Source organism: Pedobacter sp. 01N310 (assembly GCF_056399805.1).
In genome coordinates this window covers 1-57,671 of the sequence record NZ_JBFTSB010000009.1, presented here as the reverse complement: position 1 = coordinate 57,671, position 57,671 = coordinate 1, and the positions used below count along the sequence as shown (strand labels likewise).

Here is a 57,671-nt window from a genome sequence, read left to right as displayed (position 1 = left end):
TGCAATAAAAGAAGCCTTTTTTACTTACAAGGCTGATAACGATGCTGTAGAATTGATTAAAACAACGGATAACAAACTCGATTTTCAGGATAATTTCTTCGATTATTGTTTTACCGCGAATACCATTTATTTTTGGCCGGATCCGCTAAAATACTTAGCTGAAAGCTACCGTGTGTTAAAACCAGGGGGGAAAATGAACCTTGCCCTTGTTGAAAAAAACTTTGGTGGCGACCTGCCCTGGACACAGCTCGATTTTACGTTTTATGAGATTGATGAAGTAAAATTGTTTTTCAAACAATCGGGATTTTCGAATATTGAAGTAAAGAAAATGATGGAAACGATAATGGATCAAAACGGAAAGGAAATCAGCAAACCGTTTATCGTGGTGTCTGGCTGGAAATAATGGATGATCTGATTAAATTTAACAAAACATTATACTTAAAAGATTGGAGAGGCGCACAGGATTTTGAAAAAATCGCACTATTGAAGGCTCAATATATAGCCAATAAAAACACAAAACAGCCAAGTGCGCTCAATAGCGCATTGGCCACCTTTAATAAAATATTTAAAATTCTGCCATAATACTTTTGGCATCCTGGTCGTCATATTGATCGATAAGCTTGTTTAATTTGCCTTTTAATTGCGCAACAATGCCTGCATATCCTTTTTTGCCATATAAATTATTTTCTTCTGAGGGATCATTTTTTAGATCGTACAATTCCCAGGTATTCACGCGTTTGTAAAAGCGGATTAATTTATATCGTTCGGTTCTAACACCAAAATGAGGAGATACCGAATGTTCGCCATTTTCATAATAATGATAAAACATGGCATCCCTGAATGCTACTTTTTTTGATTGAAACAAAGGCAACATCGATTTCCCTTGCATAGCTTGTGGTATTTTAAGCTTTGCGGCGTCAAGCAAGGTTGGCGCAAGATCGAGATTCATTACAAATGTTCCGTTTTTACTTCCCGGTTTAATCACACCGGGGTAACGCATGATCATTGGTGTTCTGAAAGATTCTTCATACATAAAACGTTTATCAAACCAACCATGCTCGCCTAAATAAAAACCTTGATCTGAAACGTAGATTACAATGGTGTTTTTAGTAAGATTGTGTTTTTCAAGGTAATCGAGTGTACGGCCAATATTCCGGTCGAGCGATGCTGCTGTGCTTAAATAATCGCGCATATAACGTTCATATTTCCATTCAACCAAAGCTTTGCCTGTTAAATTCCGGCTTTTTAAATCTGCCTCGATTGGCTTGTAGTAGGCATCGAACCTGGCCCTTTGTGCTAAGTTCATTCGGTTAACGCTACCCTCTCCATTTTTGCTATAAGAAAGCATTTTCAGATCGTAGCCCATTAACATGGTTTTATCAATGGTCATATCCTGTACTTTTGCCGCTTCCCGGTTTACATAATTGTCGTAAAAATTTTTAGGCAAAGGGAATTTCACTTTATCAAATTTCCCCATATCAGTCGTATCCGGAAGCCAGGTGCGATGCGTAGCTTTGTGCCCAATAACCAAACAGAACGGCTTCGATTGGTCTCTATTATCTAACCACTGTTCAGAGGCATCTTCTATTAAATTGGTTACATAACCTTCTTTATGCACGGTTTTACCATCCATGCCGATAAAATCGGGGTTGTAGTACTGCCCCTGATCTGGCAGAATGCTGTAATAATCAAATCCCTGAGGTTTATCGCCCAGGTGCAACTTGCCTATCCAGGCTGTTTGATATCCGCCAGACTGAAGGTGTTTGGCAAAATTATCCTGTCCATGATCAAAATGGGAGGTTTCATTATCTTTAAAACCATTTTTATGGCTATATAATCCTGTTAATATAACGGCCCTGCTCGGTCCGCAAATAGAATTGGTTACATAAGCTTTGTTAAAGGTTACCCCCGACCGGGCAATACGATCGATATTGGGTGTTTGCGTTAATTTACTACCATAACTGCTTATCGCCTGAAAAGCATGATCATCAGAAATGATGATTACAATATTGGGTTTTTGCTGGGCATAGCCTAGTTTGCAGCATAACAGCGCAGTGATTAATATTATTTTTCTCATTGATGGTTTAATTGAATTTAAGGGCATTATTCATAGCCATTTTCAAAAACGATGGTCTGTTGTTTTTTCAGGCTCACTTCGGCAATTCCATCATCGCCCATTTTTACAATCTCAGCAGGTACATCTCTTACCACATAGGTTTTGAAAGGCAGCTTAATTCTAAGTACACCCGCTTTTTCTGCGTATACTTTTACTTTTGTTGGCACACCGTTTTCTTTATTTCCGCTTACTAAAAAGGCGCCTTCAGCACGTAAATTATTAAAAGCTACATCTTTCCAGCTTTGTGGTACAGCGGGGAATGCCTGTATATAACCATTTCTGCTTTGTAATAAAAGTTCCTGAACGCCCTGTGCAAAGGCAAAATTGCCTTCTAAAGTAAACGGGCGGTAGGTGAAGTCTGAGTACTGCCCTCCTTTTTGATCGCCATTTAAATGAAAACTGTTCGGCGAACAGAAGTTGGATGCAAAAATTTCCAATTGCTTTACCGCCTTATCGGCTTGGTAAGCCCTTGCGTATATAGAAGCCATCCAGCTAAAAGAATAACCACACCATGCTCTTGTACCAATTTCTTCTAACCGTTTTAAGGAGTTATCAATAATGGCTTTATCCTGCTGGTGGTTAACATCCAACAAATCGAGCGGATAAATGGCCATATACTGCGACATGTGCCTGTGCGAGCTTGTTAAATTAGATCCAGGGGCGATGGTAAAACCAGTTTCATTTATTTCATAACCCGGTAACTGATTCAGCATTTCCGCCCAATGTTTGCTTTCGTCTATCTTACCTTTTGCCATGCTTACTTCGGCCGCAGCTTTAAATAAAAATTTAGCTAAGGCCAAATCGAAATTGGTCCAGTTTAAGAACCAGGCTTTAATACTGTTATCATTATACTCTGGACTAGAGCTTAAAGGCAGTGAACGTTTGCCATCTTTCAACCTTGTAATGTTCTCCAGATAGGTTGCAGCTTCATGTATATACGGATAGGCTCTCTTTTTAAGAAACGCTTTATCCTTGCTATATTTCCACTGCCAATAAAAATGTTGTGAAGTCCATGCGCTTACGGTTGGCGAAAGCGAATACTGGATCCACCCACCCATTGGGTCACCATTTAATGTAATTACGCCCGGAACATTTAAACCCTCAACACCAAAATATTGCTTGGTATAAGTAAGATTTCGTTCTCTGATTTTCCATAGCCAATCGGTAAAAGTGGCTCCTTCGGCCAGGTGGTTAGCGGTATAAGTTGGCCAATAACTCAATTGGGTATTCAAATCGTTATGAAAATCGCCTTTCCAGGGTGGCAAACTACCGTTATCGGCGGTCCAAACGGCTTGTAAAGTTATGGCCGGTGCGCCTTTTCTGGCTACACACCCTAATTTATACATTTCTAAATAGTATTGTTTTTGAATAAGCTGATCCGGAACAGAGATATTCGATTTATTCCAGAAATCCTTCCACCATTTGGTATGAGAATCCCAACCTGTTGGCTCTTTCGCCGCTGAAGGAATACCAGGTAATTTTGCAGCTTTATCATTACTAATGGTCCATGAACCGATTACATTGCCATTAGCCACTGTTTTCCATTGAACCAACACTTCATAATAGTGCCCATCATAAGTAGGCTGACGGTAACGGACACTATTTGCAGTATTGGCAACTGTTCCTTTTGCATAACCCAATTTCTGTAAGCCCTCACCTGCATGGCTGTTGTCGCCTTTTTCTATTAAATTATTGGCGTAATTATGTACAATCAAATTAGGTATAATCGTTGTAGATTTAAGGTTTTCGAAACTAAAATAGCCCTGCTGCTGGGCGGCATGGATATAACAGTTAAAAACAGTACCATTTTCAAATTTTACCGTATTTAAAGCCGTTTCGATATCCAATTCGTTCGATACTACCTTCCCTAGTTTAGCAATATCAAATTCCATTGCCGCAGCTGGCAATTTAGTTGGATATGGGCTTCTATCATAAGGTTCATCGCCTATTTTTTGAACGGCGGCATAGTTGTTTTGATGAACCTGCTCTTCTACCCACTTAAAATTAAGCTTCGAGATATCAAGCGCCTTGCGTTCATCCCACAGATCTGCACGATCTAAAGAAAGACGTAGTTTATTGTTCTTTTCCCATATTAAAACGCCTAACATACCATTCCCCAAGGGCATGGCTTCATCCCACCTGTTGGCGAGTTTAGGAAAGGAAAGATTATAAGGTTTTAATGATTGGGCATAACCTGCGAAAGAAAAGCACAGGAGTAAAAAGAATAGGGTAAATTTAGTTTTCATTTGTTTGTTTAGAAATGGTTAGTACCTGTGGTAGTGTATCAATTTCTAAAATAATGATATTAAATTACAATAAAATCGCTAAAATTTGCGCAAACGTTTGATGGGTAATATAAAACAGGAAATTGCGAAAAAAAGATTAGTGTACAATCTTGAAAACGAGTTCTTTTAAGAGTTCTCCATCTTCAACATTTCCGGTACTATCTAAACCTTTGCTTTTTAAATCGTATTCGCGGAGTAAACCGATCACCTGGAAAACTTTTCCTGTGTTGTAATTTCTTGCAGCTACCTCATAATCTTTAACAAAGAATGGAGGCACACCCAAAGCTGATGCCGCATCGGCCTTATTGGGGATATAGTGATATTTTAGAAGCTTAGTGAAGTAACCACCTAAATTGGCCAAAACCATTACTGTTGGGTTGGCTTTAGGGTTGCTGGCGAAGTAATTGATAATTTTATTGCATTTCAGCACATCGCGGATGGCCAGTGCCTTCTGCAGTTCAAAAACATTATATTCTTTACTAATGCCTATGTTTTTCTGAACCAGATCGGTATTAATGGTTGTCTCTTTCGGAACATTGAGCATTAACTTTTCGATCTCGTTGGCAATTTTAGAAAGGTCGGTTCCTAAATATTCGGCCATTAAAGCCGATGCCTGCTGATCGATCTTGTAACCTTTATCTTTAATAAATTCTTCAATCCATGGCACCAGTTTATAATCGCGTACAGGATCTGACTGAAAAATCAATCCGCTTTTATTAATGGCTTTGTAGATTTTTTTTCGTTTATCGAAGTTCGCATACTTAAAAGCCAAAACCAATATGGTACTCGGTAAAGGTTTTTCAAAATAGTTGAGCACAAATTCGCCCTCTTTACTGCTCGAATCTTCTTTGCCCCACTTTAAATCCTGCGCTTCCTTAACAATTACCACCTGATAATCAGACATCATCGGGTAACGCTTTGCAGCACCCAAAACCGTAGCCATATCGGTATCTTTACCATACAAAACAGTCTGATTGAAACCTTTTTCGGCATCGTTCAATAACTTATCTTCAATATAATCTGTTACTTGATCGATATAATAAGATTCTTCTCCATGTAATAAATACACCGGTTTGAATTTTCGGGCTTTGATATCTTTGATAATTTCGGCAGCAGTCATTGCCCGTAAAATTACGATTTAGGTTTAACGATTTGGGTAAATGTTTATAATTTAAGAGATACTATATCTGAGATGTTAGATAGGAGATTTCCTTCCATATCTTAGAATTAATTAACTTTGCACGATAATAATTGATGGATTGTTCCATTGTTAACGGAGAACTTCCAACTGTTAACTGAAAACTGATTACTGCCAACTGAGAAAATGTTCAACCCTACCCCGCTTAACCTACCGCCATATCCATTTAAAATTACCCAAAAAGATGATCTGGTTTTTATTTTCGATGAGTTGAGGAAAAAGCACCTGGTGCTTACGCCCGAAGAATGGGTCCGTCAGCATTTTATACAGAACCTGATTTTGGAAAAGAAATTCCCACGCACATTGATCCAGATTGAAGGTGGTTTGGTGCTAAACCAATTACAAAAGCGAAGTGACATTTTAGTGTACAATACGGCTGGCGAAAAGCTGATGTTAATTGAATGTAAGGCACCCAAAGTAAAGATTACGCAATCGGTTTTCGATCAGGCATCACGGTACAATTCTATACACCAAGCCAAATGGATTGTGCTAACCAATGGTTTGCAACATGTTTATGCGAAGATGGACCTTGAAAAAGGTAAGTTTAACTTCGTAAAGGAAATGCCAGAGTATTTGGGCTTGTAAGGAGTGTTTGTCATCCTGAGGCACGAAGGATCTGCAGCCTATGGAATACTTGCTCAGTATAACATAAAATCCATATCATCTTATACGATTGATGGAAAGCAAAATCAGTAGTATTTGGGTTTGTTCCTGCCCCGCTCCCGCTTCTGCCAATTGATCCCGATGCAAAATCGGGAGGCATCTCGCTTTGATCGGGTTTAAGTGGCACGGTAAGTAAAGATATTAGGGTTTGTAGGGAGTATGATAACCTCGCCATTCATATATCGATCATTGAGACACAACCAGTAGAAAAAAGATCCTTCGTACCTCAGGATGACAATCACTTTAATTGCGTTTTCTGAATCATGCTATGCAATCTTCAATAGTAGCAATACCCCCTTCCGATTATAAACCTGATTGACGCGAAAATCCTTTTTTGTCATCCTGAGCGGAGTCGAAGGGCAAAAAAGATTGGAGCAGAAAGCAGGACGAACCTTAAAACAAACTACAACAATTGCTTTTCCCCCAAAAAAAATTAGGAGCATTAAAAATTCTTTCATTTTCCGTCATTGCGAGGAGGAACGACGAAGCAATCTTACAACGATCGCTATTAATCTATCTTTTAGATTGCTTCGTCGGCTGAAAAAGCCTTCTCGCAATGACGATTTTGTGCAGATGACAGATCACCTAAACACTATATTCCGTCTTCCAAACCTGTTTATTCCCGCTATAAATGGCTTCGTTACACATGGCCACACAGATAGCCGCCTGGGTTCCGGTATTGATATTTGATACTGGTTCTTTCTTGGTTGTTATCGATTTATAAAATTCATCTAGAGCATAATTTGTACCATCAATGGTGGCTTTATCCAAAATCGGGATTCCACCATCTTTATTTACCACAATCTTTGTGGCCCCAGTTACACCATCAACTATGCCTAATTCTTTTTTGGCACTTTCTTCAGGATAGAACAAACCGGTGTTGGTAAGCAAAGAAACCGAACCTTTGGTGCCTTTTATTTTAAACAGGTAACCATCATGTGCATTGCCACAAGTGGCTCCAAAATTGCCGATCATACCTTTTTCGTTATAACGGAGAATGGCCTGAATATTATCGTAGGTTTCGCGCCCATCTTTAAACACATCTATCCCACCCGATCCCATAATTTCATCAGGCTGCGTTTCGAAAGCCCAATTGATAAAATCGATTTGGTGCGATAAAAGTTCGGCGGCTAATCCGCCAGAATACTCTTTATACATCCGCCAGTTGATTTTACGTTCTAAAGCTGGATCTGGCACTGCCCTACGCCAATTGCCGTTACGGTCCCAACGGCAATCGATCTGGCTAACCTTGCCCAAATAGCCACTTTGGATCATATCCTTCACCTTAAAATACAAAGGCGAATAACGATACTGATAACCCACCTGAAAAACCTGATTGGGATATTGTTTTACCAGTTTTTTAAGTTCGAGTGCCTGGGCAATATTGTATGTCATGGTTTTTTCTACATACACATGTTTGCCAGCCAGTACCGCATCTTTGGCAATTCTGAAATGTTCGCTTAAAGGTGTGGCAATAAAAACCGCGTCGATTGTTTTATCGTCTAAAACTTTGTGATAATCTTTTAGGGCCTTTGCATCCGCAGGAACATACTTTTCGGTTTCCTTAAGCCTAAAATCGAGTAAATCGCAATAAGCTTTAATTTTATACTTTGCAGGCATTGATTTAATTACCGACAAAACACCTTTGCCACGATCGCCGCAACCAATCATTGCCACATTAATAATTTCATCAGCCACTAAATTAGCAAAACCCTGATTACCAACAAGTAAACCAGAGCCTAACAAAGTAGTATGTTTTAAAAAAGATCGACGATGCATGTTATAATGATTAAAATATTACTTATTATTTAATTGGAGCGCGCAACTCCTGCTACTATTAAAGGCTAGTCCCGCCAATGCTACAATCTTTTTGTTGCCAGCATTTGCAATATTAACGAAAATGCAACAAAAAAGTATTTTCGCGTATGTTGGGGCTATTTAAATCTTTCAGTGCCTTTAGGCCAGTTTGCAATGCAAACCGTTAACAATAAACCCGATCCGATAGCTATCGGATGAGCTAAATAGCCCACAGTGAGATACGAGCGAGGACTATATGCGAAAGCGGGACTGCAGGCCGCCATATTGAACCAACGCTCATTTTCAAGTCATTAAACTTATAAATTCTTGATTTTAATGGTCCTGAAATCCACCTTATTTCCATGGTCCTGCAATAGGATATGTCCTTTTGGTGCTTCACCAAAGTTTTTCCAGTCTTTATATTTACTAATGGCAACCAGTTTTTTAAATTCTTCAGAGCCACGGGTATATTCTAAAACTTTAACGCCATTTAAATAATGCTCTACTTTGTTATTTGGGTATACCACCAAACGGCCATTGTTCCAGCTTCCAATAGGGCGCAGGTAACGGGCTTCTTTTTTCGAAGTCATTAAATCGTATAGCGAAGCCAAGGTACGGTTTCCATCTCTGCCCAATTTTGCATCAGGGTGTAAAACATCATCTAAAACCTGATACTCGAGACCAATAGCAGAACCTGTATTTTTTTCGCTTAGGGTAACAAAATATTTTACGCCACTGTTGGCACCTGGGGTAAGTTTAAACTCGAACGACAAATCAAAAGCTGCATATTCATCCTTGGTTACAATATCGCCGCCGTTGGTCGATTCTGCACCACCCGATGGCTCTACACTGATAACGCCATCGGCAATCTTCCATCCTTTGGCAGGGAAAGTAGTTTTATAAGCACCAACCCAACCTGTATTGCTTTTACCATCGAACAAAAGTTTATAACCTTCCGATTTCTCGTAAGCAGATAACGTATTCGGCGTTAAATTAACCGTATAAATTCCTTTTGGAAAAGCTTTGGCTTTTAAGCCCTCTGTTTGAATGTTAATGTTTTTGAAATAAACTTTCTTGCCATCATTATCGAGGTTATTGCCAATACCATGAACCTGCAAACCGATAAATCCTGATTTATCCAAAGTATCAATCACGTAGGCAACAGGTGCGCCATTTACCCAGGTTTTGGTTTCGTTACCAATACATTCTATTTTGTAATGGTTAAACTCATTCTTTTTATACAGCGGTTTTGCCGATGGGTTAAGTTCTAAAGGATATAGCCATAATCTTCTGGCTTCGTCGTAAATTCCCCCGGTCCATGCCCTTGGTGTAGGGTCTATTTCTACCTGCCTGCCAAAAACCAATCCTTTACCGTTGTTTCCTTCTGGTTTAATATGGCTGCGTGTTTGCACGCCCGAGTTGGTGGTTTCACCTTCCAGCTTCACATCGAGTTCTAAAATGAAATCGCCATATTCTTTTTCAGTGATTAAGAACGAATTTGGTGTGCCTTTGGTCATCGTTCCGATAATCATTCCGTCTTCAACTTTGTACGGAGCTGCTCCTGCAACTGCTTTCCAACCGGTTAAGGTTTTGCCATCAAATAATGGTTTAGCTTTTTGGGCAGCGGCTGATAAACTGATTAGCGAAAGGGCTAGAATACTATATTTTTTTAAATTTAACATGATTGGTTTAGGGATTTTATCTTTTATTGATTGAGAGGTATCCTTCCTCGCTATGATAACATTTTAATATTTAAATACTTTTCCGTTTGCGATTACTTCTTGTCTGCTTTCATCGAAAATTGCTTTTGCACCTGTTCGTACCGCAGCATTGGTCATGATATTGGCAATAGAATGTGAATAACCGGCTTCAACAGGTGCATTTGGTGTTTTACGACTACGCACACATTCCATCCAGTTGCGCATATGGCCAGAAGTTAACGCATCACCACCCATATTTGCTCCTGTAGCCGCTTTAATTTCGGTTTTACTTAAATCAAATTCTGGCAAAAGATTGGCTTTTAAGCCCATGGCCGCAGCTTCTCTCTCCTTTAAACCACCTTTTGGCGATACTTTATTGGTAATTAAATTCAACTCGCCACCGTTAGAATAATAAACCTCTCCCACATCGCCCACACTATTCTGCATTCTTGACGTAAAAGTAACCTGGAAACCATCTGTAGTATCAGGCTGGCCATAATCGAATACGGCAACCATCGAATCCCAGTTTCTACGGCCATCTTTCCAGGTGTAAATACCTCCGTTTGCCACTACACTTCGCGGATGTTTTAAATTGGTAAACCAATGTACGGTATCAATCTGGTGCGACATCCATTGCCCTGGCATACCTGAAGAATATGGCCAGAACAAGCGGTATTCTAAATATTTTCTTGGGTCGAAGGCTTCGTTTGGTCGGTTCAATAAGAATCTTTTCCAATCGATATCTTCTTCTTTTAATTTGGCTACTAAATCAGGTCTGCGCCATCTGCCTGGCTGGTTTACATTCCATACTAAATCTACAGCAGTTATCGGCCCAAATTTTCCATCCTGAATAAATTTTGCTGCATTGGTATAATTCTCTCCACTCCTTCTTTGCGAACCAATCTGCACAATCTGTTTGCTTGCTTTAACGGCTTTAAATGCCGCTTTCGCATCGTCCATGGTTTCGGCAAAGGGTTTTTCTACATAGGCGTCACAACTGGCTTTTACGGCCTCGATGGTGTGAAGTGCATGCTGAAAATCGGCAGTACTGATAATTACGGCATCAAGATCTTTTGTAGCATAAAGCTCATCGTTGTTACGGCAGGCTTTAATATCGTGACCAAATTTTTGTTTTAAATGGGCAATTCCTAAATCTCTCCGGTAGTTCCATAAGTCAGAGAGACCAACAATGTCGAAGTTTAATTCCTTGTTGTGGTTCAGGAAACAAGGCAAAAGGGTGTCTTTAAAGCGATCAGAAAACCCAACAACGCCCACGCGTACCCTATCATTTGCACCGATGATGCGTCCATAACTTTTGGCGCTCATGCCCATGGTACCTGCATAGGTTGCTGCAGCAAATATTGCCGATTGCTTAATAAATTTTCTTCTGGAATTTTCCATTTGAGGATATTAGGTTAGATTAACGCTTAAATAGTTTACGATCTGATAGATCGTTTTAACAAAATCTAAAATATGGTTAATAAAAACAAACCATAAATATTCGCAAGTAATATTTTTGACACCTTATCTTGAAATAATGGCTTACAATCGTATTAACCTTAAATAAATAGCCAAAAAGCCAATATTTAAGGCAATAGCATGCTTTTATCGATATCTAGGAAAACGTTTGAAATAATTTATTCTTATTTAGCTAGTTTTAATTAACTGTAAGTAAAAAAGCCTTTCAGAAAATAATCTGAAAGGCTTTTTAGGGTTACGATCGCAACGGCTGTAAAGTTATTATTATCCTAAAACCGCTAAACTTTCTTCAATAATTTTGATTTTAGCTTCAGCGTCGGCTTTTTTATTCCGTTCGTTTGCAATAATTTCCGGTTTTGCATTCTGTACAAAGCGTTCGTTGCTCAATTTAGAATCTACCGACTTTAAAAAGCCCTGTAAATACACTAAATCGGCATTTAAACGCTCACGTTCCGCTTCTACATCAATGTTTTCTGTCAGAGGGATGAAAAATTCATCTTTGCCAGCCATAAAAGCAGTTGCGCCGACAATTTTATCGTTTACAATTTCCGCTTCTGATACATTGGCCAATTTGAAAACAATGTTCAACCATTTTTCATAATCAAGATCAGAATTTATTTTGATGCTTAAAGGCAACGCTTCTTTAGGAGAAATTTGCTTCTGGTTCCTAACATTTCTAATTTCGGCTACCACGGTTTTAATTACCTCTGCATCTTTCAATAATTGCGCATCAAAAGCCCCGCCTTTCGGGAATTCTGCAACAATACAGCAATCCATTTCTCCACGTTCGGCAAACAGATCATCATGCCACAGCTCTTCAGTTAAGAAAGGCATGTTCGGGTGTAATAATTTGATGATATTTTCGAAGAAACCGACTGTAGCTTTAAAACTCTCCGCATCAATCGGTTGCTGATAAGCTGGCTTAACCATTTCTAAATACCAGGCACAGAAATCATCCCAAACCAGTTTGTAAGTGATCATTAATGCTTCCGATAGACGGTATTGCTTAAAGTTAGCTTCAATTTCTACCAAAGCTTCGTTAAAGCGGTTTTCGAACCAAGATATGGCCTGGGTATTTGGGTTCGTTAAGCTTTCGTCAACTTCCCATCCTTTTACCAAACGGAAAGCATTCCATATTTTGCTGGCGAAATTACGTCCCTGTTCGCAGTAACTTTCATCGAACATTAAATCGTTTCCGGCAGGTGACGACATTAACATCCCCACACGAACGGCATCGGCACCATACTTTTCGATCAATCCAATCGGATCAGGTGAATTACCCAACGATTTAGACATTTTACGTCCTAATTTATCGCGTACAATACCGGTTAAATATACATTCGTAAATGGTTTTTTACCCATAAACTCATGTCCGGCCATAATCATACGGGCCACCCAGAAGAATAAAATTTCAGGCGCTGTAACCAGATCGTTGGTTGGATAATAATAATTGATGTCTTTATTTTCAGGATTTTTAAATCCGTCGAAAACCGAAATCGGCCATAACCATGACGAAAACCAGGTATCCATCACATCGTCGTCCTGTCTTAAAAATGGCTCTAACTGATGTTTGAATCCAGCTTTTTCTGTTTCTGAACAGCTTTCATCCAAATGTTTTTTCTTCCAGAATTCTTCTAATGCTTCATCTTTAGTTTTAGCAACCACCCAATTCCCTTTATCATCGTACCAGGCCGGGATTCTCTGGCCCCACCACAACTGGCGACTAATGTTCCAATCGCGGACATTCTCCATCCAATGGCGGTACGTATTTTCAAATTTATTTGGAATCAGGTTTACTTCTCCATTTAATACATCATCCAAAGCTGGTTGTGCCATTTCTTTCATCTTCACAAACCATTGCATGGAAAGTTTTGGTTCGATAGCGGCATCTGTACGTTCAGAAAAACCAACCTGCGATTTATAATCTTCAACTTTGTCCAAATGCCCAGCTTCTTCCAGCATTTTAGCAATTTTTTTACGGGCAACAAACCTGTCTTCGCCCACTAAAATAACCGCTAATTCATTTAAAGTTCCATCATCGTTTAAGATATCGGTAACTGGTAAATTGTGCTTAACGCCAAGCTCATAATCGTTCAGATCGTGCGCTGGCGTAACTTTTAAACAGCCTGTACCAAACTCAATATCAACGTATTCATCCTCAATAACCGGAATTTCATGATTAATCAGCGGCACAAAAACCTTTTTACCTTTTAAATGTGTAAAACGTTCGTCGTTCGGGTTGATACAGATTGCTGCATCGGCCATAATCGTCTCCGGACGGGTTGTAGCTATCGTTAAAAACTGGTCTCCCGTTCCCGAGATCAGGTATTTAATGTAATATAGTTTTTGATTTACTTCCTTACGGATTACTTCTTCGTCAGAAACCGCAGTTTTACCAGCTGGATCCCAATTTACCATACGGATACCACGGTAAATCCAGCCTTTTTTGTACAAGTGGATAAATGAATCGATCACCGCTTCAGAAAGATCTTCTTCCATGGTGAAACGGGTACGGTCCCAATCGCAACTAGCACCCAGTTTCTTTAACTGTTCTAAAATAATACCACCGTATTTCTCTTTCCACTCCCAGGCATATTTCAAAAATTCTTCACGCGAAAGATCTTTTTTGTTAATCCCCTGCTCCTTCAACATCGCCACAACTTTTGCTTCAGTAGCAATAGAGGCATGGTCAGTCCCTGGCACCCAACATGCATTTTTACCTTGCATACGGGCTTTACGGATCAATACATCCTGAATGGTATTGTTAAGCATATGCCCCATGTGCAGCACACCAGTAACATTTGGTGGTGGAATGACGATGGTGTAAGGTTCGCGTTCATCGGGTTCGGAGTGGAAAAATTTCTTCGATAGCCAATAGCTATACCATTTATCTTCTGTTTCTGCAGGATTGTACTTGGTGGATATGCTCATGAAAAATTATTCAATATCAATTTGAGTGGCAAAAATACGTTTTTAAGGGCAAAAATTAAAGCAGAAATCGTTTGAAAGCAAGCATAGAAGTGAAATATTATAGTAGAAGCGCCCACTATTTAATTCATCTTTCCGTCGATAATTGTATTTTAGTGTACACCAAATACTCATTACAAAGATTTGCTCCGCCATAAAACCATTTAAACTACCATGACTCCAAAAAACCTCAAAATTGGCTATGCCATATTGCGTGTATCAATAGCCATCATTTTATTATCACACAGTGTGTTTGGCATGTTTGATGGCGGAATTAATGATTTTGGCAATCTCTATTTGAATAAAGTTGGGTTCGCGCCTTATGGGATAGCAATTGCCTGGCTAATTAAACTGTCGCATGTAGTTTGTGCAGTGCTTTTAATCATGAACAAATATATCCGAGCAGCATGTTTTGCAACAATTATCGTATTGATTATGGGAATAATTATGGTACATTTTAAGGAAGGCTGGTTTGTTGTAGGTGGCGGAAGAAACGGCATGGAGTATAACTTCGTACTCATATGCATATTAACCGCTATTATGTTTTTGAATGCTGATTCGAACGATACAACACAAAAATCAAAAGTGAAAAAATAAGTTATTCGATATCCTCAAAAACATCATCTAATTCCAATTCAAAACCTGGTAATACCGATGAAGTTATTTTTTCGCTGTGGGTAAATATTTTAGAAGGCTGAAATTTGCCCGAATCATGAAGGGTGTAAATGAGGATGCTTTGATCGCTTTGGCTAACCACCCAATATTCTTTAACACCAAATTCTTCGTAAACGCGGTATTTATTAAGCAGTTCCATTTTGGTATTGCCAGGAGATAAAATTTCTATAACAAGATCGGGAGCACCGATACAACCGCGGGCATCTAGTTTACTTTTATCACAAACAACACAAATATCGGGCTGTAATACCGTATATACATCCTTATCAGCTTTACTTTCTTTTGGAAAACGGACATCGAACGGCGCAGAATAAACTTTGCATGGTTTGCCTTCTAAAAAATTACCAATTTTCAAGAAAATATTACCGGCCACTTCCTGATGCATTCTTGATGGCGCAGGACTCATTTTAAAGATTTTACCTTTAATCAGTTCTACTCTTTCAGGAAAAAGCCAGTTTAAATAATTAGAATAGCTATAAGTTAATGACGCATCAAGTTCATTGAATTGCCTTACGGGCTCATCATCGTTTAAAACTGGATATGAAACAGGTTTAGACATAAACGAATATACTAATTTTTATAGTAATCCGGACTTTCTATTTTCCAACATATCTTAATACCATTAACAAGTTTTCAGTTGGCAATTGGCAGTTATCATTGGACTAATGAAGCAGTAAATCAATATTTTAATCTAAAGTCGCTAATCCAAGTTCAGTTAACCGATTAACCAATTTAAACAATTAACCAATTAAGAAAACTTCATTTTCTGTATTCTCACCGCATTTAAAATGGCCAAAAGTGCAACACCAACATCAGCAAAAACGGCCTCCCACATGGTGGCAATACCACCGGCACCTAAAATTAAAACCAATGCTTTTACCGCGAATGCCAATACGATATTCTGGATCACAACCTTTTTGGTTGCCTTACCGATTTTAACCGCAGTTGCAATTTTAGAAGGCTGATCGGTTTGGATAACTACATCGGCCGTTTCAATAGCAGCATCGCTCCCCATTGCCCCCATGGCAATACCAATATCGCTAATGGCCAATACAGGCGTATCATTTATTCCATCGCCCACAAAAGCCACTACCTTACTTTTATCACTTTTAATTTCTTCAAGCCTGGCTACTTTATCTTCAGGTAATAAATCGCCAAAATAAGTATCAATACCTAAAGCAGTTGCAACTTTTTTAACGATTGAGGTTTTATCACCGCTCAGCATCACTACCTGTTTTATTCCGTTTTCGTGAAGCTGCTTGATGGCTTCTGCAGCGTCTTCCTTTATTTCGTCGGCAATTAAAACATATCCTACATATTTTCCGTCAACGGCAATAACCACAATACTTTCTTCAATAGCTGTAATCTTGGCATCAAAGGCAATATTAAATTTCTCTAAAAGCTTTGTGTTCCCAGCCAAAACCGCTTTGCCATTTACGGATCCCTTTAAGCCCATTCCAGCAATTTCCTCAATATTTTCGGCGGGATGAATTTCTTTCTGGCCTGCGTATTCTACAATGGCCTTGGCAATTGGATGGGTTGATTTTGCTTCAACAGCAGTTAATAAATTCAAAAATGTTGCTTCATCGATACTGCTTTCTACTTTCTGAACCTTAAAAACACCTTTTGTCAAGGTTCCGGTCTTATCCATTACAACGATATTCAGCTTGGTAATTAAATCGAGGAAATTAGAGCCTTTAAAAAGAATCCCATTTGCCGATGCAGCACCAATGCCACCAAAGTATCCTAATGGAATAGAAATCACCAGCGCACAGGGGCAAGATATTACCAGGAAAACCAGTGAACGATACAACCAGGTTTGGAAATGATATTCGCTTCCTAAAACCAAAATCGGGATAGTAACCAGCGCGAGGGCTAAAAAGAAAACAATTGGTGTATATATTTTAGCAAACTTGCGAATAAAGAGCTCGGTTTTAGCTTTACGCGTAGTGGCATTCTGAACCATTTCCAAAATGCGCGACAACGCACTATCGGCAAAAGCCTTGGTTACTTTTACTTCGATTACTTTATCCAGATTAAGCATTCCGGCCAAAATCGATTCGCCCTTAATAATTGTACGCGGTTTACTTTCGCCCGTTAAAGCGGCGGTATTAAAACTGCTTTTATCACTGACCAGTTCTCCATCCAAGGGGATTTTCTCACCGGCCTTTACTTGTATGGTCTCGCCAATTTCTACCTTTTCGGGATTAACATCTTCGTATTTTCCATTACGGAATACATGTGCTATATCTGCGCGAACATCAAGCAATGCTTTAATATTCCTTTTGGCACGGTTTACTGCAGCCATTTGAAACAATTCGCCAATGGTATAAAAAAGCATTACCGTTACACCTTCTGGGTATTCGCCAATGGCAAAGGCACCGATTGTAGCGATAGACATTAAAGAGAATTCGGTAAAGAAATCTTTGGCTTTAAAAGTTTCCCAAACCTCACGTAAAACCGGAATACCCACAGGTAAATAAGCTACTATGTACCAATAAGACCGGATGATCTGAAATGCAGGAACTGTAAATAGATTATCAAACACAATTCCGATCAGCAGCATAACCAATGTTACAATGGCTGGCAGATAAGTTTGAAAGGCCGACGGATCTCCACCATGATCATGGTCGTGTTCGTCGCCTTCTTCGTGTGCATGATCGTGGTTATGTTTTGGAGCGGAATGTACTTTACTGCTGCAACAGCTATCTTCTTTATCGTGTGAGTGGCTCATTATATCTATTGTATGCTAAACATCATTTTTATTTATTATCGATAAAACCTCGCAGGTTTAGATAACCGTTTTCAAATTTATGGAAAATAAAATGTTTTATCCCGAATCGTTCTTAATAGCAATAATTTTTACAAGCGCACAATAAATTTTGTTAAAAATTGTTAATAGTGTATAAAAGATTTAAAATCATGAAATCTATTAAAATTTCTTTTTCAGCGTCCGAACTTATTAGGCGACTTGGTTTAGCAAAAATTTACTACTGGTTTAACAAGTAATATTCTTAATATATAACACCAGTATTAATTAGTATTTCATAAATTTCGCATAATTACTAACTTATTAAGCGAATGAAATACCAAAATTTGAAAAGATGTTTTGCGGCGCTAGGTATAGTCGCTGCAGGCTTTTCTGCAAATGCACAGACTAAAAAATTTATCGACCCTGCTAACATGGATCTTTCCGTTAAGCCAGGCGACGATTTCTACACCTACGCAAGTGGTACGTGGGTAAAAAACAATCCAGTTCCTGCTAAAGAAACGCGTTGGGGTTCGTTTAACGAACTTCGCGATTTCAACATCAATGCTGTTAAATCTTTGGTAGAAGATGCAGCTGCTGATAAATCTGCTCCTGCAGGTTCGGTGAAGCGTAGAGTTGGCGATTTTTATACGGCTGCCATGGATAGTGCAACCATAGAAAAACTAGGCTATACGCCAATAAAAGCGGATTTAGAGAAAATTAAGCAGATTAAGAATATTCAAGGTGTGCTAGATCAGGTGGCTTACATGCGAACCAATGGTTTAGGCGGTGGAATGTTCGGTTTGGGTGTTGGCCAAGACCGCAAGAATGTAAACAAGTACATGGTGAATATTGGTCAGGGCGGCACAACACTCCCCGATCGTGATTATTATCTGAAAGATGATACCCGCAGTGTTAAAATACGCGAGGCTTACAACACCTATATGGTTACGCTATTTACCTTAACAGGAAGTACCCCTGAAGAAGCAAAACAAAAAGCGGCAACCGTTTATAATATTGAAAAGCAATTTGCCGAAGCGCAGATGAGCCGTTTAGAAATGCGTGATCCTTACGCCACCTACAACAAACTTACCGTTGCAGAACTGAACAAAAAAACTCCAGACATTAACTGGACAACCTATTTGCCTAAATTTAAAATCAAAAATCAAGATACCGTTCTGGTTTCATCGCCTAAATTTATGGCAAGCCTGGACGGAATGTTGAAATCGGTTCCTGTTACCGATTGGCAAACTTATCTGGAGTGGAACATTTTAAAAGGTTCAGCATCGAGCTTAAGTTCTCCATTTGTTAAGGCAAGTTTCGCTTTCACACAGGCACAAACTGGTCAGAAAGTACAAACACCACGTTGGCAACGCATGTCATCTTTAACCGATGGCACTATTGGCGAATTATTGGGCCAGCTTTATGTAGCCAAGTATTTTAAGCCGGAAGCTAAAGAGCGTATGAACCAGATGATTGTGAACTTGCGTAAAGCTTTCGAAATCAGAATTAATGGTTTAGAGTGGATGAGCCCTGAAACCAAACAAAAAGCATTGGCTAAGCTCAATGCATTTACACCAAAAGTGGGTTATCCGGAAAAATGGAAAAACTACGATGGTTTAGTAATTAATAAAGACACCTACTTCCAAAACTTACGTAATGCAAGTGTTTGGGGTTACAACGAAATGGTTGATCAGTTAGGTAAACCTGTAGATCGCAAACGTTTTGGCATGACCCCTCCAACGGTTAATGCTTATTACAGCCCTACCCTGAACGAAATTGTTTTCCCTGCAGGTATTTTACAGTTTCCTTTCTTCGATCCAAATGCCGATGATGCCGTTAACTACGGTGGTATCGGTGCGGTAATTGGTCACGAAATGAGCCATGGTTTTGATGACAGCGGAAGTCAGTACGACGCTGCTGGTAATTTAAAAAACTGGTGGACAGCTGAAGACAAAGCCAAATTTGATGCTAAAACAAAAGCTTTAGGCGAGCAGTTTGATGGTTATACCGTATTGGATACTGTTCATGTAATCGGTAAATTGACTATGGGCGAAAACATTGGCGATTTAGGGGGCTTAAACGCGGCTTATACTGCTTTTAAAATGACTAAACAAGGTCAAAGCAATGAGAAAATTGATGGTTTTACGCCAGATCAGTGTTTCTTCCTTGCCTGGGCGCAGGTGTGGAGAGGTAATATTTTACCAGAAAGTGCCGCTCAGTTAATTAAAACCGATCCACATTCTCCAGGACCGTACCGTACTATCGGTGCACCTGTAAATATGGATGCATGGTACAATGCTTTTGATGTTAAACCTGGCGATAAGTTATACAAAAAGCCAGAAGACAGAATTAGAATGTGGTAGATTGAGGTGGAGGGTTAAAAGGTGGAGTGTTTAAGGCTTTTTCACTCAATAGTCAATTATTTTATATCATCCCTATATGACAAGCGCCCCGATTTATTGGGGCGTTTTGTTTTATTAGCGTGGTGTAAGATGTTACTATCTGGCACTGGCTGAAATTTTCAATTCATCGAATTAATCAATTCTTTTTTAGGCGTGGTGTCGGATGTTACCATCTGACACTGGCTGAAATTTTCAATTCATCGAATTAATCAATTCTTTTTAGATGTTGAATAAATCAGTCGGATGGTAACATCCGCCTGCACGATTAATCAAAAATTATCCCGCTCCTTTCAACAATTCTTAATTATCATTCTATCTTTGGAAAACATAAGCCCCTTTTTCATGAGAAGCGCATTCAAAACAATTCTTATTCTAAGTTTAACTTTATTCTCTTCAATAACCTTTGCTCAAGAGAATAATTTAATCAGTCTTGAAGCATTGGTAAATAAAACCGATCCGGCATGGCCGTTGGTAAAAAAGTGGATCGATTCTGCCAAAAACAAGGTGGAGATTTTGCCAGTTGATTCTGCAAAAGCAAAAGAAGTTTTATATAACTCACAAATGACAACCTATGCTACACTTGGCTCGGTAATTTACAATACCGGAGGCATTATGGTTGATAACGGCTGGATTAGAATTTTAGGTTCGGGCAGCGAAAGATTGAGCCGAAATGTTGCCGAATGGAACAAAGGAAAAACCATAAAGGAATATGGCGATAACATCCCATACCTGTTAATTGCCGATGACGCTGTAGGTGGCTTCTTTGCCATCAATTATGGCGGCCTGGGTAAAGACATTAAAAACGTGTATTACCTGGAGCCTAACAGCCTAACCTGGCAACCGCTTGGGGCTGGCTATGGTGAGTTTCTTGTTTTTTGCTTTGATAGTGATCTTTCTAAATTTTATAAAGGCTTACGTTGGAGCAGCTGGAACCAGTTTATTGCAAATCTAGATGGCACCAAAACCTATAGCTTTCGGCCTTATTTATGGGAAGAAGGAACCGACATTGATAAATGTACACGGAAACTTGTTGGGATTGAAGAAATGTACCGTTTTAATATCATGAAGTCGAAAGAACTGAATGCTGATAAAGGCATAAAAAAAGACGATACACAAAAGAAAGAAACCAAAGAGGAAACCAAAAACGAGCAGTAAATCACCATCTATACAACAATTAATGTCTAATACACTTGCTACCATCGCCCAGATTAAAAACACCAGAATTTTTATTCTGGAACTGGTAAAAGATTTGAGCATCGAGCAATTAAACAAAATCCCAACAGGTTTTAACAATAACATCATTTGGAATATCGCCCATTTAACCGCGGCGCAGCAAAATATGTGTTATATAAGATCTGGACTTGAGATAATTGTTGAGGAAAAATATTTCAGCCCTTTTTTAAGCGGGACAAAGCCTGAAAAATTTATTGGACAGGAAGAGATCGATTCTATTTTCGATGCGCTCTTAAAAAGCATGGATCGTTTAGCCACTGATTACTCGAGTGGTGTTTTTCTAAAGTTCGATCCTTGGGATAAACGTTATGGCATGAAATTAAACTCGATAGAAGATGCAATAAACTTTATCCCTTTCCACGAGGGTATGCACATTGGCTACATTATGGCTTTAAAGAAACTTGTATAGGGCCTTGCATTGAAGATATTTCCATTCTTCAGTTTAAAATTTAAGCGTACTTTGCCTGTGTTTTCTTAGGTAATTTAGCTAAAACCATCGCCCTCGAATCAGCCACTCTTTTTTTCAGTTCTGTTTCATTAAATACCTCCAGGTTATCAACACGTACCCACTGTCGTTTAGCCATATGGTGGGCCTGTTGTATGCCATCTCTAGCCGTTAATGCATCAAACTCTTCAGGATCACACTTTATAGAGAAACTGTTATCTTCATCAATAGCGATAATGAAATACATTTTTTCTTCGATCATGAAGCATAAATGTCCCCATTTCATTCCCTCGGTTGTACCAGGTAAATTCAAACAATATTCTCTGAAAGATTCGATATCCATTTTAGGGTTTAGGGTTTAGGGTTTAGGGTAAGATCAAAGCTAAGAACAAAAGATTAAAGCTGAAAGGACAAAGAGAAAATTCAGAGGAAGGGAATCCGAAGACTAAAGCTAAAAGACTAAGGACTAAAGCGGGTTAACTTTCCTCCTCCTATCTCTGGCTAGTTTATCCCTAAATCCAGAAATCGTTTAAATGCTGCATTCATATCTACACCATGATCCTGAAATCCAAAAATCATATTAATCCTATATCTATATTTGCATCATTATCTTGAAAAAATCCAAGAATCCTTAAAATCCTAGCTCATGAATATTATAACCCCTACTGCTGATGGTTCGAATACACTTTACAATGAAACTATAGGTGAACATTACCACAGTAAACATGGCGCATTACAGGAAAGCAAACACGTATTTATTGATGCAGGACTAAAATTCTCATCTGCCAATTTAACTGAAATTTCCATTTTGGAAGTTGGTTTCGGCACGGGACTGAACTTTATTTTAAGTTTCGAATATTGTGCGGCAAATAATATTAAACTTAACTATACCAGTATCGAAGCGTTTCCGCTTACTACAGATCTAATTGAGCAAACAGGTTATGCCGCGTATGTTCCTGAAGCAGTATGGGCCGATTTTATTTCAAATTACCCTGAAGCGTTAAAAACACCTCAAAAATTAACTTCGCTTTGCACCTTAGAAATTCCGCATACTACCTTGGCCGAATACCAGAGCGACCAAAAATTTGATGTGATTTACTACGATGCCTTTTCTGTGCAGCACCAGCCCGAAATGTGGAGCGATGAAATTATTGCACATGCCTGCAGTTTCTTAAAACCAGGCGGAGTTTTTGTAACCTACGCCATTACCGGAAAGCTGAAAAGAGCCGTTAAAGCCTGCGGATTTACCATTGAAAAATTACCTGGTGCTCCAGGGAAAAGGGAAATGCTTAGGGCCATCAAAGGTTGAAGGTTAAAAGGTTAAGGGCATGAGGTTTTTAGATAATTAAAAGAACTTTAATAATAGCATTTACAAAAATTACGACATAAGAATGCTTCGGCGGGCGCTTGCCCAGCCTCGCATCCGATAGCTATCGGATAACAATTTGTTGTTTAAAAGCTAAAACATACCCTAACTTAAGGTTCTTTTTTTGGAAAGCTTAGCAGAAGCTATTGGTTCTCTGCAGTCCCGCTCCCGCTTCTGCCGATGAAATATCGGCATCTCGCTTCGATCGGGTTTAGGAGGCTAAAACAGTACTACTATCTGTGGTAAAATAAACCCGACCGACAGCGTTATCCCGATTTGAGTATTATTTTATTTATTGGTTTATCTATCGGGATTAAGCAAAGGGCGGGACGGGTTTAACCAAAGTACTACAGGCCTTGCTTTTCTAAAAAAATAGAACGCATTTTAATTTATGGAGAAAGATTGTTTTGGCTCCGCTTATCTTGCCTCGGCAATGAACTGACTAAAGTAAACCGATCGGCAAGGGATAACTTTAAAAGTGAAGTTGATTGCTTTCCAAAAAATATCATCTCATTTTGACATAATTTCGACCTCCTACAAAAACTGCTGGCTCCAAGATTTGTTAGTTTAAGATTAACATTCATATCATGGAAAAAAGAATTTTAGGAAAAACCGATTTAAATATTGCACCCATTGTATTTGGAGGAAACGTATTTGGCTGGACAATCGATGAGCAAAAATCATTTGAAATATTAAACCAGTTTGTAGAAAGTGGATTTAACTTTATCGATACTGCCGATGTATATTCGCGCTGGGCACCAGGAAATAAAGGTGGAGAATCAGAAACAATCATAGGCAATTGGCTTAAACAACACAATAAACGCCACGACGTAATTATTGCAACAAAGGTAGGTTCTGATATGGGCCAGGGTAAATCTTTAAAGAAAGATTACATCATAAATGAAGTAGAACATTCATTATCACGCCTTCAAACAGATTATATCGATCTCTATTTCTCTCATTACGATGATGAAAATACCCCTGTTGAAGAAACCTTAAGTGCTTACGAAACTTTAATTAAAGCAGGCAAAGTACGGTGGATCGGCGCATCAAACTTTTCTGCTGAACGGCTGAAAGAATCGCTGGTGTATTCTACTGAACATAGTTTACCTCGTTACGAAGTTTACCAACCAGGATACAACCTCTATGATAGAGAAAACTTTGAGCAGGAGCACGAAAAAATCTGTCTGGATTATGGCTTGGGCGTAGTAACCTATTATTCTTTAGCCAGTGGTTTTTTAACAGGGAAATACCGCAGTGAAGATGATTTAAATAAAAGCCAGCGTGGTGGTGGCGTTAAAAAATTCCTGAATGAACGTGGCTTTAAAATTTTAGCGGCATTGGATGAGGTTGCGGAAAAACACCATGTTGAGCCTGCTTCGGTAGCCCTTGCCTGGTTAATTTATCATCCATCAATTACAGCACCGATTGCAAGCGTTACCGATTTAAGCCAGTTGAAATCTTTTACGGATGCAGCGAATTTGAAATTAGCGCCAGAAGATATTTCACTTTTAGACAAAGCAAGTATCTATTAAAAATAATCTCTTATATTTAAATGCCCGATTGGTGAAACAATTAATCGGGCATTTTGGATTAAACAGGATTTAAAATTATATGAAAGACAAATTATCGTTCCTCCCCAAGCTTGCCTTGGTTCTTTTCTGTTTAATAAGCTTAACCTACATCGCCATTTTAGGGCAATCGCTATTGGCACCGCTGCTTTTCTCTTTTTTAATGGCAATTTTATTATTGCCCGTGGGCAATTTTTTAGAGCATAGATTTAAGTTTAAACGAAGTTTATCCACGCTTGTTTCAGTAGTGCTAATGATCGCTGTAATTGGCGGAATTATATATTTTTTTGGCAATCAGTTGAGCGATTTATGGGCCGATTGGCCATTGTTAAAAGAGAAAGCCAATGTTTCGTACCATGAACTGCAGAAATGGATTTCGCACACCTTTGGTGTAAATTCCCAGAAACAACTCGATTATTTAAATGATAGTACCGAAAAAGCTTTGGCTACCAGTGCTGCTATTGTTGCTACCACCCTGGCCACACTATCTTCTACCCTATTATTTTTGGGTTTCACACTTTTGTTTACCTTCTTCATTTTAAATTACCGCCGTGTTTTATTCACTTTCTTAACCTCTGTTTTTAAAGAAGAACACAAAGAAAAAGTTTCAGAAATTGTTAGTCAGATTCAATATATCATTAAAAAATACATCATCGGTTTATTTCTGCAGATGCTTATTGTTACGGTATTAATGATTACCGTACTGAGCTTATTAGGGGTTAAATACGCGGTTCTGTTAGGCCTGGTGGCCGGTATTTTTAACGTGGTTCCTTATCTGGGAATATTCTTTGCGCTGTTAATAAGCTGCCTGATTACTTTTGCAACAGCAGGTGCAGGTAAAGTGCTTCTGGTTTTGATCGTTTTTGTTGGCGTTCATGCTGTAGATGGAAATGTGCTAATGCCGCTGGTAGTGGGGTCGAAAGTAAAAATTAATGCACTCTTCGCCTTTATTGGTATTGTAGTTGGCGAAATGATCTGGGGGATATCGGGCATGTTTTTATGCATACCTTATCTGGCCATATTAAAAATAATCTTCGATAGAGTGGATAATTTAAAACCTTGGGGTATTTTAATGGGCGAAGAGCATAAGCCCGACAAAAAGAAACGCGTTTATCGGATTACGAAAAAAATTAAATTAGAAGAAAAGGATTAGTATGGCCGAAAATAGATCGCCTCATATTTTAAGCACTTCTGCCAATCTGTTGGGCATCTGCTTTATTGTGCTTACTTCTTTAAAAAAACTCGCACTTACCGATGGTTCCATCATTGATGAATTTGCAGTAGCTGCCGTAATGTTTTTTATGACCAGCTGTATCTTATCTTTTATCTCTATGAGAAGAGAAAGAAACGCAAGTCAAAAGTTAGAAAAAGTTGCCGATTTTGTCTTTCTATCAGGCTTGGTTATCTTATTCATAGCAACGATTTTAATTGCCTTTAATTTGATCAAGTAAGTAAAAATTATAATAAATGAAACCTTTATTTGTATTACTTATCGTTTATATTGCCCTATTAGCCTTCGGCGGCCATACCACATTTGATAAAGGAAATATTTTTGCAGGCAATATCGCCATGGGTGTGATGTTACTTTTTACAGCTATAGGGCATTTCAAGTTTAAAACCAGCATGGCTGCTATGGTTCCCTTGTTTATTCCTAAAAAAGTAGAAATTGTGCTTTTAACAGGGGTTCTGGAAATCTTATTTGCCATTGGCCTGGCTATTGAAAGCACCAGATATTTTACCGGGATAGCCCTAATTATTTTTTACATTGCTATTTTACCTGCCAATATTTATGCTGCCAAACACCGCATCAATTACGAAGATTTGTATAAGCCAGGGCTTGGACCAAAATATTTATGGTTCAGAATACCCTTTCAGCTTTTCTTAATCGCTTGGGTTTGGTACTTTAGCGTTCGATAATATAGCTCAACCATAAAACATGCCTAACAATCCAATTCCTGCAAGTGCCAATAATCCAGCTGATGCTTTTACACGTTTACTCACTGTTTTAGATACACTGCGTACACAATGTCCCTGGGATAAAAAACAGACCATGGAAACATTGCGCCATTTAACGATAGAGGAAACTTACGAATTGAGCGACGCCATTTTAGAGGGCGATTTAGACGAAATTAAAAAGGAACTTGGCGATGTGATGATGCATCTGGTTTTTTATTCGAGAATTGCTTCCGAAACCAATGATTTTAACATTACAGATGTTTTAAACGGAGTTTGCGATAAACTGGTAAACCGACATCCACATATTTATGGCGATGTTGAAGTGCAGAACGAAGAAGACGTTAAACGCAATTGGGAGCAGATTAAACTAAAAGAAGGCAACAAATCGGTTTTGGCTGGTGTTCCATCTTCACTACCAGCTTTGGTTAAGGCTGCCCGCATTCAGGAAAAAGCCCGCGGCGTAGGCTTCGATTGGGAAGATAAAAATCAGGTTTGGGAAAAAGTAGAAGAAGAATTACAGGAGTTTAAAACTGAATTTAACGTTGCCGATAATACGGCCATTGATATCGAAAAAGCAGAATCCGAATTTGGCGATGTACTTTTTTCTTTGATCAATTACGCACGTTTCATTAACATCAATCCTGAAAATGCATTGGAAAAAACCAATAAAAAATTCATCAAACGTTTTCAGTACCTCGAAACCAAAGCAAAAGAAAACGGAAAAGCCCTGGCCGATATGACCCTTACAGAGATGGATGTATATTGGAATGAAGCAAAGAAATTATAGCCAAAAGGAGTAGAATCGCAAATTTAATATAAATTTTGCGAATGTAATCGCAAAATTTATATTAAATTTGCGATTATGATTTCAAGAGCAATATCAGATTCTATCGAAAAACATCTAAAAGATGAAAAGGCGATCATCCTTTTAGGCCCAAGGCAGGTTGGAAAAAGTACGCTCTTGCAACAGCTTTCTTCTAAATTTGCTAAACCTGTTATGTGGTGGAATGGTGATGACGCAGACATTAGAACAATACTTTCCAATACCACTTCAACCTCCTTACGTGCACTTCTTGGAAAAGCCAAAACGTTGGTAATTGATGAAGCGCAAAGAGTTGACAACATTGGTTTATCTATTAAATTAATCATTGATCAACTTAAAGATGTAAAAGTAATTGCTACTGGTTCTTCAGCCTTTGAGTTAGCCAATCATATTAACGAACCACTTACTGGTAGAAAATGGGAATATAACCTATTTCCTTTTTCGTTCGGAGAAATGGTGGAGGAAAACGGTCTACTTGCAGAGAAAAGATTATTGAACCATCGCTTGGTTTATGGCTACTATCCAGAAATCGTGAACAATCCAGGTGGAGAAGAAATACGCTTAAAACAATTATCGGACAGTTACCTATATAAAGATATCCTAACCTGGGAGAAAATACAAAAGCCAGATAAGATGGAGAAATTAATCCAGGCTTTGGCTTTTCAGGTAGGCAATGAGGTATCATATAACGAACTAGGGCAATTAGCAGGTCTGGATAATCAAACAACAGAGAAGTATATCGATCTGCTTGAAAAGGCATTTATTGTATTCAGATTGGGATCTTTAAGTAGGAACTTAAGAAATGAGCTAAAGAAAAGCCGAAAGATCTACTTTTACGACAATGGTATCAGAAATGCTGTAATTAATCAATTTAGTCCAGCTGTATTAAGACAGGACATTGGTGCCCTTTGGGAAAATTTCGTAATTAGTGAAAGGGTTAAACTTCTTGCTTATAAACAGATTAATTGCAACCAATACTTTTGGCGTACGCATGCACAACAGGAAATAGATTATATTGAAGAAAGAAACGGGTTAATGAATGCCTACGAAATTAAATGGAACGCTAAATCCAATGCAAGATTTCCAAAGACGTTTTTAGATGCCTATGAGAATGTGGAGACTAAAATAATTACACCCGAAAACGTGAGTGAATTTTTGTTATAAATAAAATTCCCCATCCACATAATACCATTTCCCATCTTCTAATCTGAAATTAGATTTTTCATGCAATATTTCTGTTTGGAACTTTTTATTCAGATAATAGGCCTTAAACTCGACGATATCAAAATCAGAAAAAATAATTTCGAGTTTTAGCCATTTGGTGTTTTTCGCACTGCTTAAATAAGCACTTTCCGAATGCCCTTTTCTTTTACTGCTATGCGTGGTGTCGTAAAGATAATCAGCATCAGCTACTACAAAAGCCGAATATCTGGAACGCATTAAGGCCTCTGCAGTTGGTGCCGCCTTCACTTTTAAATGATAAGGCTGGCAACAATGGCTAAACGCAGCTCCACTTCCACAAGGACAGTTTATTAAATCCATGATTAAAATTTACCACACAAAAGTATGATTTAATATTCCTGCTGCTAAAATTTCCGTAAAATTGCAGCTGAAAAATGAGGTATTTCTTTCACATTGCCTATCAAGGCCAGTACTTTAGTGGGTGGCAAAAACAACCTGGGGTAAAAAGCGTTCAGGAAGTTATTGAACAAACCCTATCGAAGATTTTAAAATCGCCGATTGCGATTAACGGCTGTGGGCGAACAGATGCGCATGTACATGCCAGTCAGTTTTTTTTCCATGCAGATATTGAAAAAGAGATTGATTTCGATCTGCTTTACATCCTGAATAAAGCTTTACCTTATAATATCGCCGTATACGACATTATTAAAATGGAGGGGAAACCTCATGCCCGGTTTGATGCTGTACAACGGAAATATGATTATTTTATCCATACCTATAAAGATCCTTTTTTAAGCACCCAAAGTTCCTTTTATCAATTAAATAATCTAGATTTTGATAAAATGAAAGCCGTTGTAAAATTATTACCCCAATACAAAGATTATAGGGCTTTTTGTACGCATCCTGATAAATACGAGCATACCATCTGCAATGTAATGGAAGCCGATTTATTTGTAAATCCAAAAGGCGACAGGCTGAGGTTTCATATTGCCAGCAACCGCTTTTTGGGCAAAATGATCCGCATTATTATGGGTAAAATGCTAATGGTTGGCAAAGGAGAACTTAGCTTTGATGAATTTGAAGGCGGACTGATTACCCTGCAATCCTCAAAACTATCATTACCCGCTCACCCAACAGGTTTATACCTTTCGAAAGTCACTTATCCATATTTAAACCTCGAACCACGCACTGAATTTATCCATAGTACACAAGGTATAGACTGGATTTCAATTTAAGTGTAGCGTTTTCATTTTGAACTCCGTTTAAGGAGTATGAAAGTTCAAATCTGTATTTTCCTCTTTGCACTGATCCTATCATTAGGCTGTAAAAAATCTACAACCGTGGATGTTTTATTGGATGGCAACTATACAGGTGTGTTGGTAATTACCAATAGTGTTAGGTCTGTGCCGATAACCCGACCAATTTCTATCTCGTTACAGGATGGAAAATTCAACATTACTCCTAGTGCTGATGCTAACCTAAAACCATCGGGAGGTAAGGGAACCTATAACTTTAAGAACGGGATCGGATATTTTACAGATGAGGGCGTTTGGACAGCAGATTTTGATTGGAATATGATTTTAAATGGCGAATACGATATTAGAAGCAGCGGAGTAGATTTAACCCTTAGAAAAAGGTTTAAGCTTCAAACAGATTTTTCTCCGGCTACCTCTTACGCTACAGTAGATTATGAATATATTTTAAAAAGAAGTAGTTAATCCTCATCTAAATGAAAAATTTAATATTCTTCTTTATTGTCTTATCTAGTTTTGTTTTTGGATGTGAGAAGAAATCTGAAACAAAAACGACGAATTACGAATTTGAAATCAATACTTCAAAATCAATCGGTGCATCTACATTAGTATTAAAATCGATTAGCGATAGCCGTTGCCCAATAAATGCTGATTGCATTGGCGCTGGTGGTGCAAAAGCTTTTTTCAAATTAACATCTAATAACATTGATCAGGAAATTATCTTATGCAAAGGAGATTGTGGCACCTTAGAGGGTGTAGCAAACCTTAAAATTAACGGCATAGATTATTCACTCAAATTAATTGACATTACACCATATCCTCAGCTTCAGAAAAGTGATAACACACCAACTGTAAAAGTTGAGTTGACAAGAGCTTAAGTTTAGGTTTGCTTGGGCATCGGAAAATGATCTGTCCGGTGACCCAAGTTTTTTCCTTATTTAAATCGGATTGCTTTAAGCGGAGAAACTTTACTGATCAATAGCGAAGGGATAATCAAGACCGTTAAACATACCACTACCGTAACGATATTAAGCAGCAGCACATCAATAAAATGAAATTCTATTGGTGCATAAGCTAAAAAGTAGGAGGCCTGGTTAAGCTTGAAAATGTGAGTGGCCTGCTGTAAAAAACCAAGTCCTAAGCCCAGAATATTCCCCAGTAATAAGCCAATACCAATTAAATAAGCCGCATTGTAAAGGAAAATTTTCATAATGCTCCAGTTACTGGCCCCAAAAGATTTTAGCATCCCGATCATATTTGTTTTCTCCAAAATCATAATCAACAATGCGGTAACCATGTTAATTACACCTACAATTAACATCAGGATTAAAAGCACATTGGTGTTTACATCAAGAAGACCTAACCAGGTAAATATATTAGGAAAATTTTCTTCGATAGAATACGAGCGCAAATTGCGTGGAAGCTTTTCATAAATATTATTGGCAATAGGCTTAAGTCTGTTAAAATCATTAATCCTGATTTCTATACCACCAATTTCGTTGGCGTTCCAGTTATTCAGGCGTTTAATTATATTCAGGTTGCCAAGTACAAAACCCTTATCAATATCTTCTACACCAATATCATAAATGCCTACAATTTTAAATTTACGCGGCCGCAACTGGTTTTGAACAAAATACATGATAAAATCATCACCGGTTTTGAGTTTTAAACGATTAGCCGTATAATTCGAGATGAGCAGTTCTTGCATGGCAGCTGTACTGTCAGAAAAATCGATAATGGTTCCGCTGATAATATGCTGCTTAATGTAATCCCACTTATAGTTTTTGTCGATCCCTTTAAAATTAATGCCTTCAATTTCATTATTTGCCGAAAGGATAGCAGGTTTTGTAGCAAAAGGATAATAATATTCAATGTCAGGATTATTTTTGAGCATTTTTTTTGTTTCTCCATCAAGTACGAAGGGAGAATGCTCAAAAGAATTATTCAGATCGTAACGGGTCACTTGCACATCGCCCAAATAGCCTCTTACTTTATCCTGAATTTCAGTTTTAAAGCCTTTTATAATGGCTATAGAGAGAATCATAACAGCCAAACTCAACATCACGCCTGCTATTGCAATACGCACGATAAGTTTTGAAAAAGTACGCTCAGATTTAATGGCTATCCGCCCTGCGATGAAATATTCGAAATTCAATTTAATCAATTTGTATTAACAAAAATGCTCAATTCCTTTTTAAAAATGGCATTTTCGGAAATAAATAACCAACTTTAAACATCAATTTTTAAGTTGTAACAAGAAAATACCAATAGCATAATTGAAATATATTGTAAATTGTTTTGTTATAATACCGGAAGATTAGAATAATACTCAAAATGAAAAATTACATCAGCTTTGCTTTAACCAGTTTAATTGCATTATCGGCCTGCGGACAACCCAAACCACTTGAACAGGAAGTTCTTGGAAAGAAAAGCCCTGAAAACAGAAAACTGATGATCAGGACTGTTAAACTGCCATCGACAATTAAAACCGGTGCAGAACAGACCGAAAAATACCTCCCGCTTCTAAAAGGAAAACGTGTGGGTATGGTGGTTAACCCCACATCAATTATCGGTACGCAGACTTCGGTTGATAGCCTGCTGAAACGAGGTGTTAAAATCCAGAAGATATTTGGTCCTGAGCACGGTTTTAGAGGTAATGCCAGTGCAGGCGTTACCGTTAACGATGATGTTGACACCAAAACAGGTATAAAAGCCATCTCGCTTTATGGTAAACACAGTACACCAACGACTGAAGATTTAGCAGATATCGACATTATGGTGTTTGATATCCAAGATGTTGGTGTTCGTTTTTATACCTATATCAATACCTTACAGCACGTTATGGAAGCCTGTGCAGCAAACAATAAAACGCTGTTGATTTTAGATCGCCCCAATCCAAATGGTTATTTAATTGATGGGCCGATTTTAGACCCAAAATTTAAATCGGGCATTGGCGTGCAACCTATCCCTATTGCGCATGGCTTAACGGTTGGCGAATATGCGCAGATGTTAAATGGCGAAGGCTGGTTGAAAGATAAGGTGAAATGCAAGATTACCATTATCAAAAATGCCAATTACGACCATGATATGGAGTATACTTTACCAGTTAAACCCTCTCCTAACCTAAATACACAGCAATCTATTTTACTTTACCCATCTACCTGCTTATTTGAGGGCACCTATTTAAACCACGGCCGCGGAACGATGTTTCCATTTACTGTTGTTGGGGCACCGTACCTTAAAGGGAAATTCGATTTCAGTTTTACGCCGAAAAGTATAAAAGGAATGTCAGAAACACCATTGTTTCAGGATCAGGTTTGTTATGGCTTAGATTTAAGAACTTACGATACCTCAAAACTGGTAAAATCGAAACAGGTAAACATCAGCTGGTTAATCGAACTGTACAAGGCATCCCCAAGAAAAGAAGATTTCTTTAACACCAAGCTGAGCAAAGAAATGGGTACTATCGAAAGATTAGTTGGTGTGGCAGATTTCAGGCAACAGGTAATCGACGGAAAAAGTGAAGCAGAAATTAGGGCGAGCTGGGAACCAGGACTAAGTGCATACAAAACCATGCGGAAGAAATATTTGCTATACAATTAATTATTGAATGAGAGAGGGATTGAATGACTGAATGATCGGATTGCCCCTTGCAATTATTTTCAAACTTAATAGAAAGAGGTTTGTTATTATAGATGATTGATAAGCGCTGTGCTATTCAATCATTCAAAAACTTAATCATTCAATCATTTTAGCTATGAGCGGTCCGAAAATTAAAAGTGATAAACCAGGAAGCAATTACCAGGAAGAAGTGCCCAAAGGCAGGGAGCCTGTTGACCATAAAACGGTGAGGCATAAAAACGACAGCACCCCTAATAAAGCACCAAAAACAAATAATCCGGCTAAGCAAAGAGAATTAGAGGAGCAGCCGGTTCATCCGATAAAAAAGGCACCTAAAGAATAATTTTAAAAGCACTATCATTGCAACTGGAGTATGACTTAATATGGTCATTTAGAACAGATTATCGACTGCGTTTCACTCCGCTCTAAATGACGATTTTTATATCATTTTGTCTATTTACTACTTGCTTTTAAAAACGACAATAAAATTTTCTCATCGTGTGCCAAGCCTAATTTACCGGTTGTTTTGTTATTATTCATTTTCTTGATATATCTACTAAGCTCATTGTTTTCATAAGCGGTGAGCAATAACGGATATACATAAGAACTCTTGCAAACAGCCCTGGTATTGCCTAATTTTTTCGCTACACAATCTAAAACCGTTACAATTGTTTTTTTTGAATTTAAGTTAAAATCTTCATCAGCACTGCACTTCGAAAACTGGCGCAACGCTTCTAATGTTCCACCCCAGGTTCTAAAATCCTTTGCCGTAAAATCATCGCCTGTAATTTCTTTAATGTAAGCGTTTATTTTGCCTGAATCGATACTTTTATGTTCTTTCCCGTTCGAATAAAATTGAAATAATTCCTGCCCGGGAATGTCCCTGCATTTCTTGACCAGTTTTGCCAGCGACCGATCATTTAACTCTACTTTTTGCCGAACACCTTTTTTTCCAACGAAATCCATGGTAATTTTACTTCCTTCGATTTTAACATGCTTATCTCGAAGTGTAGTTAAGCCAAAAGAACCGTAAAGCTGTTTATAACTTTCGTTACCCACACGGATTAGTGTTTTTTGCAGTACATCTACAGAAATGGCCAATACTTTGCGTTCATCGAAATCTTTTCTGCGGAGGTCTTTTTCCAGGTTTTTCCGTGCATTGGGCAATGCTTTTCCAAATTCCAATAAACGGAAATATTTAGCCTCCGATCGGCGGCTGGTCCACTTTGCATGGTATTTATATTGTTTCCGGCCTGCAGCATCAATACCAGTAACCTGTAAATATGCATTTGGCTTACTGGCAATCCACACATTTTGCCATGCGGGTGGAATAACTAAGGCCTTTATCCGGTCGAGGTGTTTCTCTTCGGTAATTTTGTTGCCCTCTTTATCTTCGTAATAAAACTTTCCCGGTTTCCCTTTCCGGTAAATCCCCGGCATGGTATCGGTAACGTACACCAATCCGTTTGCTTTAACAACATCTTTGCCTTGTACCATTTTTGCCTATAAGTATGGGTTTATTTTTAGTTATTTTGCAAAACTTAAACGTGGGTAGCCACGTTATTTTTAGAAACACAACACTTTCTTTATGAAAATAGTTTTTATGGGTACGCCCGATTTTGCGGTAGCCTCTTTAGATGCCTTGGTACAAGCCAATTTCGATGTAGTTGCTGTGGTTACTGCGCCAGATAAACCTGCAGGCCGTGGCCAAAAATTGAATGAAAGTGCAGTAAAAAAATATGCTGTAGAAAAAGGAATTCCTGTTTTACAGCCTGAAAAGTTAAAAAATCCTGAGTTTATTGAAGAACTAAGATCTTACCAAGCCGATTTACAAGTGGTAGTGGCTTTTAGAATGCTACCAGAAATAGTTTGGAATATGCCGGCTAAAGGAACCATCAATTTACATGGTTCGTTATTACCGCAATACCGTGGTGCAGCCCCGATTAACCATGCCATTATAAATGGAGAGAAGGAAAGTGGCGTAACTACATTTTTCCTTAAACAGGAAATTGATACCGGTGATATCATCCTTAGCGACAGTGTGCCCATTGCCGACGACGAAACTGCGGGTGAGTTGCATGATAAACTGATGGTTGTTGGCGCAAATCTCCTGGTAAAAACACTACTTGCTATCGAAGCCAATAATATAATAGAGCAGCCACAGCCACAAAATGGTGATTTAAAACATGCGCCGAAGATTTTTAAGGAAGATTGCAAAATCGACTGGAACAACCAGGCGCAAACCATCCATAATTTAATCCGCGGTTTAAGCCCTTACCCAACTGCTTTTACCTTACTCAATGAAAAAAATTTAAAGGTATTTAAGGCCGAAATAGAAGATAAAGAGCCAGGCATTGTAGCCGGAGGCTTTTTAACCGATGGTAAAACTTATTTGAAATTTGCCGCAAAAGATGGTTTTATCAAACTTTTAGATATCCAATACGAAGGAAAAAAACGAATGCTGATCGAAGATTTTTTAAGGGGAATGCGGTTGTAATTTATCTATGAACGGTCGTCATGCTGACCTGTAGCGCAGCGGAAAGCTACGCAGTAAATTTAATTCAGGGTCTTTATAGCATAAAAGATGCTGAACTAAATCCGATAACTATCGGATCAGCATGACGACAGTATTTTATATGAACAATTCTTTTTGGAAAGCAATTGCAGTGGCTTTAGGCTTAAGACAGCCCCGCTCCCGCTTCTGCAAATTTGATCCCGATGTAAAATCGGGAACATCCCGCTTTGATCGGGTTTAAGTGGCCACAAAAGTGCTTCTGTTTAGGGTTAAATAAACCCGACCGGCAGCGTTATCCCGATTAAGTATAGTTTATCTTGTAAAGCAAATTTTATCGGGATTAAGCAAAGGCCGGGACCAGCCCAAACCGAAGCACTACAGGTTTTGCTTTCCAAAAAAATTGAACAGTTTTTAAGGATATGATAGATGCTGAACTAAATTCAGCATGACGACCAAGGTAATCCGTGCGCTACAAATCGTGGGATAGCACTATAAATTATTCAATTTCTCGATCAAAAATTTCGATACCTCGTTAAAATAACGCTTCCTGCCGTAACCCATTACCCATTGAATGCCTTGCGTTGCGTTGGTAATAAACACTTCTTCGGCTTCTTTTAATATTTCGGGATTGATCTGCGCTTCGATTAAAGGCATATCGTTCATTTTGCACAACTGCATAATGGCCGTACGCATTACACCGCTTATACAACCTTCAGCTAGCGACGGCGTATAAATCTGTTTGTTATATACGACAAAAACATTGGCACTGATACTTTCGCAAAGAAAGCCATATTGGTTCAGAATCATTGCCTCATCCAAACGGTTTTGGCTTTTAAAAATTCCGGCCATGACATAAAGCAGCGCATTGGCTGTTTTAAAATTCGAGAGTTTATTAACCGGTTTGGTCATTTCATCAAAAACATCAATGATCAAACCTTTGCTGTTCAACTCGTATGTGGATGCTTTTAAGGGAATACCTTCTAAAATGTAACCTGCTTTATTAATTTCGGGTGTATAAACGCCAGCTCCACCCCTGTATACAGAAAGGCGAAAACGGACATTGCCATTCCACTTGTTCCTTTTGGCCAGGTCGGCAGTTTTTTGGCGCAGAAAATAATCGTCCATTAAAGCATGACCGTCAATTTTAAGCGCTTTCATGCCAGCCGTTAATCTATCGGCATGTAAATCGGCAAATTGCAGCTTATTATTAATCATCCGCATGCTTTCGAACAGTCCATCGCCAAATTTGAAGCTTCTGTTCGAAGCCGTTAAAATCGGGGCATCTACCGCCTGAAATTCATCATTAAATAAAAGGTACTCCTGAAGCATATTTTATGATGTAGCGATATAATTTTCCCATTTGGTTAAGCCAGCTTTAAAATCGGGTGGCAATGACGATTCAAAATACATATACTCTTTAGTGCTGGGATGGATAAAACCCAAACTTTGTGCGTGTAAAGCCTGACGGGGCAGCAATTCAAAACAATTATCTACAAACTGTTTGTACTTATTAAACGTAGTCCCTTTTAAAATCTTATCTCCACCGTACATTGCATCGTTAAAAAGTGGATGACCAATATGTTGCATATGCGCCCTGATCTGGTGCGTACGACCTGTTTCTAACTCACAACTGATCAAAGTAACGTAACCCAAACGTTTTAATACTTTATAGTGCGTTACAGACCATTTTCCTTTTTCTTCATCATCATAAATATCCATCACACGGCGATCCTTCACACTTCTACCAATGTAACCGGTTACCGTTCCATCGTTTTCGATATCGCCCCAAACCAGTGCAATATATTTACGGGTAATGCTGTGGTCGAAAAACTGACGTGCAAGGTGTGTAATCGACTTTTCATTTTTACTGATCAGCAATAAACCCGAGGTATCCTTATCAATGCGGTGCACTAGGCCTGGTCGGCCATCATTGCCAGGTAACTGAGGCAGTTGCTCAAAATGGAATGCCAAAGCATTAACCAAAGTTCCGGTATAATTATTAAAACCGGGGTGTACAACCATTCCTGCAGCTTTATTCACCACCAAAAGATCACTATCCTCGTAAATAATATCAAGCGGTAAATCTTCAGGATAAACTTCGGTATCGCGCGGTGGGTGAGGTAAAACGATAGATATTTCATCATAAGGTTTAACCTTATAACTCGCTTTGATCTGTTTCTGGTTAACCAATACATTACCTGCATCAATTGCATTTTGAATACGGTTTCGGGAGGCATTTTCTACGCGCACCATCAAAAATTTATCGATACGAAGCAGCGATTGCCCCTTATCTACAATAATTTTTAAATGTTCATATAATTCCTGTTCTTCTGATTCCTGCAATTCGACCACATTTTCCATGGCGCAAAAATAAACTTTTAACTTCAAGAATTTTTCAATGATTGCAGTTTTCGAAAAAACAGCCTTATCTTTACTCACAATCAAAACATTCTAAATTTTCTATATGAAAAAATGCTACGCTTTAAAGGCCATATGTGCCTTATTTTTATTAGTGATGACTCAAAAAGCAAGTGCCCAACAAGATGTTGGAGACTTGTTTGTGGGCGGACCAGCAGATGCGACCAAACTGGTTAATGCCTATTTTGATCCTTTGTATAAAGGTTTAGGCCTGGGTTTAACCGATGGATGGTCGAACACCGCTCAATCGAAAGGTTTTTTAAAATTCGATGTAAGGGTTTCGGCCTCTGCAGCATTTGTTCCACAATCGGCCAGAAGTTATGATGTAAATACCTTGAGTTTAAGTAATATCAAACCTGCACCTGGTGCATCATCTATAGGTCCTACTGCATTTGGTGATGACCATGAAGGTGGTAAAATGCAAATTTATACAAGCAGTGGCGTTCCTACAGGTAAATTTTTCAACTTACCTCAGGGAGTGGGGTTTCATGTAGTGCCTTCAGCTCAGATACAGGCTACTTTGGGCTTACCCAAAAACATTGATGTTACTTTAAGAGCAATGCCGAAGATTAAATTAGGTAACGACCTGGGAAGCTTATCGATGATCGGTTTTGGTGCCAAAATTGAACTTTTACCCTTATTTATGGGTTCAACAACAGAAAAACTGATTCCTGTAGACATTGCCATTGCCGGTGGCTTTACGCAGTATAAATATAATTTGCCTTTGAATATCAATAATACTTCAAATTCAGATCAGCGTATTGATGCTAAATTCAATGGCGTAAATTTTGATGCCATCGTTTCAAAGAAAATTATGTTTTTCACGCCTTTTGCCAGCATCGGTTACCAAACATCGAACACCAATTTAAAAGCGCTTGGTACTTATAAATTTGAAGATGGTGCAAGCAATGCAACTTATGTAGATCCAATCTCGGTGAAACAAACTGATATTGACGGCGTAAGAGGTAGTTTAGGCTTTCAACTGAAATTTGGTTTCTTTAAATTTTACGGCTCATATACTCAGGCAAAATACAGTATGGTTAATGCAGGTATAGGCCTTGGTATCGGCAAATAATCGAATATAATCTTGTATCAATAAGGTAGGATTGTCATCCTGAGCCTGTCGAAGGAAGGGTAAATGTCTCTAGTCCATTTCGACAGGCTCTCCGTAGGAGTCCTTTGGACAACGTGACATATTAATTAAAATTAATTTTATGATATAACCTTTGCTTATTTTCACACGTGTTCGAAGAAATATATAGTCCAATACAAAAAATAGCATTTTCTCCTTTAAACAACCTGTTTGTTAAAAGGGATGATCTTATCGATCCTTATATTTCCGGGAATAAATGGCGTAAGCTCAAATACATTTTAGCCAAGGCCAAAGCAGATCAAAAAACGCATCTGGTCACTTTTGGAGGTCCTTATTCCAATCACCTCGTGGCTACTGCCGCCGCAGCATCAAGATCGGGCTTAACCGCTACAGCTTTTGTACGTGGGGAAGCAGTAAAAAATGAGCTATTATTACTGTGCAGTTTATTTGGGATGAAACTCATTTTTACCGACCGTGAAAGTTATCGGGATAAACACCAATTGTTTGACCAGTATTTTGCATCCGATGCACAAGCCTATTTTATAAATGAAGGGGGTGCATCAGTTGAAGCCACCATTGGCTGCGCAGAGGTAATTGAAGAGCTAGTGGAACCATACGACCACATTTTTTGCGCTGCCGGAACAGGAACCACAGCTGCAGGTTTGTTGATGGGAATTCAACAACAACAATTAAATACAAAGTTACATATCATCCCCGTGTTAAAGGGTGCTTCATTTATCAAAGCAGAAATAGCACATTATACGCCCATCTCCAGCCACCTCGAACTTCACCTCGATTATCATTTTGGAGGCTATGCGAAAACCACTCCTGAACTGATCAGCTTTATCAAAACCTTTACTGCAAAAACCGGATTGCTACTAGACCCTGTTTATACGGCGAAAATGTTTTATGCCATTCAAGATTTAGTAAAACAAGAAATTATTGGTAAAGATGAAAAAGTATTGGCCATCCATACCGGAGGGCTTATGGGCATTTTTGGCATGAAGGATAAGTTTTAAACGGGTAATACAATCTTTGATGCCAATTCATCCTGCAAATGCGCTTAACTATCTGATCAATATCATTAGCCCTGAATAAAAAAAGGGCCCTCATTGCTGAGGAACCCCAATAAGATCTCTAAATCGTCCCGTTGATTTGATTCTTGTTATAAAAGTATCGCTACTTTCTTTCGAATGAAATAAAAATAGAGCAAGCCCGCTAAATAATAGATGAAGATGCACGATCTATACACATTGAATAATAAACCGTCCAAAACAACCGGCTTTTAGTTCTTTTTTAAAGGTTTAATTAACTCATTTACAATTTTCCGGTGGCTTTCTTACCAGAACCATTGGAAAATTGATTTTCCAAAACCATGAAGTATTAGTGTAGCTTTCCTGAATTTAATTCTAGTATTGTTTTTATCGATTAATCGTTTTCGCGCACTTTGTTCCAGATATCTCTGTAAAGTTCTTCGTGGCGTTTAAATTGCAGATGCACATAAGGGCACAATGGAATTACCTTCAGGTTATTTGTACGTACATAATTTACCATGGCATCCAGCAATAGTTTTGCGTAACCTTTGCCTTCTTTTTCGGGATCAATTTCGGTATGATAAACCGTTAAATTTCCGCCCTGAATATCAAAAACCATTTCTCCATATTTTTCTCCCTCATCATAAAGTTCGAATGCACTAGGTTCTTCTTTTTGGATATTTAATTTAACTTCTGCCATAATACTTAACCCGATACAATTTTTAAAATTTGCTAATCAACTGATGCAACATTAAATAAGCTGCCAAATCAATTAAAGGTAACCAATATTTGCTGATTTATGCATACCTCTAATCAAACTTTAACGGTTTTATGATCCACTCTTCTTTAGCGCTTTATTCTTCTTGCCCCAAGCACTTAATTGACAAAAAATCGGAAGAAACTCTAGTGCTATCGGAGTTAGCTCATATTCTACCCTCGGAGGAACCTCTGCATAAACAGTTCTTTTAACCAGCTCATCCTGCTCCAATGCACGCAACTGTAAGGTTAACATCCGTTCTGATATATATGGGAATTCTTTTTTCAGCTCACTAAACCTCAATTTTCGGTCTCCAAGTTTATCCAATATTACAATTTTCCATCTCCCTCCTATTTTGTTGGCCGCATAAGTCAGATCGCAATCCGTTATAAATTTTTCGTTGAGGGTATAAGTCGAATTTTCTTTTCGTGCCGTCATTACTTACAAATTTGTTTGTACCATACAAATGGTAGTGCATGCTATAAAAATACGCGGTACAGGTTATTATTGCAAGGTCATTTTAATCACAAGAAAATATGGACTTATATTTAACCGGAAAAACGGCATTGGTAACCGGAGCCTCTAAAGGGATAGGTAGCGCAATAGCAAAAGAGCTGGCAAGGGAAGGTGTAAAAGTTTTCGTAACAGGCCGTAACCAACAATCATTAGATAGCCTTTCCAGTGAGATTGTTGCTGAAGGCAACATTGCCCCTATTGTTTTTACGCAGGACTTACTGGCACCAAACGCGCCTCACAAAATTGCTACTGCGGCCTTAGCTGCACTTGGCCATATCGACATCCTCATCAACAACGCGGGGCAAAGTCAGCCTGTAGATGTTGCAGGACCAGAAGAACCCTGGACTAGATCGATGGCCTTAGATTTTGAGCGCCCCAGGTTGCTCACTCAAGCGCTATTACCACATTTTATAGCCCGCAAACAAGGTACAATACTCAATTTGACCAGTACTTATGAATTACGCTCGTTGAATGTTTCAGCTATTGCCAAGGCCGCAATGGCAATGTGGTCTAAACAACTTGCAGGTGAGTTGGGCAAATATGGAATCAGGGCGAACTGTTTACAGCCGGGACTTATCGATACTGAAAACATCCGGCCTTATTTCCCGGGTGATGAGCGCAGGAAATATGCTGAAAGTGAAATACCTTTGCAAGATTTTGGTGAAGTGCAAGATATGGCAAACATGGCTGTTTTCCTGGTTTCGCCACGTGCTAAATATATAACAGGAACGGTTTCAGTAGTGGACGGTGGAGGATCACGTTCGGCATTCTGATTTTTATATCGATAAAATCGCTTAAAATGATGTGATTTCAATATTGTTTTTTAAAAAAATGTGCCATAGAATAATTTCCACACAATTAACTTGTAAAACACAAGCAATCAACTTGTAACAGAATTTTATTCTAAATCAATCAGATAGTATATATATTAGTGCTTTAGATAAGAAGTTTTTGTATGTGAAGAAAGTTTCTCAACCTTAAAATATTTCAATGGAACCCCTTGTTATCAGAAAAGCACCTTTAAACCTTTATGTTATATTAGTGTTGTCCATAATATCGATACCCTTTTTTATTTATATATTTTATGGTGATTTTACAATTGTAACAGTAGGCATCATAGCTGTTTTCAGTATATTTCCTATATGGCTTTTTATTTATGCACTTCGCGAGCTGATCAAAAAAACACCTCATATTACTTTTACGGAAAATGAGCTGATCATTAAAGACCGTGATTTTTACAATTGGAAAAACATAGAGGGTTTTGCATTCAGCATAGAAGAAGTGGGACGTGATAATGCCGGGAGTATATATAAAAATTACATCACCGTATTATTAAAGGACGGCACTTCTGCAAAAATCCCTGTATCACATCTGGACAGGAAGGCAGACGAAATTCTGTATTTACTCAATGACTATAAGCGGGAATCAGATGATGCAAAAAGTCCTTCTCAACAATAAAGCGAATAACTTTATTGCATGACATCATTTACTGGCTTACTATCCACAAACTGCTCAAAACTTATGATTTTACGCTCTTTCAGTTTCCATATGTGGGCAACTCTTGCCGTAAAAGGCTTATTTGTCTTTTTATAGGTACCAGAATAAGTTCCATACGCTACCACTTTGTCTTCATTGGCAACATAATCTTCTGGCGTGAATTTATAATCAATCCATTCGCTTCCTAGTCTTGCAAAAACATTTTTTTTAATGTTTTCCAAGCCTATATAAGTGCCTGCGCACGGAAATCCTTCTGCTTCTGTCCATGAGATATCTTCAGCAACATATTTTGCTAAGTTTTCACCATTTTCTTCCGAAGTTTTTCCTTCGTAGGTACTTTTTACAATTTCTAGATTTGTCATTTTATTGATATTTGAGACACAACTTGTCAGCAGCATACCTGCAACCAACAAACTGGATATAATTGTTTTCATTTCTTCTGTGCTTTTGCAAAAAAAACAATCTCAAAAAGAAATAATGATTTAAGAGCGTTTTTTTAGCCTTTTAGATCGCAAGGAATAATTAACTTAAATTTATTCCTTGCGATTAATTCTACCATTTCATTTCGCCGGTATTCACCTTTGCTCCAATCTGTAAAGCCGTTTCAAAAGTTAATGTTGGATATTGTGCTTTAATCGCTTTGATCAACTCTTCAGAAGTTTTGTTGGTTTTTAAAGCCTCTTCGTAAAACTGGATATAACTTTTGGTATGTTTTATTGCACTAACATCAAATGGGCTTGCGTTATTGGCATGTGCAGGAATAACGATTGAAGGATTTAAGGCTTCGATTTTGTCTAAAACAGCAATCCAATTTTTACGGGCTTCCGGCGTTTGTGCATCTGCCATCCATAGGTTAAATGTAGTTCCGAAAACATTGATACCACCTATTACTGCTTTAATTGAAGGAATCCAAACAAAGGTTTTTGCAGGAAATTCTTCCAAGCCAACAACTTCGAGTTTCTGACCTTCCAAATCAATGCTATTTCCCTTTATAACCTGTGGTAATACCACATTAGAAGTAATGGCCTTGCCTAATCTTTCCCCCCAAACATCCAGTTTTTTCTGTGCAGAGGCTTTGATAGCTTCCACGGTTTCCGGTGAGGCGAAAGCCGTTACTTCCGGGAAATGTTTCTTAAAAACTTCCAATCCGAAGTAATAATCAGGATCAGCATGGGAAACATAAATTACAGTTAATTTTTTACCAGACTTTTTGATTTGGCCGGCGACCTTTTCCGCGTCTTCCAAAGTAAATTGTGCGTCGATTAAAACGGCATCTGTTTTACCTGAAACGATTACGGATGCCACGCCAAAAGCATTCTCTGATGCGTTATAAACTTCGAGCTTTAAATTAGCTGTTTCAATAGTTTTGAAACCTTGTGCATTTGCTTCCATTTTTAATAAGATTAGAATAGTTAGAAATAATGTTGAAATAATTGATTTCATGCCTTATGTTATTTGATGACACAAAGATGCACAGGACACCAAGACAAAAAGATTGAACAAGTTCAATAAATACAGGTTAGCTAGCTACCGGTTACATTTTTTTTTCTGATCTTACTCAAAAATTCGTGACTAATGCCTAAATAAGCTGCAATCTGAAGGTTGGTCAATCGTTGTAGGAGCTGCGGATATTTTTTAATAAAATCAAGATAGCGCTGGTCTGCAGTTTTACTCAAATTATCGATCATCCTCCTTTGTAGGGCAACGTGGGTTTTTTGGGTCATTATCCTGAATAGCTTCTCAATTTGAGGACGATTGATGTAAGCAAATTCTTTGTCCTTCTTAGAAATAAGCAGTACCTCACTATCTTCAAGAGCCTCTATATAGAGCTGAGAAGGTGTGTTATTGGTGAAACTATCAATATCGGTAATCCACCAGTTTTCAATGGCAAAATACAATATGTTTTCAAAACCATTTTGGTCAACATGATAGATGCGGAAAAGTCCTTTGATTACAAAACCTTCAAATTTACAGGTTTCACCCGCTTGCAGTAAAAAACGCTTTCTTTTAACCAATTGATGTTTGAACAGGTTACAGAATATATCTCTTTCCTTTTCCGGAATGGTTACATGGTTGGAAATATGCTGATGGAGAAGTTCTTTCATAAGGTTTACAATATCAGGCTTAAAACCCATAGATAGTTCATATTTATTTAGATTTAATTTGCTCCGCAATAAGAATTTTCGAAAAAAGTTTTCCACATCGGTGAAGTCCAAAACGCGATTTTGTCTATAATCATACTTTAAACAGTTTAAACCTATTTTTTATGTAAAGTGCACAAAAAGTGCTTAAATTTTGATTTTAGGCACATTTAACTAAATTTGGATTATACCAAAACCAAGTTTATGTATCAATTAACAGTACCTGCAGATCGCGTTAACGAATCGTTAAGTAAGCACATTTTGGCCGATGGTTTCGACCTGACTTATGATATGGAAAAAAGTCATGGTGCTTACATTTACGATGCTAAACACAACAGAACTTTACTCGATTTTTTCACTTGTTTTGCTTCCGTTCCTTTAGGTTATAACCACCCTAAAATGATCAATGATGAAGCATTTAAAAAAAATCTTCTCCTCGCTGCATTAGCTAATCCATCGAACTCTGATGTTTACACCCAGCAGTATGCACAGTTTGTTGAAACATTTTCCAAAGTCGGTATTCCGGCTTACCTGCCGCATGCTTTTTTTATTGCAGGTGGAGGCTTAGCAGTAGAAAATGCAATTAAGGTAGCCATGGACTGGAAAGTTCAGAAAAATTTTGCGAAAGGATATACTGAAGAAAAAGGTTTTAAGGTTTTACACTTCGAAAGGGCTTTTCATGGCAGAACGGGTTATACTTTAAGCTTAACCAATACCCTACCCGATAAAACCAAGTGGTTTGCCAAATTCGATTGGCCAAGAGTGGCTGTTCCGGAAGTTAAATTTCCGCTTTCAGGAAATAATTTAAGTCATGCCATTCAAACCGAAGAAACATCTTTAGCGCAGATCAAAAAAGCATTTGCAGATAATAAAGACGATATCTGCGCTATAATTATAGAACCAATCCAATCTGAAGGTGGAGATAACCACCTGCGTGAAGAATTTTTGATCCAACTTAAGGCCTTGGCCGATGAAAATGATGCCTTTTTGATTTATGATGAAGTACAAACCGGGGTTGGGTTAACCGGTAAATTCTGGTGCCATCAACATTTTAGTGAAAAAGCTCAACCAGATATCATCGCTTTTGGAAAAAAAATGCAGGTTTGTGGTATTCTTGTCGGTAATAAGGTAGACGAAATTGAAACCAATGTATTTAAAGTGCCAAGCCGTATTAACTCAACCTGGGGAGGCAATTTGGTTGATATGGTTCGTTCTACGCAGATTTTACAAATTGTAGAAGAAGATCAGCTTTGTGAGAATGCAGCAAAAGTAGGTGTGTACTTAAGAGATCAACTAGAAAACCTATCGCATAAATTTGATCAAATGACAAATGTTCGTGGAAGAGGTTTGTTGTGTTCTTTTGATTTCCCGACAAAAGAAATGCGGAATGCATTTATTGGCAAAGGATTAGAAAACAATGTGATGTTTTTGGGCTGTGGTGAAAAAACGATACGCTTTCGTCCGGCACTTTGCATTGAGCAAAAGCATATTGACGAAGGCTTGACGGTTATGGAAAAAATATTGCCTTTATTGTAGGCATGAATAGAAAATCGTTAGTTTATTTCTTAGTTGCAGGTATTTTAGTGTTGATCTTTTTCATGGTTAAAGCTGTTTTTGATCAGCCTGGGATTGAGGATATGAAAGCCGGTTTTAAAGAAATTGCCAAGTATAGAAATGCAAACAATACTGGTCCGGTACAGCGGATTTATATCGTTACGGTTAAAGATTCGCTATGGAAAGAAATGGAAGATTATGGCAATTTAATGCCCCATACCAAATATGGCAATACAAAAGTTTACTTCTTTATGGAAAATTCCAACGTTCCGAAAACTTTGGAACCTGGAGAAGTAAACTTCAATCCTCAATATAATAAATCCTGTATTGCGCTATTCGAAAAAAGCGCAATGAGCCAGGTAGCATTTAATAAGTATCCGTTTTAGACATAGATTTTTTTTGGTATAATTACAAATGAATCGTGATTATAGTTCGATAAGTCCATCAGCAAAATCGCTATTGCTAGCCAAAAGTTTAACGAATATTCCCTTTGTTGCTGACGCTGTTAAGTTAATTTACGGCAACGACGCCCTTGAAAAATTATATGATAAAGATTTTGATGAGGTATTTTTAAAACGGTTGGTCCATTTTGAGAGTAGATATTTATCTCTGGATAGCTTACTTTTTGCATCGGGCTCTTTAAATATTATAGAAATTTCTTCTGGTTATTCTTTCAGGGGCTTGGATCTGGTTTTAAGGCACCCGACTATTTATTATTTGGATACTGATTTACAAGGCGTAATCGACATCAAAAAAGATTTGGTTGATCGACTAATTGTTGATGAGAAATTACAATTAAAGGGTAAACTCAAAACCGAAGCTTTAAATGCTTTGGATGGAGACGCTTTTTCAAATGCTATAAATCAAATGCCTCTCGGTCCGATTAGTATTATAAATGAAGGTTTATTGGTGTATTTAAATAATGAAGAAAAGATATCACTATGTAAAACCATCCATAAATCATTAAAACAAAGAGGTGGTTATTGGATCACTGCTGATGTATATATTAAACGACCAGCACCTAAAAATGAAACCAATGATTATTTTTCTCAGTTTCTGGAAACACATCATGTAGAAGATAATAAGTTTGATAGCTTTGAACAGGCTGAACACTTCTTTCTTGAACAAGGTTTCAAATTGACAACTAAAGCAACTTCAGTTTGGCATCAACTTTCCTCGCTAAAATATATTGATATTGAATTATTAAAAAAAATGAAGGAGCAGGCGAATAAAATTGGCAGAATCCGAGAAACCTGGGTGTTAAAAGCTATTTAATTAACTAAAACCGGGCTGCAGATCCACGTTTTCTAATTCTGAAACACTTTTTTCTTGTAGCGCTATGCCTGTGCAAAACATTAAGTTTCTTCCCGTTTTACGCTTATACGCTTCGCTACCTCGTACCTCGTTGCTGCAGGGTATCGCTCCAACCTGGGCTAAATGGCCAGAAAAGTATTTTATTTTTGAGGTTGCAGGGGCCGCTAACTTTTGTTCATAAACCTGACAGCAGCGGCAGCTCCCGACTTTTCGTCGGGACTACAGCGAATGGCAGGACTGAAGCACCCATGAAATGCTGACATTCGTTTCCTAACCCTAAAAATCCTGCTATTTATCATATTACATTAGTCTTCGACTACGCTCAGACTCGCAAGCAACTAATTACCCCAGCTCAAAACTAACGAAGTTCCCGAACTGCTCTTAGCCTTTCAAACTTCGTGAGTTCCCACTACCTAAACAAATGCAGAGAAACCCGTTATGGCTCTACCTACAATCAGCGTATTAATTTCTTTTGTGCCTTCGTAAGAATAAATTGCTTCAGCATCGGCCACAAAACGCGCTACATTATATTCCAATAAAATGCCGTTTCCACCCATTACCTCACGGGCCTTGCTCACCACATCACGTGTACGTAACGAACAGAATACCTTGGCTAACGAAGCATGCTCATCTTTCAACAAGCCCTGATCCTGCAATTGTGACAACCTAAAACATAATGTTTGCATTGCTGTTAAATTCGACAACATCTCAACTAAATGGTTTTGAATCAATTGAAAAGATGCAATGGGTTTACCAAACTGTTTTCGGGTACGGGTATAATCCAGTGCATTTTCGTAAGCACCACGGGCACAGCCAACAGCCTGCCAGGCCACTCCTGCTCTTGTCATTTGCAATACCTTTGCTGTATCTTTAAATGAGTTTGCATTTTGCAGGCGGTCCGTTTCTTCTACCTCACAATTGTTTAAAGTGATAATTCCATTCTGCACAATCCTGAGGGCCATTTTATCCTGCATTTTTTCTACAGCAAAACCAGGATTATCTTTTTTTACAATAAAACCCTTAACCTCACCACTTTCTTCATCTCGTGCCCAAATAATTAAGATATCGGCGAAAGTGGCATTACCGATCCATTTTTTCTGACCATTTAATATCCATTTGCCATCTATTTTTTTGCAGGTTGTAGTGAGTCCTCCAGCAGCAGCAGAGCCCACTTCGGGTTCGGTTAGCCCAAATGCACCGATAATTTTAAATTGCTGCATCAGTGGCAACCACTGTTGTTTTTGTTCTTCCGATCCACATAAATAGATCGATCCCATCGCTAAACCACTCTGTACACCAAAAAAAGTAGAAATCGAGGTATCTATCCGAGCCATTTCCATCGCTAAAATCCCTTCCATCAAATTCGATTTTCCCGGACAGCCATAACCTTTATAGGTTAAACCACAGATATTAAGTTCAGCAAGTTTTGGGATAATTTCGAAAGGAAATTCGGCTTTGTTCCAGTAATGGTTTACAATGGGCTTTACTTCTTTTTCTAAAAAAGCACGCACTTTTAACTGGAGTTCGCGATCCTCATCGTTGAGTGCTTCGTCGCCCAAATGGTAAAAATCACCTTCAATTGGTGGTAATTCTCGCTTTTTACCCGATCCACCCATCATTTTCATCATCCCCTGAATCTGTTTATCATCCAGATTGGATATGGTTTCGACTATTTTGGGTAAATCGACTTTTTTCGATAAAGCTTCTAACTTATCGAAATCTACATGTTTAAAAAGATTGTACGCATTTTTGAGAGAAGAGAATATATTCGCCATTATTATTCGTTTTGAGAATAACAAACGAAGGGCGGTTTTGTTGGACTGTCAAAATAACCGCAAAGGGCGCTAAGTTTTTCGCTAAGGAAAAGAAAGAGAAATCTTAGTAAGACAAATCCCTACAGCTTTGCGTACTTTGCGGAACACTTCTTTTCTTTGCGGTTAAAAAATTTACCTTAAATCAAACAAACTATCAACACCCAACAATTTTCTTGAGGTAAAGCCTTCGCCAAAAGTGGTACCGATGCTTTTACCAAATTCTCTGGAACGGCCAATTACGCTTTCAAAAAATTCTGGTGAAGAAATATAGGTTTGCAAGCCATCTACATCAGGATTATAAAACTGGGTTTTAAAAGCTTTAATCGATTCAATTTTCTTATCCATGTGGTCAGATATATCCACAATAATATCAGGTTTTAAGTACCTGTCTTGAATATATTGCAACAATAACCTCGGCCGGTGCGCTTCTTGTTTAACACCATCAATTGATGTTTCTACTTTTGGCAGTCCCGATAAAAAAACCGAATCGTGCACCAGATCGCCAGCTCTGCCATGATCAGGGTGACGGTCTTCTAGCGCATTGCTTAAAATAATTTCTGGTTGGTATTTCCTGATGGCTTTAATTACTTCTAAACGGTGAAATTCATCATTCTGAAAAAAGCCATCCCTCATTCTCAAATTTTCGCGAACATGTAAACCTAAAATTTTCGCAGAGTCTGCGGCCTCTTCATCTCTTGTTTCTGCAGTACCACGCGTACCCAGCTCGCCTCTGGTTAAATCTACAATTCCAACTTTTTTACCAAGGGCAATATGTTTTAAAATAGTACCTGAACAGCAAAGCTCTGCATCATCAGGATGCACGGCTATAACTAAAATATCTAACTTCATGACGTAATTATTGGGCATTTTGGCTCAGCAGTTGCTGAATTTTCTTTTTAATTTTCGAACTCAATGGCTTGGTGAATGGTAAAAAATAATCTTCCAGCTCGCCATTTTTGTTCAGGAGGTATTTATGAAAGTTCCAACGGGGTTTCGAACTTAATTTTCTGTTTTGTTTTTTATCGCTCAGAAATTGATAAAGCGGGTGTGCACGTGCCCCACGTACCATAATTTTATCAAAAACCGGAAATTTTACACCATGGTTAATCTCACAGAAAGATGCAATATCAGATCCATTAAGTGGTTCCTGCTTTCCAAAATCGTTGGTCGGAAAACCCAAAATTTCAAAATCAGGGCTATTAATCTCGTCTTTTAACTGCTGTAATTCTTTCAATTGTGGCGTAAAACCACATTCGGAGGCTGTATTTACAATTAAAACAACTTTGTTGCGGTAGGCTGATAACGGCTGCTCTTCGCCATTAATTTTTTTAACCTTAAATGAATAAATATTCGGAATGCGTTCCTGCATTATAGTTATTGATAAAATCCTGAAGTGCGGATAATAGATTCTATATCCTTATCTTCATTCGGATCGTAAGTGCTTTTTAAATTATGTCCTACCACACGGGCCACAATCTGATAAGAAAATGCAGCAAAACCGCCTTTGGTCTGCTTTACTATATCGTACGTTGTTCTGCCCACCTCACGGTCGATCAGTTTCGTTAAAATCTGACCTTGAGTAATGGTTAATTCTTTTATTTCGCGGTTAAACATGTCTTTAATTTCTTTATCACATTGTTTAACCAGCTGTTTCTGTTCCTTTTTCTCAGGAGTTCGGGCAATATCCTGCTCTAATTGCTCGTATCTACGTTTTGCAAACAGTGCATACGGCATTACTTTTAATACGTTATACCTTAAGCGATTATACGCGGCCTGTTCTGCCGGTGATTTCCATATCCTTGCGGCATAAATAGATACATCGTTAAGTTGCATCCACGGAATCATTACACCATTATCATTTGTTGAGGCTACTCTTATTGTATCGCTTTTACCCAATTTAGGGAATATTGGCGCAGCAGGATCCTGAGCCCGCAGCGAAATGCTACAAATCATTACAATACAAAGAAAAAAGAGCCCTTTAATTTTCATAAATTTATACTTTTACAAAGTTAGGTGTTATTTCATATATTAGGTGTTTCACAAAACTAATATAAGTTTTATTCATAAATAAGACGCAATTTTTACGCAAAAAATACAAATGAAAACAGAGTTAGTGATTGATTTAGAGGCGGAAAAGCAAGAGATTCTAAAAAGATATAGGGCATTACTACGGGCAAGCAAATCTACTTTACAAAAGGGCGATAAAAAAGAAATCAGGAAAGCTTTCGATATGGCACTGGAGAGCCATAAAGATATGCGCCGAAAGTCTGGCGAACCTTACATCTACCACCCCATTGCTGTAGCGCAGATTGCCGCTGAAGAAATTGGCTTAGGAACAACCTCTATTGTATGTGCCTTATTACACGATGTGGTAGAAGATACCGATATCACTTTAGAAGATATTGAACGCGAATTTGGCAAGAAAACCGCTAAAATTATCGACGGTTTAACCAAAATATCTGGCGTTTTCGATACCAATAGCTCTTTACAGGCTGAGAATTTCCGTAAAATGCTGCTTACCCTGGCAGATGATGTGAGGGTAATCCTGATCAAACTTGCCGATCGTTTGCATAACATGCGTACAATGGATTTTATGCCCCGCCACAAGCAGCTTAAAATCGCTTCAGAAACCATTTATTTATATGCACCATTAGCCCATAGATTGGGTTTATATGCCATAAAATCAGAGTTGGAAGATCTTTCGATGAAATATCTCGACCCTGACACTTACAAATTCATTGCAAAAAAATTAAACGAGAAAAAAGCTGAACGTGCGCTTTTCATCAAAAAATTCGTCGAACCGATTGACGAAATTGTTCACGAACAAGGCTTAGTGGCCGATGTTTATGGCAGACCCAAATCAATCCACTCCATCTGGAACAAGATGAAAAAGAAAAATATTCCTTTCGAAGAGGTTTACGATCTTTTTGCCATCCGGATTATTTTGGACTCGGCACCTGAAAATGAAAAGGCCGATTGCTGGAAAGCGTATTCTATTGTTACCGATTTATACCGCCCAAATCCGGATCGTTTACGCGATTGGGTTTCCTCACCAAAAGGAAATGGCTACGAAAGTTTGCATACTACGGTAATGGGGCCACGCGGGCAATGGGTTGAGGTACAGATCCGTACACAACGCATGAACGAAATTGCAGAGAAAGGTTTTGCTGCACACTGGAAATACAAAGAATCGAGTAACGATAACGGCCTGGATCAGTGGATCCAGAAAGTCCGCGAAATGCTGAGCAATCCTGAAGCCAACGCTTTAGATTTCCTTGACGATTTCAAGATGAACCTTTTCTCGGATGAAATTTTTATTTTCACGCCAAAAGGCGCCTTGATCCAGTTGCCATTAGGCGCTACCGCATTAGATTTTGCTTTCGAGATCCATACCGACGTAGGTGCAACCTGTATAGGCGCTAAAGTGAACCACAAACTGGTTCCTATTTCGTATAAGCTTCAAAATGGCGATCAGGTGGAGATTATCACCTCAAGCAAACAAACACCTAAAGAAGATTGGCTAAATGTGGTGGTTACTGCCAAGGCTAAATCGAAAATTAAATCATCTTTAAAAGAAGAAAAGCGGAAAATTGCCGAAAATGGGAAAGAAATCTTAGAAAGGAAGCTGAAATCTTTAAAAATCACCTACAATACCGACAATCTACAAAAGCTAAGTTATTTCTTTAAACTGCCTTCTACACAAGAGCTTTTTGTTAATGTTGCTTTAGGAAAAATCGAGCTGAAAGATATAAAAGAGTATCTGTCGAGTGAGAAAGAAGTTGAAAACCGCGGACCGGAGCGACCTGAAAACCTAACGGTAGACATCGTTAAAACCAAAATGAAGGGCTCGGAAAATGACATTTTGCTCATTGGAGAAGACCTGCAAAAAATAGATTACACGCTAGCCGCATGTTGCAATCCAATCCCTGGTGATGATGTTTTTGGTTTTGTTACCGTAAGTGAAGGGATTAAAATACACCGTACCAACTGCCCTAACGCTGCGCAGCTAATGGCCAATTATGGTTATCGCGTGGTGAAAGCCAAATGGAACAAACAACAGGAATTAACTTTCTTAACCGGCTTACGCATTGTAGGCATTGATGATGTAGGTTTGATCAATAACATCACCAGGGTTATTTCTACCGATTTTAAAGTAAATATGAGGTCAATTACTGTGGATACTAACGAAGGGATTTTTGATGGTTCGATTATGATTTTCGTAAACGATACCGAGCACCTGGAAAACCTGATTAAAAATTTATTAAAAGTTAGAGGTGTTACAGGAGTAACGAGGTTTGATGCCTAATTAGTCCGAAGTCCTGAGTAGTATAGCAGAATTTAGTAAGCAGTTCAGACTGCATAAATAGGAATTTGCGCATAATGGCAATTAAAAACCCTACCCATACTTAAAATGAAGATGCAATCTTTAATTATTGGAATCATATTAGTAGCTATTGCGTTTTATCTAATTAAAACCAAATTACTAAACCAACAAACTGAACCGGATAATAATACTGCAAGACCCTCAAAAGAATTTTTACAAAAAATAGAAAGTAAAAATGACAAACTCATATTAGTTAAAAACATTTCAAACTTAGAAATCGATAGTATTATAAATGGATTTTGTAATATGTATAATCAAGAAAATTTTCAAGCCCAACCAAGACTTTATAAACTTGGAGAAAACGAATTTGCAATCACTTTTCCACTTGATATAGAGTTTGAGATTTACTGCTACTTCATTAATTATGTTCGTTATCCAATGAGTTTTGAAAAATCATTTGACGTAATAGGCTGGGCAACAACAAGAATAGGAGAGCAATGGATAACTGATAAAGTTGCAAATAAAAAAGTAATGTTATTTATTCCTTCTGATGACACAGAGCATGACAATGTATTTTTAACTACTTCTGATAATATTGGATACAAACTTGGCTTCGCAATGGGAGAGGAAAAACAATTTTTAGACAAACCCAAACAACATTTTATTTACCCTAGGATAGAGATTAAAGATTTAACTGACAAGCAATATAAAGACTTTAATTGAAAAACTGTTACCTACACTATTAGCAAATTGAACTCAGGGCTCCCGACTTTTGACTTTCCGACTTTGGGCATCCGACTTATTACAACATTTCAACAATCAAAGGCTGTAACAATCAAACAATTCAAATCTATGTAATCATTTCATCGGTGTAATCATTTTTCAAAACAATTTACCTACCTTTGAATGGAGTTTAAAAACTATGTCTGAACAAAAAACAAATGAGCTCGTTCGCAAGATTTTTGAGGCTTATTTAGAAAACAAAAATCTACGTAAAACACCAGAGCGTTTCGCTATATTGGAAGAAATATATTCAAGAAACGACCACTTTGATGTAGAAACCCTTTATATCCACATGAAAAACCAAAAGTACCGCGTAAGTCGTGCTACGGTTTATAACACATTGGAGTTACTGGTTTCATGCGATTTAGTTACCAAACACCAGTTTGGTAAAAATATGGCGCAATTCGAAAAATCTTATGGTTACCGCCAGCACGATCACGTAATCTGTATCGAATGTGGTAAAGTAGTAGAATTCTGCGATCCACGAATCCACCAGATCCAAACCATGGTTGGTGATCTTTTAAAATTTGATGTGAAACACCATTCGTTAAATCTTTATGGCTTCTGCTCTGATTGCAGTATGGCCAGAAAAGTAAACGAAAGCGCAGCAACAGTCGCAAAAATTGTAGAAAATTAAATCAAAATACAAATAAAACCAGCTTAATTTATTAAATAATGACGCAAGTAGATGTACTTCTCGGCCTGCAATGGGGTGATGAAGGAAAGGGAAAAATCGTTGATGTACTAAGTCCAAAATATGATCTTATTGCCCGTTTTCAGGGTGGCCCAAATGCCGGACATACTTTAGAGTTCGATGGCAAAAAATTCGTTTTAAATACAATCCCTTCAGGAATTTTTAACGAAAAAACCATGAATCTTATTGGTAATGGTGTAGTAATCGACCCTATTATCCTAAAAAGAGAGTTAGATAATTTAAAAAAAGCTGGTCATGATCCTATTGCCGATGGCAAATTGGTGATTGCCCGTAAAGCGCACTTAATTTTACCAACCCACCAATTATTGGATGCAGCTAACGAGGCACGCATGGGTAAAAATAAAATTGGATCAACCTTAAAAGGTATTGGTCCAACTTATATGGATAAAACTGGCCGTAACGGTTTACGCGTTGGCGATACTACTCTACCTGATTTTAAAGAACGCTATGCTAAATTGGTAGAAAAACATACTGAAATCCTTTCTCATTACGAAGGTTTCGAATATGAATTGGCTGAGAAAGAAGCATCATTCTTTGAAGCAATCGAATTCTTAAAAACCATTCCTCATGTTGATAGTGAACATTATGTAAATGGTTTCTTAAAAGAAGGAAAAGCTGTTTTAGCAGAAGGTGCTCAGGGAACGTTATTGGACGTAGATTTTGGTTCATACCCTTTTGTAACATCTAGTAACACCACAACTGCAGGCGCCTGTACTGGTTTAGGTATTGCGCCTAATAAAGTAGGAGCCGTTTATGGTATCTTCAAAGCATATTGCACACGTGTTGGTGGTGGCCCTTTCCCTACTGAATTAGATAACGAAGTTGGCGAAAATTTACGCGCTTTAGGTCACGAATTTGGCGCAACTACAGGTCGTGCCCGTCGTTGTGGCTGGATCGATCTTCCTGCATTAAAATATGCCATCATGTTAAACGGGGTAACCGAGTTAATTATGATGAAAGCTGATGTTTTGGATACCTTCGATACCATTTATGCTTGTACCCACTACGAATACAATGGCGAAACGATCGATTACATGCCATACGACATCATTTCAATCGAGCCAAAACCAGTATTGAAAGCAATTGATGGTTGGGCAACTGATGTAACTAAAATTACTTCTGTAGATGAAATCCCAGCTAAATTAACTGATTACATTGCTTTCTTAGAAAAAGAATTAGAAGTGCCGATCAAATTCCTTTCTGTAGGACCAGATAGAGCACAAACTTTAGAATTACGTTAATATAAGATTCGTCATGCTGAATTTAGTTCAGCATCTATATGTTCATAAACTGATAGACCCTGAAATAAATCCGATAGTTATCGGATCAGGGTGATGACCAATAATAAAAAGCAACCTGCAACCAGGTTGCTTTTTTTATTTCAGAGTTGTCAACTTTAATGACAGAAGCACAGAAAGTTGACAACTCTTACCAATTGCTAGCAAATCAACTTAGTTACTTGCCTATCAGCATCTATTTACTTTTGAAGCCGATAATAATGAGCTTTTAGCCGCAGAGCATGAGTTTAAAAACGGCAATTATATTTCTCATGATGAATTATCGTCGTCATCTCCTTTGGTTTATCGGACTGATTTTTCTTCTTGTAAATAGTATTACAAGAAGAAAGCTTGGTAAGCGTTTAAATAAAAGGCAGGGTGAACTTCCGTCATCTCTAGTTCACAGAACTTGTGGTCGTATTAGTCCCTGCCTTT

The 57,671-nt window shown here is 38.2% G+C and carries 55 protein-coding genes (1 of these 55 running past the window's edge); 31 read left to right on the top strand and 24 right to left on the bottom strand.

The features are described from left to right. On the top strand, positions 1 to 403 hold the 3' portion of the coding sequence (locus AC1DNH_RS17865) for a class I SAM-dependent methyltransferase (RefSeq protein ID WP_477582809.1). The gene continues 215 nt to the left of window position 1, outside the view; 403 of the gene's 618 nt are visible here — the last part of the coding sequence; its start codon lies off the left edge, out of view; the stop codon is at positions 401 to 403. Positions 404 to 565: 162 nt separating this feature from the next. Here AC1DNH_RS17865 and AC1DNH_RS17860 read toward each other — a convergent pair whose 3' ends face one another. The 3 genes from AC1DNH_RS17860 to holA all read right to left on the bottom strand — a co-directional run bounded on the left by AC1DNH_RS17860 (position 566) and on the right by holA (position 5,521). Continuing rightward, positions 566 to 2,077, bottom strand: a complete 1,512-nt coding sequence (locus AC1DNH_RS17860) for a sulfatase family protein (protein WP_477625540.1) — start codon at positions 2,075 to 2,077, stop codon at positions 566 to 568. 26 nt (positions 2,078 to 2,103) lie between these two features. Continuing rightward, entirely contained in the window at positions 2,104 to 4,362 is a 2,259-nt protein-coding gene (locus AC1DNH_RS17855; RefSeq protein ID WP_477608770.1) for a glycosyl hydrolase family 95 catalytic domain-containing protein, read from the bottom strand. A gap of 136 nt (positions 4,363 to 4,498) precedes the next feature. Next, on the bottom strand, positions 4,499 to 5,521 hold the full coding sequence (gene holA, locus AC1DNH_RS17850) for a DNA polymerase III subunit delta (RefSeq protein ID WP_029275124.1): 1,023 nt from the start codon (positions 5,519 to 5,521) through the stop codon (positions 4,499 to 4,501). A gap of 204 nt (positions 5,522 to 5,725) precedes the next feature. Here holA and AC1DNH_RS17845 point away from each other — a divergent pair, with 204 nt between their 5' ends. Next, positions 5,726 to 6,184: a type I restriction enzyme HsdR N-terminal domain-containing protein gene (locus tag AC1DNH_RS17845; protein ID WP_477583891.1), complete on the top strand. Its 459-nt coding sequence runs from the start codon at positions 5,726 to 5,728 to the stop codon at positions 6,182 to 6,184. A 663-nt stretch (positions 6,185 to 6,847) separates the two neighbouring features. Here AC1DNH_RS17845 and AC1DNH_RS17840 read toward each other — a convergent pair. The 4 genes from AC1DNH_RS17840 to AC1DNH_RS17825 all read right to left on the bottom strand — a co-directional run bounded on the left by AC1DNH_RS17840 (position 6,848) and on the right by AC1DNH_RS17825 (position 14,169). Further along, positions 6,848 to 8,041, bottom strand: coding sequence for a Gfo/Idh/MocA family protein (locus AC1DNH_RS17840; RefSeq protein ID WP_477583889.1), 1,194 nt, complete (start codon positions 8,039 to 8,041; stop codon positions 6,848 to 6,850). A 335-nt stretch (positions 8,042 to 8,376) separates the two neighbouring features. Continuing rightward, positions 8,377 to 9,741: a 3-keto-disaccharide hydrolase gene (locus AC1DNH_RS17835; protein ID WP_477583887.1), complete on the bottom strand. Its 1,365-nt coding sequence runs from the start codon at positions 9,739 to 9,741 to the stop codon at positions 8,377 to 8,379. 63 nt (positions 9,742 to 9,804) lie between these two features. Continuing rightward, positions 9,805 to 11,160 carry a Gfo/Idh/MocA family protein gene (locus AC1DNH_RS17830; protein WP_477583885.1) on the bottom strand — a complete coding sequence of 452 codons (1,356 nt, stop codon included), beginning with the start codon at positions 11,158 to 11,160 and terminating at the stop codon, positions 9,805 to 9,807. 342 nt (positions 11,161 to 11,502) lie between these two features. Beyond that, positions 11,503 to 14,169, bottom strand: coding sequence for a valine--tRNA ligase (locus AC1DNH_RS17825; RefSeq protein ID WP_477610481.1), 2,667 nt, complete (start codon positions 14,167 to 14,169; stop codon positions 11,503 to 11,505). 210 nt (positions 14,170 to 14,379) lie between these two features. Here AC1DNH_RS17825 and AC1DNH_RS17820 point away from each other — a divergent pair, with 210 nt between their 5' ends. After that, positions 14,380 to 14,802 (top strand): DoxX family protein, encoded by a 423-nt coding sequence (locus AC1DNH_RS17820; RefSeq protein ID WP_477579002.1) that lies wholly within the window; start codon positions 14,380 to 14,382, stop codon positions 14,800 to 14,802. 1 nt (position 14,803) lies between these two features. On the opposite strand, the gene AC1DNH_RS17815 is transcribed toward AC1DNH_RS17820, so the two are convergent. Continuing rightward, entirely contained in the window at positions 14,804 to 15,439 is a 636-nt protein-coding gene (locus AC1DNH_RS17815) for a Uma2 family endonuclease (protein ID WP_477579003.1), read from the bottom strand. A gap of 189 nt (positions 15,440 to 15,628) precedes the next feature. Continuing rightward, positions 15,629 to 17,614 carry a heavy metal translocating P-type ATPase gene (locus AC1DNH_RS17810; RefSeq protein ID WP_477610793.1) on the bottom strand — a complete coding sequence of 662 codons (1,986 nt, stop codon included), beginning with the start codon at positions 17,612 to 17,614 and terminating at the stop codon, positions 15,629 to 15,631. Between the two features lie 347 nt (positions 17,615 to 17,961). Between AC1DNH_RS17810 and AC1DNH_RS17805 the strand changes: the two genes are divergently transcribed. From AC1DNH_RS17805 to AC1DNH_RS17795, 3 genes are all read left to right on the top strand, one after another. Continuing rightward, the gene (locus AC1DNH_RS17805; protein WP_477579007.1) at positions 17,962 to 19,995 is read left to right on the top strand and encodes a M13 family metallopeptidase; all 2,034 of its coding nucleotides are present in this window, start codon (positions 17,962 to 17,964) and stop codon (positions 19,993 to 19,995) included. 381 nt (positions 19,996 to 20,376) lie between these two features. Then, entirely contained in the window at positions 20,377 to 21,189 is an 813-nt protein-coding gene (locus tag AC1DNH_RS17800; RefSeq protein WP_477579008.1) for a DUF2625 domain-containing protein, read from the top strand. Between the two features lie 22 nt (positions 21,190 to 21,211). Then, a complete protein-coding gene (locus tag AC1DNH_RS17795; protein WP_477579010.1) occupies positions 21,212 to 21,676 on the top strand; it encodes a DinB family protein in 465 nt (154 codons plus the stop codon). A gap of 40 nt (positions 21,677 to 21,716) precedes the next feature. On the opposite strand, the gene AC1DNH_RS17790 is transcribed toward AC1DNH_RS17795, so the two are convergent. After that, positions 21,717 to 22,055 carry an MmcQ/YjbR family DNA-binding protein gene (locus AC1DNH_RS17790; protein WP_477579012.1) on the bottom strand — a complete coding sequence of 113 codons (339 nt, stop codon included), beginning with the start codon at positions 22,053 to 22,055 and terminating at the stop codon, positions 21,717 to 21,719. Positions 22,056 to 22,358: 303 nt separating this feature from the next. Here AC1DNH_RS17790 and mnmC2 point away from each other — a divergent pair, with 303 nt between their 5' ends. The 7 genes from mnmC2 to AC1DNH_RS17755 all read left to right on the top strand — a co-directional run bounded on the left by mnmC2 (position 22,359) and on the right by AC1DNH_RS17755 (position 28,592). Continuing rightward, entirely contained in the window at positions 22,359 to 23,021 is a 663-nt protein-coding gene (gene mnmC2 / locus AC1DNH_RS17785; protein ID WP_477579013.1) for a tRNA (5-methylaminomethyl-2-thiouridine)(34)-methyltransferase MnmC2, read from the top strand. Positions 23,022 to 23,665: 644 nt separating this feature from the next. Further along, on the top strand, positions 23,666 to 24,613 hold the full coding sequence (locus tag AC1DNH_RS17780) for an aldo/keto reductase (protein WP_477579015.1): 948 nt from the start codon (positions 23,666 to 23,668) through the stop codon (positions 24,611 to 24,613). 79 nt (positions 24,614 to 24,692) lie between these two features. Then, positions 24,693 to 25,802 carry an AI-2E family transporter gene (locus AC1DNH_RS17775; RefSeq protein ID WP_477625539.1) on the top strand — a complete coding sequence of 370 codons (1,110 nt, stop codon included), beginning with the start codon at positions 24,693 to 24,695 and terminating at the stop codon, positions 25,800 to 25,802. A 1-nt stretch (position 25,803) separates the two neighbouring features. Continuing rightward, positions 25,804 to 26,100, top strand: a complete 297-nt coding sequence (locus tag AC1DNH_RS17770) for a hypothetical protein (protein ID WP_477579019.1) — start codon at positions 25,804 to 25,806, stop codon at positions 26,098 to 26,100. Between the two features lie 16 nt (positions 26,101 to 26,116). Continuing rightward, complete coding sequence (locus AC1DNH_RS17765; protein WP_477579020.1) at positions 26,117 to 26,566, top strand: DoxX family protein; 450 nt, start codon at positions 26,117 to 26,119, stop codon at positions 26,564 to 26,566. Positions 26,567 to 26,585: 19 nt separating this feature from the next. Beyond that, positions 26,586 to 27,392, top strand: coding sequence for a nucleoside triphosphate pyrophosphohydrolase (gene mazG, locus AC1DNH_RS17760; RefSeq protein WP_477609156.1), 807 nt, complete (start codon positions 26,586 to 26,588; stop codon positions 27,390 to 27,392). Between the two features lie 75 nt (positions 27,393 to 27,467). Beyond that, entirely contained in the window at positions 27,468 to 28,592 is a 1,125-nt protein-coding gene (locus AC1DNH_RS17755) for an ATP-binding protein (RefSeq protein WP_477609154.1), read from the top strand. Here the strand turns inward: AC1DNH_RS17755 and AC1DNH_RS17750 are convergent. Continuing rightward, positions 28,587 to 28,970: a YchJ family protein gene (locus AC1DNH_RS17750; RefSeq protein WP_477609152.1), complete on the bottom strand. Its 384-nt coding sequence runs from the start codon at positions 28,968 to 28,970 to the stop codon at positions 28,587 to 28,589. The two genes, AC1DNH_RS17755 and AC1DNH_RS17750, sit on opposite strands and share 6 nt — an antisense overlap. A 74-nt stretch (positions 28,971 to 29,044) precedes the next feature. On the opposite strand from AC1DNH_RS17750, the gene AC1DNH_RS17745 reads away from it, so the two are divergent. From AC1DNH_RS17745 to AC1DNH_RS17735, 3 genes are read left to right on the top strand one after another with little or no spacing between them, the layout of a single operon-like run. Beyond that, the gene (locus tag AC1DNH_RS17745) at positions 29,045 to 29,845 is read left to right on the top strand and encodes a tRNA pseudouridine synthase A (RefSeq protein WP_477609150.1); all 801 of its coding nucleotides are present in this window, start codon (positions 29,045 to 29,047) and stop codon (positions 29,843 to 29,845) included. 36 nt (positions 29,846 to 29,881) lie between these two features. Then, complete coding sequence (locus AC1DNH_RS17740) at positions 29,882 to 30,328, top strand: hypothetical protein (protein ID WP_477585586.1); 447 nt, start codon at positions 29,882 to 29,884, stop codon at positions 30,326 to 30,328. Between the two features lie 11 nt (positions 30,329 to 30,339). After that, the gene (locus AC1DNH_RS17735; RefSeq protein WP_477585584.1) at positions 30,340 to 30,741 is read left to right on the top strand and encodes a hypothetical protein; all 402 of its coding nucleotides are present in this window, start codon (positions 30,340 to 30,342) and stop codon (positions 30,739 to 30,741) included. A 56-nt stretch (positions 30,742 to 30,797) separates the two neighbouring features. On the opposite strand, the gene AC1DNH_RS17730 is transcribed toward AC1DNH_RS17735, so the two are convergent. Next, on the bottom strand, positions 30,798 to 32,018 hold the full coding sequence (locus tag AC1DNH_RS17730) for an ABC transporter permease (RefSeq protein WP_477609148.1): 1,221 nt from the start codon (positions 32,016 to 32,018) through the stop codon (positions 30,798 to 30,800). A gap of 179 nt (positions 32,019 to 32,197) precedes the next feature. Here AC1DNH_RS17730 and AC1DNH_RS17725 point away from each other — a divergent pair, with 179 nt between their 5' ends. Beyond that, entirely contained in the window at positions 32,198 to 33,466 is a 1,269-nt protein-coding gene (locus AC1DNH_RS17725; RefSeq protein ID WP_477584201.1) for an exo-beta-N-acetylmuramidase NamZ family protein, read from the top strand. Positions 33,467 to 33,620: 154 nt separating this feature from the next. Then, positions 33,621 to 33,827, top strand: a complete 207-nt coding sequence (locus AC1DNH_RS17720; protein WP_029279784.1) for a hypothetical protein — start codon at positions 33,621 to 33,623, stop codon at positions 33,825 to 33,827. A gap of 110 nt (positions 33,828 to 33,937) precedes the next feature. On the opposite strand, the gene AC1DNH_RS17715 is transcribed toward AC1DNH_RS17720, so the two are convergent. Then, the gene (locus AC1DNH_RS17715; RefSeq protein ID WP_477584203.1) at positions 33,938 to 34,981 is read right to left on the bottom strand and encodes a DNA topoisomerase IB; all 1,044 of its coding nucleotides are present in this window, start codon (positions 34,979 to 34,981) and stop codon (positions 33,938 to 33,940) included. Between the two features lie 91 nt (positions 34,982 to 35,072). Between AC1DNH_RS17715 and fmt the strand changes: the two genes are divergently transcribed. Then, the gene (gene fmt / locus AC1DNH_RS17710; RefSeq protein ID WP_477584205.1) at positions 35,073 to 35,981 is read left to right on the top strand and encodes a methionyl-tRNA formyltransferase; all 909 of its coding nucleotides are present in this window, start codon (positions 35,073 to 35,075) and stop codon (positions 35,979 to 35,981) included. Between the two features lie 507 nt (positions 35,982 to 36,488). Here the strand turns inward: fmt and AC1DNH_RS17705 are convergent. Both AC1DNH_RS17705 and AC1DNH_RS17700 read right to left on the bottom strand, forming a co-directional pair. Beyond that, on the bottom strand, positions 36,489 to 37,328 hold the full coding sequence (locus tag AC1DNH_RS17705) for an aminotransferase class IV (protein ID WP_477610760.1): 840 nt from the start codon (positions 37,326 to 37,328) through the stop codon (positions 36,489 to 36,491). 3 nt (positions 37,329 to 37,331) lie between these two features. Continuing rightward, a complete protein-coding gene (locus AC1DNH_RS17700; protein ID WP_477585687.1) occupies positions 37,332 to 38,360 on the bottom strand; it encodes an RluA family pseudouridine synthase in 1,029 nt (342 codons plus the stop codon). 103 nt (positions 38,361 to 38,463) lie between these two features. On the opposite strand from AC1DNH_RS17700, the gene AC1DNH_RS17695 reads away from it, so the two are divergent. Together AC1DNH_RS17695 and AC1DNH_RS17690 are read left to right on the top strand one after the other, a co-directional pair. Then, complete coding sequence (locus tag AC1DNH_RS17695) at positions 38,464 to 39,492, top strand: DUF6588 family protein (protein ID WP_477625538.1); 1,029 nt, start codon at positions 38,464 to 38,466, stop codon at positions 39,490 to 39,492. Positions 39,493 to 39,659: 167 nt separating this feature from the next. Then, entirely contained in the window at positions 39,660 to 40,529 is an 870-nt protein-coding gene (locus AC1DNH_RS17690; RefSeq protein WP_477583901.1) for a 1-aminocyclopropane-1-carboxylate deaminase/D-cysteine desulfhydrase, read from the top strand. 409 nt (positions 40,530 to 40,938) lie between these two features. Here AC1DNH_RS17690 and AC1DNH_RS17685 read toward each other — a convergent pair whose 3' ends face one another. Both AC1DNH_RS17685 and AC1DNH_RS17680 read right to left on the bottom strand, forming a co-directional pair. Further along, entirely contained in the window at positions 40,939 to 41,244 is a 306-nt protein-coding gene (locus AC1DNH_RS17685; protein WP_477583899.1) for a GNAT family N-acetyltransferase, read from the bottom strand. 129 nt (positions 41,245 to 41,373) lie between these two features. Then, positions 41,374 to 41,739: a winged helix-turn-helix transcriptional regulator gene (locus AC1DNH_RS17680; RefSeq protein WP_215130779.1), complete on the bottom strand. Its 366-nt coding sequence runs from the start codon at positions 41,737 to 41,739 to the stop codon at positions 41,374 to 41,376. Positions 41,740 to 41,837: 98 nt separating this feature from the next. On the opposite strand from AC1DNH_RS17680, the gene AC1DNH_RS17675 reads away from it, so the two are divergent. Beyond that, the gene (locus AC1DNH_RS17675; RefSeq protein ID WP_477583897.1) at positions 41,838 to 42,590 is read left to right on the top strand and encodes an SDR family NAD(P)-dependent oxidoreductase; all 753 of its coding nucleotides are present in this window, start codon (positions 41,838 to 41,840) and stop codon (positions 42,588 to 42,590) included. A gap of 217 nt (positions 42,591 to 42,807) precedes the next feature. Further along, complete coding sequence (locus AC1DNH_RS17670) at positions 42,808 to 43,275, top strand: hypothetical protein (RefSeq protein ID WP_477583896.1); 468 nt, start codon at positions 42,808 to 42,810, stop codon at positions 43,273 to 43,275. 11 nt (positions 43,276 to 43,286) lie between these two features. On the opposite strand, the gene AC1DNH_RS17665 is transcribed toward AC1DNH_RS17670, so the two are convergent. The 3 genes from AC1DNH_RS17665 to AC1DNH_RS17655 form a co-directional block, all read right to left on the bottom strand. Beyond that, positions 43,287 to 43,748: a nuclear transport factor 2 family protein gene (locus tag AC1DNH_RS17665; protein WP_477609511.1), complete on the bottom strand. Its 462-nt coding sequence runs from the start codon at positions 43,746 to 43,748 to the stop codon at positions 43,287 to 43,289. A gap of 118 nt (positions 43,749 to 43,866) precedes the next feature. Further along, positions 43,867 to 44,757, bottom strand: coding sequence for an MBL fold metallo-hydrolase (locus tag AC1DNH_RS17660; RefSeq protein ID WP_477580701.1), 891 nt, complete (start codon positions 44,755 to 44,757; stop codon positions 43,867 to 43,869). A gap of 80 nt (positions 44,758 to 44,837) precedes the next feature. Further along, positions 44,838 to 45,419 carry a Crp/Fnr family transcriptional regulator gene (locus tag AC1DNH_RS17655; protein ID WP_477580703.1) on the bottom strand — a complete coding sequence of 194 codons (582 nt, stop codon included), beginning with the start codon at positions 45,417 to 45,419 and terminating at the stop codon, positions 44,838 to 44,840. A 240-nt stretch (positions 45,420 to 45,659) separates the two neighbouring features. Here AC1DNH_RS17655 and lat point away from each other — a divergent pair, with 240 nt between their 5' ends. The 3 genes from lat to AC1DNH_RS17640 are packed head-to-tail and all read left to right on the top strand — an operon-like array spanning position 45,660 to position 48,284. Continuing rightward, positions 45,660 to 46,991, top strand: coding sequence for an L-lysine 6-transaminase (gene lat, locus AC1DNH_RS17650; protein ID WP_477580705.1), 1,332 nt, complete (start codon positions 45,660 to 45,662; stop codon positions 46,989 to 46,991). A 2-nt stretch (positions 46,992 to 46,993) separates the two neighbouring features. Continuing rightward, on the top strand, positions 46,994 to 47,395 hold the full coding sequence (locus AC1DNH_RS17645; RefSeq protein ID WP_477580707.1) for a hypothetical protein: 402 nt from the start codon (positions 46,994 to 46,996) through the stop codon (positions 47,393 to 47,395). 28 nt (positions 47,396 to 47,423) lie between these two features. Beyond that, the gene (locus AC1DNH_RS17640; RefSeq protein WP_477580709.1) at positions 47,424 to 48,284 is read left to right on the top strand and encodes a hypothetical protein; all 861 of its coding nucleotides are present in this window, start codon (positions 47,424 to 47,426) and stop codon (positions 48,282 to 48,284) included. Between the two features lie 452 nt (positions 48,285 to 48,736). Here AC1DNH_RS17640 and AC1DNH_RS17635 read toward each other — a convergent pair whose 3' ends face one another. The 4 genes from AC1DNH_RS17635 to AC1DNH_RS17620 all read right to left on the bottom strand — a co-directional run bounded on the left by AC1DNH_RS17635 (position 48,737) and on the right by AC1DNH_RS17620 (position 52,126). Further along, positions 48,737 to 50,098 carry an acyl-CoA dehydrogenase family protein gene (locus tag AC1DNH_RS17635; protein WP_477580711.1) on the bottom strand — a complete coding sequence of 454 codons (1,362 nt, stop codon included), beginning with the start codon at positions 50,096 to 50,098 and terminating at the stop codon, positions 48,737 to 48,739. 171 nt (positions 50,099 to 50,269) lie between these two features. Continuing rightward, complete coding sequence (bshB1, locus tag AC1DNH_RS17630; protein WP_477580713.1) at positions 50,270 to 50,986, bottom strand: bacillithiol biosynthesis deacetylase BshB1; 717 nt, start codon at positions 50,984 to 50,986, stop codon at positions 50,270 to 50,272. A gap of 7 nt (positions 50,987 to 50,993) precedes the next feature. Beyond that, complete coding sequence (locus AC1DNH_RS17625; RefSeq protein ID WP_477580715.1) at positions 50,994 to 51,506, bottom strand: glutathione peroxidase; 513 nt, start codon at positions 51,504 to 51,506, stop codon at positions 50,994 to 50,996. Positions 51,507 to 51,511: 5 nt separating this feature from the next. Further along, positions 51,512 to 52,126: a DUF4294 domain-containing protein gene (locus AC1DNH_RS17620; RefSeq protein ID WP_477580717.1), complete on the bottom strand. Its 615-nt coding sequence runs from the start codon at positions 52,124 to 52,126 to the stop codon at positions 51,512 to 51,514. A 109-nt stretch (positions 52,127 to 52,235) separates the two neighbouring features. Between AC1DNH_RS17620 and AC1DNH_RS17615 the strand changes: the two genes are divergently transcribed. From AC1DNH_RS17615 to AC1DNH_RS17595, 5 genes are all read left to right on the top strand, one after another. After that, a complete protein-coding gene (locus AC1DNH_RS17615; RefSeq protein ID WP_108199883.1) occupies positions 52,236 to 54,443 on the top strand; it encodes a RelA/SpoT family protein in 2,208 nt (735 codons plus the stop codon). A gap of 105 nt (positions 54,444 to 54,548) precedes the next feature. Beyond that, positions 54,549 to 55,184 carry a hypothetical protein gene (locus AC1DNH_RS17610; RefSeq protein WP_477625537.1) on the top strand — a complete coding sequence of 212 codons (636 nt, stop codon included), beginning with the start codon at positions 54,549 to 54,551 and terminating at the stop codon, positions 55,182 to 55,184. A gap of 199 nt (positions 55,185 to 55,383) precedes the next feature. After that, complete coding sequence (locus AC1DNH_RS17605; RefSeq protein WP_477585190.1) at positions 55,384 to 55,881, top strand: Fur family transcriptional regulator; 498 nt, start codon at positions 55,384 to 55,386, stop codon at positions 55,879 to 55,881. A gap of 38 nt (positions 55,882 to 55,919) precedes the next feature. Continuing rightward, positions 55,920 to 57,200, top strand: coding sequence for an adenylosuccinate synthase (locus tag AC1DNH_RS17600; RefSeq protein ID WP_190326317.1), 1,281 nt, complete (start codon positions 55,920 to 55,922; stop codon positions 57,198 to 57,200). 278 nt (positions 57,201 to 57,478) lie between these two features. After that, positions 57,479 to 57,671, top strand: a 193-nt coding sequence (locus AC1DNH_RS17595; protein ID WP_477625536.1) for a hypothetical protein, incomplete at its 3' end; no start/stop codon positions are given.

What these genes read in the sequence shown, in the direction of transcription:
- AC1DNH_RS17860 (WP_477625540.1), bottom strand. Translation starts at nt 2,077, where the DNA reads ATGAGAAAAATAATATTAATCACTGCGCTGTTATGCTGCAAACTAGGC.
- AC1DNH_RS17855 (WP_477608770.1), bottom strand. Translation starts at nt 4,362, where the DNA reads ATGAAAACTAAATTTACCCTATTCTTTTTACTCCTGTGCTTTTCTTTC.
- holA (WP_029275124.1), bottom strand. Translation starts at nt 5,521, where the DNA reads ATGACTGCTGCCGAAATTATCAAAGATATCAAAGCCCGAAAATTCAAA.
- AC1DNH_RS17845 (WP_477583891.1), top strand. Translation starts at nt 5,726, where the DNA reads ATGTTCAACCCTACCCCGCTTAACCTACCGCCATATCCATTTAAAATT.
- AC1DNH_RS17840 (WP_477583889.1), bottom strand. Translation starts at nt 8,041, where the DNA reads ATGCATCGTCGATCTTTTTTAAAACATACTACTTTGTTAGGCTCTGGT.
- AC1DNH_RS17835 (WP_477583887.1), bottom strand. Translation starts at nt 9,741, where the DNA reads ATGTTAAATTTAAAAAAATATAGTATTCTAGCCCTTTCGCTAATCAGT.
- AC1DNH_RS17830 (WP_477583885.1), bottom strand. Translation starts at nt 11,160, where the DNA reads ATGGAAAATTCCAGAAGAAAATTTATTAAGCAATCGGCAATATTTGCT.
- AC1DNH_RS17825 (WP_477610481.1), bottom strand. Translation starts at nt 14,169, where the DNA reads ATGAGCATATCCACCAAGTACAATCCTGCAGAAACAGAAGATAAATGG.
- AC1DNH_RS17820 (WP_477579002.1), top strand. Translation starts at nt 14,380, where the DNA reads ATGACTCCAAAAAACCTCAAAATTGGCTATGCCATATTGCGTGTATCA.
- AC1DNH_RS17815 (WP_477579003.1), bottom strand. Translation starts at nt 15,439, where the DNA reads ATGTCTAAACCTGTTTCATATCCAGTTTTAAACGATGATGAGCCCGTA.
- AC1DNH_RS17810 (WP_477610793.1), bottom strand. Translation starts at nt 17,614, where the DNA reads ATGAGCCACTCACACGATAAAGAAGATAGCTGTTGCAGCAGTAAAGTA.
- AC1DNH_RS17805 (WP_477579007.1), top strand. Translation starts at nt 17,962, where the DNA reads ATGAAATACCAAAATTTGAAAAGATGTTTTGCGGCGCTAGGTATAGTC.
- AC1DNH_RS17800 (WP_477579008.1), top strand. Translation starts at nt 20,377, where the DNA reads ATGAGAAGCGCATTCAAAACAATTCTTATTCTAAGTTTAACTTTATTC.
- AC1DNH_RS17795 (WP_477579010.1), top strand. Translation starts at nt 21,212, where the DNA reads ATGTCTAATACACTTGCTACCATCGCCCAGATTAAAAACACCAGAATT.
- AC1DNH_RS17790 (WP_477579012.1), bottom strand. Translation starts at nt 22,055, where the DNA reads ATGGATATCGAATCTTTCAGAGAATATTGTTTGAATTTACCTGGTACA.
- mnmC2 (WP_477579013.1), top strand. Translation starts at nt 22,359, where the DNA reads ATGAATATTATAACCCCTACTGCTGATGGTTCGAATACACTTTACAAT.
- AC1DNH_RS17780 (WP_477579015.1), top strand. Translation starts at nt 23,666, where the DNA reads ATGGAAAAAAGAATTTTAGGAAAAACCGATTTAAATATTGCACCCATT.
- AC1DNH_RS17775 (WP_477625539.1), top strand. Translation starts at nt 24,693, where the DNA reads ATGAAAGACAAATTATCGTTCCTCCCCAAGCTTGCCTTGGTTCTTTTC.
- AC1DNH_RS17770 (WP_477579019.1), top strand. Translation starts at nt 25,804, where the DNA reads ATGGCCGAAAATAGATCGCCTCATATTTTAAGCACTTCTGCCAATCTG.
- AC1DNH_RS17765 (WP_477579020.1), top strand. Translation starts at nt 26,117, where the DNA reads ATGAAACCTTTATTTGTATTACTTATCGTTTATATTGCCCTATTAGCC.
- mazG (WP_477609156.1), top strand. Translation starts at nt 26,586, where the DNA reads ATGCCTAACAATCCAATTCCTGCAAGTGCCAATAATCCAGCTGATGCT.
- AC1DNH_RS17755 (WP_477609154.1), top strand. Translation starts at nt 27,468, where the DNA reads ATGATTTCAAGAGCAATATCAGATTCTATCGAAAAACATCTAAAAGAT.
- AC1DNH_RS17750 (WP_477609152.1), bottom strand. Translation starts at nt 28,970, where the DNA reads ATGGATTTAATAAACTGTCCTTGTGGAAGTGGAGCTGCGTTTAGCCAT.
- AC1DNH_RS17745 (WP_477609150.1), top strand. Translation starts at nt 29,045, where the DNA reads ATGAGGTATTTCTTTCACATTGCCTATCAAGGCCAGTACTTTAGTGGG.
- AC1DNH_RS17740 (WP_477585586.1), top strand. Translation starts at nt 29,882, where the DNA reads ATGAAAGTTCAAATCTGTATTTTCCTCTTTGCACTGATCCTATCATTA.
- AC1DNH_RS17735 (WP_477585584.1), top strand. Translation starts at nt 30,340, where the DNA reads ATGAAAAATTTAATATTCTTCTTTATTGTCTTATCTAGTTTTGTTTTT.
- AC1DNH_RS17725 (WP_477584201.1), top strand. Translation starts at nt 32,198, where the DNA reads ATGAAAAATTACATCAGCTTTGCTTTAACCAGTTTAATTGCATTATCG.
- AC1DNH_RS17720 (WP_029279784.1), top strand. Translation starts at nt 33,621, where the DNA reads ATGAGCGGTCCGAAAATTAAAAGTGATAAACCAGGAAGCAATTACCAG.
- AC1DNH_RS17715 (WP_477584203.1), bottom strand. Translation starts at nt 34,981, where the DNA reads ATGGTACAAGGCAAAGATGTTGTTAAAGCAAACGGATTGGTGTACGTT.
- fmt (WP_477584205.1), top strand. Translation starts at nt 35,073, where the DNA reads ATGAAAATAGTTTTTATGGGTACGCCCGATTTTGCGGTAGCCTCTTTA.
- AC1DNH_RS17705 (WP_477610760.1), bottom strand. Translation starts at nt 37,328, where the DNA reads ATGCTTCAGGAGTACCTTTTATTTAATGATGAATTTCAGGCGGTAGAT.
- AC1DNH_RS17700 (WP_477585687.1), bottom strand. Translation starts at nt 38,360, where the DNA reads ATGGAAAATGTGGTCGAATTGCAGGAATCAGAAGAACAGGAATTATAT.
- AC1DNH_RS17695 (WP_477625538.1), top strand. Translation starts at nt 38,464, where the DNA reads ATGAAAAAATGCTACGCTTTAAAGGCCATATGTGCCTTATTTTTATTA.
- AC1DNH_RS17685 (WP_477583899.1), bottom strand. Translation starts at nt 41,244, where the DNA reads ATGGCAGAAGTTAAATTAAATATCCAAAAAGAAGAACCTAGTGCATTC.
- AC1DNH_RS17680 (WP_215130779.1), bottom strand. Translation starts at nt 41,739, where the DNA reads ATGACGGCACGAAAAGAAAATTCGACTTATACCCTCAACGAAAAATTT.
- AC1DNH_RS17675 (WP_477583897.1), top strand. Translation starts at nt 41,838, where the DNA reads ATGGACTTATATTTAACCGGAAAAACGGCATTGGTAACCGGAGCCTCT.
- AC1DNH_RS17670 (WP_477583896.1), top strand. Translation starts at nt 42,808, where the DNA reads ATGGAACCCCTTGTTATCAGAAAAGCACCTTTAAACCTTTATGTTATA.
- AC1DNH_RS17665 (WP_477609511.1), bottom strand. Translation starts at nt 43,748, where the DNA reads ATGAAAACAATTATATCCAGTTTGTTGGTTGCAGGTATGCTGCTGACA.
- AC1DNH_RS17660 (WP_477580701.1), bottom strand. Translation starts at nt 44,757, where the DNA reads ATGAAATCAATTATTTCAACATTATTTCTAACTATTCTAATCTTATTA.
- AC1DNH_RS17655 (WP_477580703.1), bottom strand. Translation starts at nt 45,419, where the DNA reads ATGAAAGAACTTCTCCATCAGCATATTTCCAACCATGTAACCATTCCG.
- lat (WP_477580705.1), top strand. Translation starts at nt 45,660, where the DNA reads ATGTATCAATTAACAGTACCTGCAGATCGCGTTAACGAATCGTTAAGT.
- AC1DNH_RS17645 (WP_477580707.1), top strand. Translation starts at nt 46,994, where the DNA reads ATGAATAGAAAATCGTTAGTTTATTTCTTAGTTGCAGGTATTTTAGTG.
- AC1DNH_RS17640 (WP_477580709.1), top strand. Translation starts at nt 47,424, where the DNA reads ATGAATCGTGATTATAGTTCGATAAGTCCATCAGCAAAATCGCTATTG.
- AC1DNH_RS17635 (WP_477580711.1), bottom strand. Translation starts at nt 50,098, where the DNA reads ATGGCGAATATATTCTCTTCTCTCAAAAATGCGTACAATCTTTTTAAA.
- bshB1 (WP_477580713.1), bottom strand. Translation starts at nt 50,986, where the DNA reads ATGAAGTTAGATATTTTAGTTATAGCCGTGCATCCTGATGATGCAGAG.
- AC1DNH_RS17625 (WP_477580715.1), bottom strand. Translation starts at nt 51,506, where the DNA reads ATGCAGGAACGCATTCCGAATATTTATTCATTTAAGGTTAAAAAAATT.
- AC1DNH_RS17620 (WP_477580717.1), bottom strand. Translation starts at nt 52,126, where the DNA reads ATGAAAATTAAAGGGCTCTTTTTTCTTTGTATTGTAATGATTTGTAGC.
- AC1DNH_RS17615 (WP_108199883.1), top strand. Translation starts at nt 52,236, where the DNA reads ATGAAAACAGAGTTAGTGATTGATTTAGAGGCGGAAAAGCAAGAGATT.
- AC1DNH_RS17610 (WP_477625537.1), top strand. Translation starts at nt 54,549, where the DNA reads ATGAAGATGCAATCTTTAATTATTGGAATCATATTAGTAGCTATTGCG.
- AC1DNH_RS17605 (WP_477585190.1), top strand. Translation starts at nt 55,384, where the DNA reads ATGTCTGAACAAAAAACAAATGAGCTCGTTCGCAAGATTTTTGAGGCT.
- AC1DNH_RS17600 (WP_190326317.1), top strand. Translation starts at nt 55,920, where the DNA reads ATGACGCAAGTAGATGTACTTCTCGGCCTGCAATGGGGTGATGAAGGA.